General features: G+C 29.9%; 53 protein-coding genes (1 of these 53 running past the window's edge). 46 read left to right on the top strand and 7 right to left on the bottom strand.

The window, feature by feature from the left end; genetic code table 11:
- Together ACVHXK_RS10025 and ACVHXK_RS10020 are read left to right on the top strand one after the other, a co-directional pair.
- Nucleotides 1-9 carry the 3' portion of a hypothetical protein gene (locus ACVHXK_RS10025; protein ID WP_461206255.1) on the top strand. Its footprint begins 621 nt before the window's first position, so the window shows 9 of its 630 coding nt (coding positions 622-630); its start codon lies off the left edge, out of view; its stop codon occupies nt 7-9.
- 86 nt (nt 10-95) lie between these two features.
- Nucleotides 96-998, top strand: a complete 903-nt coding sequence (locus ACVHXK_RS10020) for an MBL fold metallo-hydrolase (RefSeq protein ID WP_461206254.1) — start codon at nt 96-98, stop codon at nt 996-998.
- Between the two features lie 61 nt (nt 999-1,059).
- Here ACVHXK_RS10020 and ACVHXK_RS10015 read toward each other — a convergent pair whose 3' ends face one another.
- Both ACVHXK_RS10015 and ACVHXK_RS10010 read right to left on the bottom strand, forming a co-directional pair.
- Complete coding sequence (locus tag ACVHXK_RS10015) at nt 1,060-1,866, bottom strand: sulfite exporter TauE/SafE family protein (protein WP_461206253.1); 807 nt, start codon at nt 1,864-1,866, stop codon at nt 1,060-1,062.
- Nucleotides 1,867-2,060: 194 nt separating this feature from the next.
- Nucleotides 2,061-2,678, bottom strand: a complete 618-nt coding sequence (locus ACVHXK_RS10010) for a cupin domain-containing protein (protein ID WP_461206252.1) — start codon at nt 2,676-2,678, stop codon at nt 2,061-2,063.
- Nucleotides 2,679-2,851: 173 nt separating this feature from the next.
- Here ACVHXK_RS10010 and ACVHXK_RS10005 point away from each other — a divergent pair, with 173 nt between their 5' ends.
- A complete protein-coding gene (locus tag ACVHXK_RS10005) occupies nt 2,852-3,010 on the top strand; it encodes a hypothetical protein (protein ID WP_461206251.1) in 159 nt (52 codons plus the stop codon).
- Nucleotides 3,011-3,084: 74 nt separating this feature from the next.
- Here ACVHXK_RS10005 and ACVHXK_RS10000 read toward each other — a convergent pair whose 3' ends face one another.
- Complete coding sequence (locus ACVHXK_RS10000) at nt 3,085-4,461, bottom strand: Lcl C-terminal domain-containing protein (protein WP_461206250.1); 1,377 nt, start codon at nt 4,459-4,461, stop codon at nt 3,085-3,087.
- Between the two features lie 275 nt (nt 4,462-4,736).
- Between ACVHXK_RS10000 and ACVHXK_RS09995 the strand changes: the two genes are divergently transcribed.
- From ACVHXK_RS09995 to ACVHXK_RS09900, 20 genes are all read left to right on the top strand, one after another.
- A complete protein-coding gene (locus ACVHXK_RS09995; RefSeq protein ID WP_461206249.1) occupies nt 4,737-5,450 on the top strand; it encodes a FadR/GntR family transcriptional regulator in 714 nt (237 codons plus the stop codon).
- Between the two features lie 182 nt (nt 5,451-5,632).
- Nucleotides 5,633-6,709 (top strand): tripartite tricarboxylate transporter substrate binding protein, encoded by a 1,077-nt coding sequence (locus tag ACVHXK_RS09990; protein ID WP_461206248.1) that lies wholly within the window; start codon nt 5,633-5,635, stop codon nt 6,707-6,709.
- Between the two features lie 82 nt (nt 6,710-6,791).
- Nucleotides 6,792-7,370: a tripartite tricarboxylate transporter TctB family protein gene (locus ACVHXK_RS09985; RefSeq protein WP_461206247.1), complete on the top strand. Its 579-nt coding sequence runs from the start codon at nt 6,792-6,794 to the stop codon at nt 7,368-7,370.
- A gap of 15 nt (nt 7,371-7,385) precedes the next feature.
- Nucleotides 7,386-8,999: a tripartite tricarboxylate transporter permease gene (locus tag ACVHXK_RS09980; RefSeq protein ID WP_461206246.1), complete on the top strand. Its 1,614-nt coding sequence runs from the start codon at nt 7,386-7,388 to the stop codon at nt 8,997-8,999.
- Between the two features lie 38 nt (nt 9,000-9,037).
- On the top strand, nt 9,038-9,706 hold the full coding sequence (locus ACVHXK_RS09975; protein ID WP_461206245.1) for an aspartate/glutamate racemase family protein: 669 nt from the start codon (nt 9,038-9,040) through the stop codon (nt 9,704-9,706).
- A 52-nt stretch (nt 9,707-9,758) separates the two neighbouring features.
- Nucleotides 9,759-10,598: a transketolase gene (locus ACVHXK_RS09970; protein WP_461206244.1), complete on the top strand. Its 840-nt coding sequence runs from the start codon at nt 9,759-9,761 to the stop codon at nt 10,596-10,598.
- The gene (locus tag ACVHXK_RS09965; RefSeq protein ID WP_461206243.1) at nt 10,595-11,539 is read left to right on the top strand and encodes a transketolase family protein; all 945 of its coding nucleotides are present in this window, start codon (nt 10,595-10,597) and stop codon (nt 11,537-11,539) included. The genes ACVHXK_RS09970 and ACVHXK_RS09965 overlap by 4 nt, the downstream gene beginning before the upstream one ends.
- A 2-nt stretch (nt 11,540-11,541) precedes the next feature.
- The gene (locus ACVHXK_RS09960; RefSeq protein WP_461206242.1) at nt 11,542-12,501 is read left to right on the top strand and encodes a D-2-hydroxyacid dehydrogenase; all 960 of its coding nucleotides are present in this window, start codon (nt 11,542-11,544) and stop codon (nt 12,499-12,501) included.
- Between the two features lie 200 nt (nt 12,502-12,701).
- Nucleotides 12,702-13,715, top strand: coding sequence for an alcohol dehydrogenase catalytic domain-containing protein (locus tag ACVHXK_RS09955; RefSeq protein WP_461206241.1), 1,014 nt, complete (start codon nt 12,702-12,704; stop codon nt 13,713-13,715).
- Between the two features lie 271 nt (nt 13,716-13,986).
- Nucleotides 13,987-14,127, top strand: coding sequence for a hypothetical protein (locus ACVHXK_RS09950; RefSeq protein WP_461206240.1), 141 nt, complete (start codon nt 13,987-13,989; stop codon nt 14,125-14,127).
- 235 nt (nt 14,128-14,362) lie between these two features.
- Nucleotides 14,363-15,958 (top strand): helix-turn-helix domain-containing protein, encoded by a 1,596-nt coding sequence (locus ACVHXK_RS09945; RefSeq protein ID WP_461206239.1) that lies wholly within the window; start codon nt 14,363-14,365, stop codon nt 15,956-15,958.
- Nucleotides 15,959-16,382: 424 nt separating this feature from the next.
- Nucleotides 16,383-18,734: a glycoside hydrolase family 2 protein gene (locus tag ACVHXK_RS09940; RefSeq protein WP_461206238.1), complete on the top strand. Its 2,352-nt coding sequence runs from the start codon at nt 16,383-16,385 to the stop codon at nt 18,732-18,734.
- Nucleotides 18,735-19,134: 400 nt separating this feature from the next.
- Nucleotides 19,135-20,091, top strand: coding sequence for a DUF5107 domain-containing protein (locus tag ACVHXK_RS09935; RefSeq protein WP_461206237.1), 957 nt, complete (start codon nt 19,135-19,137; stop codon nt 20,089-20,091).
- Nucleotides 20,092-20,186: 95 nt separating this feature from the next.
- Nucleotides 20,187-21,641, top strand: a complete 1,455-nt coding sequence (locus ACVHXK_RS09930) for a sulfatase family protein (protein WP_461206236.1) — start codon at nt 20,187-20,189, stop codon at nt 21,639-21,641.
- A 126-nt stretch (nt 21,642-21,767) separates the two neighbouring features.
- Nucleotides 21,768-23,090 (top strand): ABC transporter substrate-binding protein, encoded by a 1,323-nt coding sequence (locus ACVHXK_RS09925; RefSeq protein ID WP_461206235.1) that lies wholly within the window; start codon nt 21,768-21,770, stop codon nt 23,088-23,090.
- Between the two features lie 99 nt (nt 23,091-23,189).
- Complete coding sequence (locus tag ACVHXK_RS09920) at nt 23,190-24,074, top strand: carbohydrate ABC transporter permease (protein ID WP_461206234.1); 885 nt, start codon at nt 23,190-23,192, stop codon at nt 24,072-24,074.
- Nucleotides 24,061-24,915 (top strand): carbohydrate ABC transporter permease, encoded by an 855-nt coding sequence (locus ACVHXK_RS09915; RefSeq protein WP_461206233.1) that lies wholly within the window; start codon nt 24,061-24,063, stop codon nt 24,913-24,915. The genes ACVHXK_RS09920 and ACVHXK_RS09915 overlap by 14 nt, the downstream gene beginning before the upstream one ends.
- A gap of 248 nt (nt 24,916-25,163) precedes the next feature.
- Entirely contained in the window at nt 25,164-26,243 is a 1,080-nt protein-coding gene (locus ACVHXK_RS09910) for a glycoside hydrolase family 117 protein (RefSeq protein WP_461206232.1), read from the top strand.
- A 112-nt stretch (nt 26,244-26,355) separates the two neighbouring features.
- Nucleotides 26,356-28,086: a sensor histidine kinase gene (locus ACVHXK_RS09905; protein ID WP_461206231.1), complete on the top strand. Its 1,731-nt coding sequence runs from the start codon at nt 26,356-26,358 to the stop codon at nt 28,084-28,086.
- A 12-nt stretch (nt 28,087-28,098) separates the two neighbouring features.
- Nucleotides 28,099-29,625, top strand: a complete 1,527-nt coding sequence (locus ACVHXK_RS09900; RefSeq protein WP_461206230.1) for a response regulator transcription factor — start codon at nt 28,099-28,101, stop codon at nt 29,623-29,625.
- A 117-nt stretch (nt 29,626-29,742) separates the two neighbouring features.
- Here ACVHXK_RS09900 and ACVHXK_RS09895 read toward each other — a convergent pair whose 3' ends face one another.
- Nucleotides 29,743-30,237, bottom strand: a complete 495-nt coding sequence (locus ACVHXK_RS09895) for a GNAT family N-acetyltransferase (protein WP_461206229.1) — start codon at nt 30,235-30,237, stop codon at nt 29,743-29,745.
- 136 nt (nt 30,238-30,373) lie between these two features.
- Between ACVHXK_RS09895 and ACVHXK_RS09890 the strand changes: the two genes are divergently transcribed.
- The 16 genes from ACVHXK_RS09890 to ACVHXK_RS09815 all read left to right on the top strand — a co-directional run bounded on the left by ACVHXK_RS09890 (nt 30,374) and on the right by ACVHXK_RS09815 (nt 47,366).
- Nucleotides 30,374-31,129, top strand: a complete 756-nt coding sequence (locus ACVHXK_RS09890; RefSeq protein WP_461206228.1) for a WG repeat-containing protein — start codon at nt 30,374-30,376, stop codon at nt 31,127-31,129.
- An 84-nt stretch (nt 31,130-31,213) separates the two neighbouring features.
- Nucleotides 31,214-31,399 carry a hypothetical protein gene (locus ACVHXK_RS09885; RefSeq protein ID WP_461206227.1) on the top strand — a complete coding sequence of 62 codons (186 nt, stop codon included), beginning with the start codon at nt 31,214-31,216 and terminating at the stop codon, nt 31,397-31,399.
- 162 nt (nt 31,400-31,561) lie between these two features.
- The gene (locus ACVHXK_RS09880) at nt 31,562-32,275 is read left to right on the top strand and encodes a phosphatase PAP2 family protein (protein WP_461206226.1); all 714 of its coding nucleotides are present in this window, start codon (nt 31,562-31,564) and stop codon (nt 32,273-32,275) included.
- A 172-nt stretch (nt 32,276-32,447) separates the two neighbouring features.
- Nucleotides 32,448-32,630 (top strand): hypothetical protein, encoded by a 183-nt coding sequence (locus ACVHXK_RS09875; RefSeq protein WP_461206225.1) that lies wholly within the window; start codon nt 32,448-32,450, stop codon nt 32,628-32,630.
- Nucleotides 32,617-34,854, top strand: coding sequence for an EAL domain-containing protein (locus ACVHXK_RS09870; protein WP_461206224.1), 2,238 nt, complete (start codon nt 32,617-32,619; stop codon nt 34,852-34,854). Before ACVHXK_RS09875 ends, ACVHXK_RS09870 begins: the two co-directional genes overlap by 14 nt.
- Before the next feature lie 362 nt (nt 34,855-35,216).
- Entirely contained in the window at nt 35,217-37,502 is a 2,286-nt protein-coding gene (locus tag ACVHXK_RS09865) for a helix-turn-helix domain-containing protein (protein ID WP_461206223.1), read from the top strand.
- 4 nt (nt 37,503-37,506) lie between these two features.
- The gene (locus ACVHXK_RS09860) at nt 37,507-38,580 is read left to right on the top strand and encodes a TRAP transporter substrate-binding protein (RefSeq protein WP_461206222.1); all 1,074 of its coding nucleotides are present in this window, start codon (nt 37,507-37,509) and stop codon (nt 38,578-38,580) included.
- A 343-nt stretch (nt 38,581-38,923) separates the two neighbouring features.
- Nucleotides 38,924-39,973, top strand: a complete 1,050-nt coding sequence (locus tag ACVHXK_RS09855) for a TRAP transporter substrate-binding protein (protein WP_461206221.1) — start codon at nt 38,924-38,926, stop codon at nt 39,971-39,973.
- A 175-nt stretch (nt 39,974-40,148) separates the two neighbouring features.
- Nucleotides 40,149-40,631 carry a TRAP transporter small permease gene (locus tag ACVHXK_RS09850; RefSeq protein ID WP_461206220.1) on the top strand — a complete coding sequence of 161 codons (483 nt, stop codon included), beginning with the start codon at nt 40,149-40,151 and terminating at the stop codon, nt 40,629-40,631.
- 31 nt (nt 40,632-40,662) lie between these two features.
- Complete coding sequence (locus ACVHXK_RS09845) at nt 40,663-41,931, top strand: TRAP transporter large permease (RefSeq protein ID WP_461206219.1); 1,269 nt, start codon at nt 40,663-40,665, stop codon at nt 41,929-41,931.
- A gap of 280 nt (nt 41,932-42,211) precedes the next feature.
- Nucleotides 42,212-43,189 carry an HD domain-containing phosphohydrolase gene (locus tag ACVHXK_RS09840; protein ID WP_461206218.1) on the top strand — a complete coding sequence of 326 codons (978 nt, stop codon included), beginning with the start codon at nt 42,212-42,214 and terminating at the stop codon, nt 43,187-43,189.
- 92 nt (nt 43,190-43,281) lie between these two features.
- Nucleotides 43,282-43,416 (top strand): hemerythrin domain-containing protein, encoded by a 135-nt coding sequence (locus ACVHXK_RS09835; protein WP_461206217.1) that lies wholly within the window; start codon nt 43,282-43,284, stop codon nt 43,414-43,416.
- 298 nt (nt 43,417-43,714) lie between these two features.
- Nucleotides 43,715-44,791, top strand: a complete 1,077-nt coding sequence (locus ACVHXK_RS09830) for a M24 family metallopeptidase (protein WP_461206216.1) — start codon at nt 43,715-43,717, stop codon at nt 44,789-44,791.
- Nucleotides 44,792-45,029: 238 nt separating this feature from the next.
- Nucleotides 45,030-45,578 carry a helix-turn-helix domain-containing protein gene (locus ACVHXK_RS09825; protein WP_461206215.1) on the top strand — a complete coding sequence of 183 codons (549 nt, stop codon included), beginning with the start codon at nt 45,030-45,032 and terminating at the stop codon, nt 45,576-45,578.
- 87 nt (nt 45,579-45,665) lie between these two features.
- Entirely contained in the window at nt 45,666-46,601 is a 936-nt protein-coding gene (locus ACVHXK_RS09820) for a GNAT family N-acetyltransferase (RefSeq protein ID WP_461206214.1), read from the top strand.
- A 24-nt stretch (nt 46,602-46,625) separates the two neighbouring features.
- Complete coding sequence (locus tag ACVHXK_RS09815; RefSeq protein ID WP_461206213.1) at nt 46,626-47,366, top strand: flavodoxin family protein; 741 nt, start codon at nt 46,626-46,628, stop codon at nt 47,364-47,366.
- Between the two features lie 167 nt (nt 47,367-47,533).
- Here ACVHXK_RS09815 and ACVHXK_RS09810 read toward each other — a convergent pair whose 3' ends face one another.
- Entirely contained in the window at nt 47,534-49,390 is a 1,857-nt protein-coding gene (locus ACVHXK_RS09810; protein ID WP_461206212.1) for an LTA synthase family protein, read from the bottom strand.
- A 624-nt stretch (nt 49,391-50,014) separates the two neighbouring features.
- Here ACVHXK_RS09810 and ACVHXK_RS09805 point away from each other — a divergent pair.
- Both ACVHXK_RS09805 and ACVHXK_RS09800 read left to right on the top strand, forming a co-directional pair.
- Entirely contained in the window at nt 50,015-52,054 is a 2,040-nt protein-coding gene (locus tag ACVHXK_RS09805) for a DUF262 domain-containing protein (protein WP_461206211.1), read from the top strand.
- Nucleotides 52,055-52,071: 17 nt separating this feature from the next.
- Nucleotides 52,072-52,203 carry a hypothetical protein gene (locus ACVHXK_RS09800; protein WP_461206210.1) on the top strand — a complete coding sequence of 44 codons (132 nt, stop codon included), beginning with the start codon at nt 52,072-52,074 and terminating at the stop codon, nt 52,201-52,203.
- Nucleotides 52,204-52,594: 391 nt separating this feature from the next.
- Here the strand turns inward: ACVHXK_RS09800 and ACVHXK_RS09795 are convergent, their stop codons facing one another.
- Both ACVHXK_RS09795 and ACVHXK_RS09790 read right to left on the bottom strand, forming a co-directional pair.
- Nucleotides 52,595-52,999 (bottom strand): hypothetical protein, encoded by a 405-nt coding sequence (locus ACVHXK_RS09795; RefSeq protein WP_461206209.1) that lies wholly within the window; start codon nt 52,997-52,999, stop codon nt 52,595-52,597.
- Nucleotides 52,996-53,913 (bottom strand): ParA family protein, encoded by a 918-nt coding sequence (locus ACVHXK_RS09790; protein WP_461206208.1) that lies wholly within the window; start codon nt 53,911-53,913, stop codon nt 52,996-52,998. The genes ACVHXK_RS09795 and ACVHXK_RS09790 overlap by 4 nt, the downstream gene beginning before the upstream one ends.
- Nucleotides 53,914-54,186: 273 nt before the next feature.
- Between ACVHXK_RS09790 and ACVHXK_RS09785 the strand changes: the two genes are divergently transcribed.
- From ACVHXK_RS09785 to ACVHXK_RS09765, 5 genes are all read left to right on the top strand, one after another.
- Complete coding sequence (locus tag ACVHXK_RS09785; RefSeq protein ID WP_461206207.1) at nt 54,187-54,714, top strand: class I SAM-dependent methyltransferase; 528 nt, start codon at nt 54,187-54,189, stop codon at nt 54,712-54,714.
- A gap of 4 nt (nt 54,715-54,718) precedes the next feature.
- Nucleotides 54,719-55,588: an SPL family radical SAM protein gene (locus ACVHXK_RS09780; protein WP_461206206.1), complete on the top strand. Its 870-nt coding sequence runs from the start codon at nt 54,719-54,721 to the stop codon at nt 55,586-55,588.
- A gap of 300 nt (nt 55,589-55,888) precedes the next feature.
- Nucleotides 55,889-56,092 carry an aspartyl-phosphate phosphatase Spo0E family protein gene (locus ACVHXK_RS09775; protein ID WP_461206205.1) on the top strand — a complete coding sequence of 68 codons (204 nt, stop codon included), beginning with the start codon at nt 55,889-55,891 and terminating at the stop codon, nt 56,090-56,092.
- Between the two features lie 429 nt (nt 56,093-56,521).
- A complete protein-coding gene (locus tag ACVHXK_RS09770) occupies nt 56,522-56,767 on the top strand; it encodes a hypothetical protein (RefSeq protein ID WP_461206204.1) in 246 nt (81 codons plus the stop codon).
- A complete protein-coding gene (locus ACVHXK_RS09765; RefSeq protein WP_461206203.1) occupies nt 56,697-57,275 on the top strand; it encodes a hypothetical protein in 579 nt (192 codons plus the stop codon). The genes ACVHXK_RS09770 and ACVHXK_RS09765 overlap by 71 nt, the downstream gene beginning before the upstream one ends.
- The last annotated feature ends 396 nt before the right edge of the window (nt 57,276-57,671 follow it).

Raw genomic sequence — 57,671 nt, 5'->3', positions numbered from 1 at the left:
TTTAAATAAATTTGAACTATTACAGGAGGTTTAGTAAGTAAAGAAAATTTATAATAATAAAACTAATGAAAATAAAGAGAAATGGAGAAAATATTATGGATATATTAAAAGTTAAGGGAAATACATTTTGTATAAATACGGGAATGACTTATATACCTTTTTATAAAATTAATGATGAAGAAATTATTATGTTAGACTCTGGATGGGCAAGGGGAGAAAGAGTAGGAATAGATGAGATATTGGAAAAGAATAATTTTAAGGTAGTTGGTATAATTTGTAGTCATACACATATAGATCATGTAGGCAATAATACATATTTAAAAAATAAATATAACTGTATTATTGCTATGCCAGCCTATGAAGCTTTTTTCTGTAGTTCTATAGTAAATTTAAAAGTTTATTATAGTAGTCAAACATTATCCAATGTAGAAGAACATTATGGACATATGGTTTGTGAAACAGATATTAAAATTTTAGACAATCAAGATACTATATATATTTGTGGTATAAAATTTAAAATTCTTCATACACCAGGGCATAGTCCGGCGCATATTTGCATTACTACACCTGATGATGTAGCTTATGTAGGAGATTCACTTATAAGTTACGAAGTTATGAAAGGGGCAAAATTGCCCTATGCATTTGTATTAAAAGAGGACTTGGAAAGTAAAATAAAGCTTTATGATTTAAACTGTAGCAAATATATAGTGGCTCACAAAGGAATGTATGATGATATTACTAAGCTTATAATGGACAACATAGACTTCTATAAAAATATAGCGCGAAGACTATACAATTTGATAGAAGAGGCAATGACAATGGAAGATATTATGAAAATTATCATAAAAAATTGGAAAATTAATGTTAGAACAGTATATAAGTATTCAGAGATAAAATTTATGCTTGAATCATATGTTCAATATCTAGAAGAAACTGGAGAAATTGAAATAATTATGGATAATGGATTTCTTAAATATAAAAGAAGCGTGAGTAAATAGATATACATTAATAAAACAATGATCAATTGGTTATTGTTTTATTAATGTATAAGTATGTATTTTATAACCCCAGTAGACTTTTACTAACTATTAAGATTAAGCCTAATACAATGAAAGTTAATCCTATTATTTTGTACATAGATTTTTCATCTGATTTGTTGGCAAATAAAGCAGCACCTTTTGCTCCGATAATTGAAAAAAATCCAGCTAATAGTACTTCAGATAAAGGTATTGATGACATATGTATAAAGTGTCCAGCTGAACCGGATAGAGCGGTGAAGGTCATTATTAAAACGCTTGTACCGATAGCAGTTTTGATGGGAAAGCCAAGAATCCTAGACAAAATTAATAATAGCATAAGTCCACCACCCGCTCCAGCAATTCCACATATTATTCCTATGATAAAGCCAAACAAAATCGAAGAAAAAAACTTTTTACCTCTGAAAAATTGGAGTAATTTATTAGTTATATCAAAAATAGTACTATAATCATTTGGTGATTTTTTATGTTTTCTAAAGAAATTAATTCCCATTATCAAAGTAACAATACCAGAAGCGTTACCAAGGGTATTGGATGGTATCATAGATGAAAGATAACTTCCAAGTTGTGCACCAATTATTGCAGATAAAGCCATAGTTAAACCGTTTTTCAAATCAATATTTTTATGTCTTGCGTAAGTGATTGAGGAAGCTGTTGATGCAAATACATCAGTAGCTAAACTGATGGATATAGCTATATATGGGTCATAGTTTAAAAAAGTAACTAATAATGGTGTTACAATAACGGCAGCAGAAGCGCCAACTAAGCCAGTAATTATACCTGCTCCTATGCCTGCTATACTAATTATTATAATAGTAAATAAATTCATTTGATTTTTTATGTCCTCTCTCTAGTTAATATAATACAAACCTAATTATACATTTAAATACTCTATAATTAAATCCATAAAATCTTAAAAGTTTATTAATAAAAAAAGTTTTAGAAATAGGAATAAAAAAATCTGAGTTTAGGTGTCTATACTACCACACTTAAACTCAGATTTTATTGGAACTTAATAAAGTATTATCTACATTTTTTTTCTGCTAATTCAGCAATCTCTTTAGTTTCATGAACTGTACCAAATGGATGTTCAGGTGGGGCATATATAGAGTATAATTTAATTGGAGTATCACCTGTATTAATTAGATTATGCCATTTACCAGCAGGAATTAAAATAGCATAGTCATCAAATATTTCTTCTTCAAAATTCCATTTATCTTTATTATCACCCATTCTGACTATGCCTTCACCTTCTTCTATACGTATGAATTGATCTACATCAGGATGCATTTCTAAACCTATATCTCCTCCAGGTTTAATATCCATCAAGGTAACTTGTAAATTATCACCAGTCCACAGAGCAGTACGGAAATTTTTATTTTGCTTAGTAGCTTTATCAATATTAATTACTAATGGCTTAGGACCGTAGTCTTTTAGTTCAATAAATTCATTTTCCATTTCATCTGCAAAACGAGAATATTGATTTGGGAACTCATTACAATATCTTGTATCATACATTGGAGCGTTATTGTAGTAAAGGTATGGATACATCCTAAAGAAATTACACATATTAATTAAATTATTCATCGGTAAGTTACAACAACAATATTGGTGCTGGTTAATATTATTATAATTATTCATTTTCAAATGTCCTTTCACATGCTTCATTATAATAATATGATTTATGTTCAGTAAATGTGATTTGATTTTTTATAATATAGATAAAAGTAAAAATTATGGTCAAGAGTATTTGAGTATTATTTTTGAAAATACACATACTAAAAGTGGAGGCTAATTAATTTTAGGAGGATACTATGAAGACTAAAAAGAAACGTGAATGGACGAAAGAGAATTACTTGCATAATGGTATTAAATCACAAAATCAACATTCAAAAAATGAGCAAAATACAATAGTAAAAGAATCAGGAACTAATGAGAGTGGTATTGAAGCTAGAAAAAATGGATGGAAATAGTAAAAAAGTGCGAATATATTTTCGCACTTTTTAGTATTTGTATTGAAGAGAGTTAATTAGATTCTATCTAGTTCTTACTCTGCATCTCTTACAAGTCTAATCATATTAAATACTCTTTGTTCATCACCTTGAGGTGCATTTTCGTCTGCTGCTGGATAGTCATCTCGTTCACCAGTTTTAGGATCACTTTTTTGAGAACCAGAACCATGAGCTTCTACTTCTTCACCATCCATATAGCCTTTTGCCATACCAAATACAACATAAGATGCAGCACCATATTGTGTCTCACTTGCACTGCTATCATTGTGAGTTGTACCTGTCCAATAATAACCATAATCATCTTCCCCGAAGCAATTTACAACATGGGTACAATAAAACAAATCATCAATAGCAGGAGAATCAGTTGTGTAAGGTGATTTTGTATAATCTACAATACTTTGCAGTTCTTTAACATTAGGAAGTCTCCAATCATCGTAACCTCCATATGTAGCATTTTCAGCCCATTCTAAAGCTTCTTCCCAGTCCATTGTACCGTCACCGTTGCTGCCTTCTTCATAATAACCACTGTCATTTTGCATCCACATTAATCCTGTTGCTTCATCTGTAATAGTTTCATCGCCATTATCAGTATATAAATTTTGTCCGTAGTTTATGTTTCCTCTAACATGGTAACAGTAAAAATCTTTTGTGATTTCATATCCTTTGATACGTCCATCTGCAAAATTATAACCAAACACTGTTGTGTTTCCACCAAGTGTAGTTGAATCAAATATTGTACTAGTCAATATTTGAGAGTCAATGAAACGTGGTTCTCCTGCCTCATCACCATAAGTAAATACGAAGTAATCTGTGTCAATATATGGTGTTGAAGTGTCGGATGATGTTCCTGTTTCACCAGAGAAATCAACTAGAGAATACAATTCTTTAATTGTAGGAATACGCCAATCGTCATAACCAGCTAATTCGAAACTATCTAGTCCTTCTACAGCTGTTTCCCAATCTAGTTTTTCACCTGGATCTTGTTGCCATATTAGTCCAGTAACATTGTCTGTAATTGTACCATCACCATTATCAGTGTAACTTGGTGCATTGCCAGTATATGAAGCATCTTGACCATAGAAACTTTCGCCTTCTGCAGGTGCATCAATAATAGCATCGTTAGAATAAAAAGTTGTTTCATTAGTATCAACAATAGGATATCCACCTACTGCTGCTTCATAACCAACTTCGGAAAGAAGCTCTTCTTCTAATGCATTTGCATCTTCAAGTGACATCATATCAGAACTAACGCTAGGGCCACCTTCGCTCTTTATAGAATCAGCTTGCTCTTGTGTGTTTTCAACAGTATTTTCAGTTTCAGTAGTATTTACTTCAGAATTATTCGTGTTACTAGAACAACCTACAGTTAATAGTAAACCTGCTATTAGAATAGATGATAATAATTTTTTCATAGTTAATATTCCTCCTAGTTATATAGAAAATAAAATTTATTGTATATATAACTTAACTTATTAATGTGAAGTTGATGTGAAGATTATATATTTATGGATTTGATTATGATAAAAAACTTTGATGGCAATGTATTAGGAAAAAAATCCCAAAAAAACCTTTACATAGTATAATTTATATGATAATATAAAGATACATCAAACATCCTACGTTTGACGTATGATGTACTGCTTTGATGTGAGACTATAAAAATACAACAATAGGTGGGCGAATTTAAATGGAAAATAAAGTAAACAACAAAGGCTTGACTCCAGTAGGTGGAGGTTCAGTGGTAGACAAAACAATAAACCGAATAATTGAAGCGATATCTGTTGGTAGTTTTAAAATGGGAGAAAAACTGCCTAATGAGTACGAGCTTATTAAAGAACTTGAAATTAGCAGAAATTCACTACGTGAAGCTATGAGAGTTTTATCTGCTGTAGGAGTTGTAGAGATTAGACGGGGAGATGGAACTTATGTATGTGACCAAGTTAATCCAAGTCTTTTTGACACTATGATTTACGGTCTTGTATTTGATGTTTCATCTTCATCGGAATTGATTGAACTTAGACAATCTTTAGATGAAATAACGCTTAAGTTAGCCATTGAAAAAGCTGATGACGACGATATAAATGAGTTGAGACATTACCTAGAAGCTATGGAAACCTATATTGAAAATGGGGATTTTATTGCTGCTGCTGATGCAGATTATAATTTCCATATTAAAATTGTAGATATTGGTAGGAATAAGCTTTTATCAAGAATTGTCAAAGGTGTTTATCAATTTTTTAAAGTCTCTATTTATAGAAACATAGAAGCAGAGGAAAAATTTTCACATGCGACAGAATATCACGAAGAGATCTTAGACTTAATAGTTACGAAAGATAAATCCCACGTTGAAGATGTTATTAAGATGAGTCTTAATAGTTGGCGTAACAATATTAAGAAATAGTAAACATCTACAACGCAAAGGAAAGTTAACAAAAGTGATTGTTTTAAAATCACAAATTATCATTTTTAAAGAACCAATTTTTAAGGTAAGATTTTTAGCGAAAGTGATAAAAAACTAAAGCTAATTATCTTACTAAAGTAAATGCGTTAAGTATTAAAAATTAAAAATAAGGGGGAAAAGGAATGAAAAAGTTACTTTCTATTTTATTAACAATGTCAATGGTTTTAGTTTTATTTGCAGGGTGTTCTTCAAATGAAAAGGCTAATAATGCAGGAGAAGGTGCTAATGCTGAAACAAATTCTTCGGAAAATGAAAATGTTGAAGAGTCAAAATTTCCAGAAAGACCTATAAACTTAATAGTACCATTTGGTGCTGGTGGTGGGACTGATGGATGGAACCGTGCAATTGCAGCTGCTCTGCAAGAAGAAGGCTGGAGTGTAAAGGTTTCCAATGTAACTGGTGGTTCTGCTGGTTCAGTTGGAACTATGCAAGTATGGAATGCAAAACATGATGGTTATACACTAGCAGGTACTTCAGAAACTCCACTAGTCATTCCTGTAATGGCTGGTGATGAGCAAACTACTGACTACTGGGAATATTATATTGCTGGAGGATCTCCAGGAGTTTTATGTGTAAATAAAGAGGCTAATATTGCAGATTTTCAAGCTTTAATTGATGAAACAAAGTCAAAACCTGGTGAAGTAAAAATAGCTGGTACTTCAGGTGGATTATGGTTCTTATTAGCATCAATGCTTGAGTATGGTGGTGAAATAGATTTAGGTGTAGCAACTTATGATGGTTCTGCAGCAGCAATAACTGCTTGTGTATCAAACGAAACAGTTGCAGTTGCAGCATCAGCTGGTGAAGTTGCAGAATTTGTTAAATCAGGTGATTTAATTCCTGTAGCAACTTTCCAAACTACTGACTTTGAGCACCCTGACTTTGGTACTGTTCCTGCAGTTACTACATTAGTTCCAGAAGTAGAAAAATACTTACCATTAAACCAATTTATCGGATTTATGGTTCCAAAAGATACTCCTGATGATGTTAAAGCAGAATTAGAAAAAGCTTTTTTAGATGCATGTGAGAGCGATAGTTTAAAAACTTTTGCTGAACAAAACTATGCTGTATTCTACAAATGGGTTGGGGAGGAAGCAGATACGAATGTTGCCAAAGCTCAATCAGTAATGAGTTGGATGTTATATGAAATGGAAAAAACTGAGTTTAATCCAGAAGATTTTAACATTCCAAAACCTTAACAATAACTATACTAAGTTAAAGAATAAAATAAGGTGTACTTCTTTTAGGGGTACACCTTTATAAAAGAAAGGAGTAGCGATAATGGAGAAAAAAACATTGAGGAGAGCAGACCTTGCTATGAGCATTGTGTTATTGTTAATAGCCGCATTTGTGTTCATAATGTCTCTACAATTAATGATTAGAACCCTTAGTTTAAACAACCCTGATTCAGCTATATGGTACAGATCATCAGGTTTGGTGCCTATGATAGTTAGTGTATTACTTGCAATTTGTGCTTTGTCACTTTTCTCGACGGCATGGAAAGAGGGCGCTAGATTTGATTTTTTTACCAAAGAAAAAGTCGCACATTTTTTTACATGTAGAGAATTTAAGGTAGCTGGATTTGTTATAGGCTGGTTAGCTTTTTATATTTTTATATTACTAGGTCCAGTAGAAACAGCTATATATAATGCACTTTATGATATCGAAGGAATTTCATGGATAATACCATATTATTTACCTTACGTATTAATGACTTTTATATATCTTTTCATTTTTATGATTTCTTTTTCTGATAGATCAAAAAAAAGAAATTGGCTTACATCATTAATTATATCTCTTATAGTTTCCGTAATAGTAGCATATCTCTTTGGAGATATTGCAATGATTATACTACCTTAGAAGGAGGGTGATTATATGTTAACAAATTTAGGATTATTTTTTCAGCAAATAGTACAAGTATTTTCAGACCCTCTTCTTACGATAGTTCTTTTTGGAGCAACTGCAATTGGACTAATAATGGGAGCTCTGCCTGGACTTACGGCAACTATGGGTATTGCATTATTAACAGGTTTAACTTACAATGTGCCATTGCATTATACCTTTGCAATTTTAATGGGTATATATGTAGGAGGTATTTATGGAGGAAGTATTTCAGCTATTTTGCTTAATATACCTGGAACAGCATCGGCAGCTGCCACAGCATTAGACGGACATAAATTAGCATTAAAAGGACATGCAGAGAGGACTATTAAGATTACTAGGCTTGCGTCAATAATAGGTACATTTCTTGGCGTAGTTGCTCTAACTTTGATAGCACCCGTTATGACAAAATTAGCCTTAAACTTTACATCACCAGAATTTTTTATGCTAGCCTTTTTCGGAGTAATGATTTGTGGGTCAGTTGTTTCTGAGGATTTGACAATTAAAGGGTGGATTGCTGGTATTTTAGGTTTGTTATTAGCTTTTATCCGATATGATGATATTGAAGGTATTGCAAAATTTACTTTTGGTATTTCAGAATTACAAAGTGGTGTACAAGTAATTCCGGCAATGATTGGTTTTTATGCTATACCTGAGGTTATAAAAGCATTTGTAAGGGATGCAAAGTATTCTGTAGTTGAAAATTCAGGAACTTCTAAAAGTTTCTTTGGAGTACTATTTGGTAAATTCTTTAATCTGTTCAGAGGTGAGAAAAAGAAAGTTGGGACTTTTAAAGATGTTTTAGAGGAAGAGAAATTTATTTTCAAAACTGTATTTTCAAAACTTCGAGCTATTATCCAATCAGCAGCTATTGGTTTAGGATTAGGAGCCTTGCCGGGAGTTGGGGAAGACGTAGCGGCATGGGTTGCATATGATACAGCAAGAAAAACAAGTAAAGATGGAGATAAATATGGAACAGGTATTTATGAAGGAACTATTCCTCCAGAGGTAGGAAATAATGCGGCTATCGGCGGTGCTACTATTCCACTACTTACTTTAGGGGTCCCAGGAAGTCCACCTGCAGCAGTACTATTAGGTGCACTTATGCTTCATAATGTAAGACCAGGTCCACGTATTGAAATTGAGAATCCAGGTTTTATATCAATGATGGCGGCACTTATATTCTGTGCTATAATCGCACTTTGGATTGTTGGATCAATTTTAGCTAAACCTATGACTAAAGTGTTAAAAGTACCAACTAAGTATTTAATGCCTATTATAGCAATTCTTTCAGTAGTAGGTGGATACTCATTATCAATGTCATCTTTTGATTTAATTACAATCTTTGTCTTTGGTATTATAGGATATATTTTTGATAAGATGCAATATTCGGCAGCTCCTATAATACTCGGATTAATCCTTGGTAATATGCTTGATTTTAGATTTAGACAAGCGTTAATTACTAATAATGGTTCTTTTTTAGTATTTATAACAAGACCTATATCTTTAATATTCCTAGTAATTATTGCGTTTACTATGATTAATCAAATAAGAAAAGGAAGAAAAGAATTAAAAGATAAAGAAGTACCAAAAGATGAAGCATTATAGGAAATTGATATTTAAAAAAAATAGTAGGGGTGAATTTATTGAAAAAAAAATTATTTTTAATTCATACAATTAATCAGTTTAGGGATATGATATACGAACCATTTGGTGTTCCATTTGCAAAAGATAACCCTGATATAGAGATTTATAATATTATGGATGATACTCTTTTAAAGGATACATTAGCAGCAGGAGGTATTACAAATGCGGTTTCATCAAGAATTTTAAACTATGCAAAATCAGCAGCAGAAGCTGGTGCAGATTGTGTAATGGTTACTTGCACATCTGTTAATGCAGCAGCAAAATATGCAAGAAAGTTCTCACCTGTCCCTATATTTAATATAGATGAGCCTGTAGCTAGAGAAGCTGTTAAAAATGGTAGTAAAATAGGGGTGCTTGCAACTCTTCCAACATCACCAAAAGGAACTGTTAGATTATTAAAAGAAGAAGCAGTCCTTCAAAATAAAGAGATAGAAATTGTAACAAAGGTAGCAGATGGAGCTTTTGATGCTTTAGTTGCTGGTGATGCAAAGAAGCATGATAAAATGGTAACTGATGCTTTATTTGAACTTGCTAAAGAAGTTGATTTGATTGTTTTTGCTCAGATATCTATGTCTAAATTGGTACATGATGACCCAGGCGTTCCTGTTTATAAAATTGGTAGATCTGGATTTGAAGAAGCAAAAAAAATAATGATGGAGCAAAAATAAAAATAGTATTTTCTTATTAATAGATAAAATACAAAATTATAAGGAGGCAAGTATGAGTGATAATAGAGAAGAACTAATAGCAGGTTTGAAAGAAAGAGCATGCAACCTTAGACAATTAGCACTTACAATGATTCATAAAGCTCAGTCAGGACATCCAGGTGGATCGTTATCGGCAGCAGATATAATGGCAGCACTATATTTTTATGAGTTAAAGATTGATTCAAATCATCCTACGTTGGATGAAAGAGATCGTTTCGTTTTATCGAAAGGTCATGTTTGTCCAATTTTATATAGTGCATTAATTGAAAAGGGATTTTTAGATAGAGAAGAAGTATACACATTGAGAAAGCATGGCTCAAGATTGCAAGGACATCCAGATATGAAAAAAACTCCGGGTATTGAAATTTCAACGGGGTCTCTTGCACAAGGCATTTCAGCAGCAGTAGGCATGGCCATTGCTTTAAAAAGAGATGGAAAAGATGGTCGGGTATTTACTTTATTAGGTGATGGTGAATGTAACGAAGGTCAGGTATGGGAGGCTGTTGAAACAGCGTTTAAATACAAACTAGATAATTTAACAATAATAGTTGATAATAATGGGCTACAAAATGATGGTAAGGCAGAGGATATTATGCCACTTAGAAGTCTAGCTCAAAAGTTCAAAGCTTTTGGCTGTGAAACAATGGAAATAGATGGACATAAAATGGAAGAAATCGTTTATGCATTAGATACACTTAGAGATAAAAAAGAGAAACCTAAGTGTATTGTCGCAAAATGTGTTAAAGGAAAAGGAGTTTCATTTATGGAAGGAGTTCCAAAATGGCATGGTGTAGCTCCAAATGACAAAGAATTCGCTCAGGCTATGAAAGAAGTTAGGGAGGCGATAAAATGAGTATAGTAACAAAACCTACAAGACAGGCATTTGGTGATGAATTATTGGTTCTTGGTGAAGAAGTTGAAAATCTATATGTAATAGATGCTGATGTTGGTAAATCAATGAAAACAGTGGCTTTTCAAGAAAAATTTCCACAAAAGCATGTTAACGTTGGTATTGCAGAACAAAATTGTGCAGGAGTTGCAGCAGGTTTAGCTACAATGGGTAAGATTCCTATTATAAGTACCTATGCAGTGTTTGGTTCTATGAGAATGATAGAGCAAATAAGACAAAGTATATGTTACACTAACTTAAATGTAAAAATTGCTTGTAGCCATGCTGGCTTTACTCCTGCAGATGATGGAGGATCTCATCAAGCAATAGAAGATATGGGTATTCTAAGAAGTTTACCTGGTATGACAGTAATAATGGGCGCAGATTATAATTCAACTAGAAAACTTTTAAACTCTATGGTGAAGGAGCATGTAGGGCCAGCTTATATTCGTTTTACTAGAGGAGATGTGCCAGGAATTTATGATGAGGATGAAGAATTTGAAATTGGGAAAGCTAAACAACTAAGAGATGGTGACGATGTTACTATTATTGCTGTAGGTGATGTGCTTATTTTTGCCTTGGAAGCTTCAAAAGTTTTAGAAGAAAATGGTATAAAAGCTAGAGTGCTAGATATGCATACAGTGAAGCCTATTGATCAAAAGGCTATAATAAAAGCTATGAAAGAAACAAAAGGGATTGTTACAGTTGAGGATCATAATATAATAAATGGTCTAGGAAGTGCGGTTACTGATGTAGTTTGTGAAAATGGTGGAGGAATTGTTTATAGAGTAGGCATTATGGATAAGTTTGGACAATCAGCCCCATATGAAGTATTATTAAAAGAGAATGGAATAACAGTAGAAAACATAGTAGAAAAAGCAGAAAAAATTGTTAAAGGAGAATAATTATGAAAATAGTTATACTAGATGGTTATACTCTAAATCCAGGTGATTTGTCCTGGGAAGCTTTAGAAGAGTTGGGTGAAGTTAAAATTTATGATAGGACGCCACAAGATAAAATAGTAGAACGTATAGGGGATGCAGAGGCTGTATATACTAACAAAACACCTCTTACAAAAGAGACTTTTGAAGCGTGTCCATCTATAAAATGGATAGGAGTTTTAGCTACAGGTTATAATGTAGTGGATACTGAATATGCTAAAGAAAAAGGAATCCCAGTATGTAACGTACCAACCTATGGTACTACAGCAGTATCACAAATGGTATTTGCCTTACTACTTGAGTTGTGTCATCACGTAGGTGAGCATAGCAAATCAGTAAAAAATGGTGATTGGTCTAATTGTGAAGATTTCTGTTATTGGAACTACCCATTAATTGAGTTAGCAGGAAAAACTATGGGTATAATAGGCTTAGGAAGGATTGGCCAAGGTACAGCAAAAATAGCTCAAGCCTTTGGAATGAAAGTTTTAGCCTACGATGCTTACAAGAATGAAAGTTTAGAATGTGAAACTTTAAAGTATGTAGAGCTTCATGAATTATTTGCAAATAGTGATGTTATTAGTTTGCACTGTCCTTTATTTGAAAGCACAAAAGGTATGATTAATAAAGCTAGTATTGAAAAAATGAAAGATGGAGTTATGATAGTTAATACTTCAAGAGGTCCACTTATTGTGGAAGAAGACATGAAAGAAGCTCTTAATAGTGGAAAAGTTCAAGGCTTAGCTAGTGATGTAGTTTCAACAGAGCCTATCCAAATGGATAATCCTCTACTAAAGGCAAAGAATGCTATTATAACACCTCACATATCATGGGCCCCAAAAGAATCAAGGGCTAGATTATTAGATATTGCAGTTGATAATCTAAAATCCTATGTAGAGGGTACTGTTAAAAATGCTGTTAATATGTAAAAATAAATATTAGTTTATTTATAATAGGCTCTCATTTGAGGGCCTTTTATAATGTGTACATAATGATGAAATAGGCTGAGTTTTAAAATTAATTGTTTACAATCTACAATAAATAATATACAATGAAGTTAAGTTAATTGCTAATAGAAATTAAAATATATGTTTTAAGTTTTACAAAACTTTTAGAAGGAGTGGAAAATATGAGAGTTGCAAAAATGACTGCACCAAATACACTTGAAGTGATGGAAGCAGAAGAGCCAGTAGTATCAAATGATAAAGAAGTAAAAGTACAAGTTAAAGCAGTAGGTATATGTGGAACAGACTTGCATATATTTAGAGGTGAAAGAGCTGACGTTGAACTTCCTAGAGTTATGGGACATGAATTATCAGGACTTGTAACAGAAGTAGGTAGTGCTGTAGATAAAGTAAAAGTAGGAGATAGAGTAGTTTTAGATCCAGTTTTTGCTTGTGGAGTATGTCCAACTTGTAAAAAAGGATTTCCAAACGTTTGTGAATCAGTAAAATGTTATGGAGTACAAATGGATGGTGGATATCAAGATTATATAGTTGTAGACCAAAAGCATTTATATCCATTTGATGCATCAATTTCTTTTGAAAATGCAGCTTTAGCAGAACCATTTTCTATAGCAGCAAATATTTTAGAAAGAACTGTAGCTAAAGAAAATGATAATGTTTTAGTTATTGGTAGTGGTACTATTGGATTATCTATTGTACAAGCAGCTAAAGGTATGGGCGCAAATGTTATGGTAGCTGATGTAGTTGACACTAAGTTAGCAAAAGCATTAGAAGTTGGAGCAGATAAAGTAGTTAACAGCAAAAAAGAGTCTCTTGAAGAAGCTGCAAACGAATTCGTTGCAGGTGGATTTGATGTAGTAATAGATGCTGTTGGTATAACTCCATTATTTGAGCAATCTATACAATTTGCTGCACCAAGAGCAAGAATAGCTTGTATCGGTTTTGATGCAAGACCAGCTCAAATACCACCAGTTGTAATTACGAAGAAAGAATTAACTATCGTTGGTTCTAGAATGAACTGTTATCAATTCCCTAAAGTAATGGAATGGTTAAACGAAGGAAAAATTCAAGCTGAATTGATGATATCTAGAAAATATGATGTAAATGATATACAGAAAGCTTTTGAAGAAACATTAGCTAATGGAGAAAGCATTGTAAAGACTTTAATTACATTTTAAGATTATAAGTATATTAGAATTGACGTAAATGAAGAGCAAAATAAACTATTGCAGCAAGTTAATATCCCAATAAGTTTAAAAATGAATGTATATAACGCACAAGATTGCTTCTAAAATCTAGTGCGTTTTTTTTATAAATATAGTTCGTATAATTCTTCTTCCTAATATATATACTAAGGTTATTAATATTATTAAACTATGTTTTGGATTATGGTGAAATCAACAATTCTTTAAAACAGAGTATATAATAAAAAAAGAGGAGAAGAGAATTATGAATAACAATAAAAATAGAAAAAGAGACAGAAAAAAAAGCAACCCTGAATTAAGAAAAATGGAACCGAGAGATAATGCTAATACAGGAATAATAGATGGTAAAAAAATCGGAGTACACGAAGCACAGCATGAAAAATAGGAATATACCTTAATATGGCTATGCTTAGGTTAATGAGTATTAAAGGAAGACGTGCACTTTTATAAGGTGTTGTAGTTTACAAAAGTAGGTCTCCATAGAAAATTCATATAAGCAATAAGTAATCTAAAAGATTAGTAGTGATTCAGTTACTAGTCTTTTAGTTGTAGATGATAGTATGTAGTGGAATTTTAGAGTATAATAGAACATACCTATAAAATACGCTTGAACTTGGAGAGTGATTAAACTGTACAAAGTTATTGTAGTTGCAGAAGATGCTATAACAAGAGTTGGCATAAGTCATTTGATATTTTGGGAAAAATATGGTTGCACTGTAGTAGGAAATGCATCTGATTTTGAAGAAATGATTCAATTAATTAAATTAGAAGAACCTGAATTGATTTTTGCTGAAATAAGTGGGACAAGTATTGGTGAAATAAAGCTTACTGAAATAATGAAAACACAATGTCCCAATAGTGAATTGATTATTGTTGGTTCTAATAAAGACAAATTTTATATAGATAAAATTTTAAAATTAGGTGCCTTAGATTATATAGAGAAAAAATATTTTGTTTCTAAAAAACTCATTGAAAAATTAGATTATTATAGCGAGATATTATCTAAAAAAAACAAAGACAATAAAGAAATTAGTAAAGATATAATTGTTGCAGCACAAGCACAAATTTTGACAGAAATACTTTATGGTAGAAGAAGTGAAATAGAGTTAAATCATAACATATTACAGCTCTATGGCGTATCTTTTCCTTATAATAATTTTGTTGTATTTATGACTAGAATTAATAATAACAAAGTAAATATAGAGAATAATAGAAATGGCAGATTTTTAGAAGATATTATTGAGACAGGTGGAATAACATATATATGTAATAGTAGCTTAAATGAATTAAGTTTTATCTATAATTTTAGAGTTACAGACCAAAGAAACAAAGAGACTAATGTAAGCAATATGGGCAAAAGGATTTTCTCAATTATGAAAAAATATTACCAATTGGATGCAACTATTTATATTAGCAGTTTTCATAAAGAAGTTTCGAATATATCTTTAGCCTATCAGCAGTGTTGTAAAGTTTATAAGAAGAAACATAGAGTTTCTTCTAGTCAATTCATATATTACGATGAATTAAAAGCTGATATAACTATGAAAGAATCACAATCATTTGATACATATGTAGAAAAATTAGATATAGCTATAAAAGAAAGGGATGACGTGAAAATAAAATATGCCATCTCTAGCTTTATCAATGAATTGCACAAACTTAACTACATAGAATTAAGTGGATTAAGATATGTTCTCTCAGCCATAATATATAGGATAAATGTTTATATTGAAAGAATAGGTTGTAATTGGAGTGAGATGTGGGGTGAAGATATAAAGCCTTATGTTGTCATTGAAGAATTAGAAAATAAAAGTGATTTTATAGAATTCATTCAACATATAGGAGAACGATTGGTAATTATTATAAATAGCAATACAGAGAGCAATGTTTATATAAAGCAAATGAAAGATTATGTAAAAAAATACTATACAGAAGATTTCAATATTAAAGAAGTAGCTACCGAAATTGGTCTTACAACCTCATATATGAGTACTTTATTTAAAAAAAGTACTGGGCAGACGTATAAAGATTACTTAATCAATTATCGGTTACTAAAAGCTAAGGAGTTACTGTCAAACACAACAGAAAGTGTAGCCACAATATCTCGAAAAGTAGGCTATGAAAATGAAAATTATTTTAGCAAGATATTCAAAATAAAAGTAGGAGTAACCCCTTCTCAATATAGGAGTAAATATTATATGCTTAATAATTATTAGGCAAAGGTATAAATATTATTTGAATATGTAGGACCAAACTCTTGTGATGATAATCTAATTAATTAAACAAAAGCTTATATATAAACTTCGTTTTGAAACGGATTACAAATAAAAAAGAATTATAGATAGAAAAAAAAGAAAGATAATATTAAAAAAGTGCACTTTTAAAAAGGTGAACTTTTTTTATTTTGTAGACAAACAATAAAATGAAAGTTAATAGTATTTATGTTCATTAACTGTCAGAATAATAGATGCTATAATGTTTACATCAAACGATAATTAGAAATTTGCAAGGTGCAATTAGCAATTAGCAATTAAGGATTATATTACTACGCAAAACTTAAAATTAATTAAAGATTTTCTGAAGAATGAGAAGAATCATATATAACTGTGCACTATGAACTAAAACAGAAAGGATGATATTATGAGCAGATTTGTTTTGGATTTAAGTAATGAAAAATGGCAATGTGAACATATTAGACCTGGACAAGGTGTTAAAGAGGAATTCCATAAAATACCATGTGAACGTCAAGGTTCAGCTTTTAACTGGAATTATGTAAAAATCCCCGGTGATGTTTATACAGACCTCCAAAGAGTAGGGGAAGTTGATGATCCATACTTTGGGCAAAACATGCACAAAATGAAGTGGGTTCAAGAGCAAGAATATTGGTATATGTGTAAGTTTAACGTACCAAAAGAAATGGAAGGCAAAAGAATTAATGTTGTATTTGAAGGCGTTGATTATAGTTGTCAGGTGTGGTTTAACGGCCATGAGCTAGGTGGACATGAAGGTATGTTTTCAGAGTTTTCTTTTGAAATTAGTCCTTTTGTTAATTACGGACAATGGCTTGCAGGTTCAAATATTTTATTAGTTAGGTTAGATCCACCGCCAAGAAATTTTGAAAGAGTATCAGGTATGAAGTTTAATTATAATGGAGACTATCATACAGGGCTTGTACCCTTTGGTATCTGGAGACCTATTAAACTTATAGCAACGGATAATGTGAAAATTGAGAATACTAGAATAGAATCTTATGTTAGTGGTGATGATGCTAAAGTATCCTTTGATGTTTTAATTGATAATTTAGTAGCACAATCAGAAAATATGACGGTGGAATTGACTATTGAAGGTAAAAACTGTGATACAAAAACTATAACAAAAACTGTTGATTCATTAATTTCATCAGGTGAAAACAATATTAAATTTGATATTGAAATTCAAAACGCTAATTTATGGTGGCCTTGGGACATGGGAGAACAAAATCTTCATAAGGCTACGATAAGAGTAATAAAAGATGGCTATGTAGTAGATGAGAGAGTTGAAACTTATGGTATAAGACAAATTGAAATGGCAATGAATCCGGGGTATACAAAAGAAGAAGCAGAAAATCCATGGACCTTTGTTATAAATGGTAAGAAGACTTATATGCGTGCTGCTTGTTGGGGCGGACAACCTTCATTATTATATGGAAAGAATTCTGACGAGAAATACGAAAAATTATTGAATATGGTGAAGGAAGGGAATATAAATCACCTTAGAATATTTGGATGGCACCCACCAGAGGTTCCGGCTTTCTATAGATTATGCGATGAATTAGGAATAACAGTTTGGACGAATTTTACTTTCTCAACAAATGTTATTAGAAAAGAGCTACCTTTTGCTAGTGCTATGATTAATGAATGTATGGCCATTGTAAAAGAGAGAAGAAATCATCCATCAGCTATTTTCTGGATGGGCGGAGAAGAAGTATCTTTTACAGATGCACATGCTGAAAGTGGCAACAAAAAGCTTATGTCTATGATTGGAAGAGAAATAAAAAGATATACTAATACACCTTATGGTTTAGCATCACCGTTAAGTAATGAGACAGGTATAAAAATGGGATACAAGCCTAAAGAATCTCAGCATGCAAATGAGCATTACTATGGTGCAGGAAATGTGTTTATGGAAGATTATTATCCATCTTTAGATTGTTGTATTGTACCAGAACTTACTGCTGCATCGGCTCCAAGTGTAGAGAGTCTTAAAAAATTCATTCCAGAAGACGAACTGTGGCCAATGGGAATGAGTTGGGCTTATCATTGGGCAGATATTGATTATTTGAAAATCCTTAATGTAGAAGTTTTTGATGATGTTAAAATGGGTTCTTTAGAAGAATTTGTAGAAGCTACTCAATTGGCACATGGTATTATATTGCAATATGCGCTTGAGTATTATAGAAGAAGAAAGCCATATAATAGTGGTGTTGCTTTATGCCATTTTATCACTCACTGGCCAGATATTAAATGGGGACTTGTTGATTATTATGGCAATAAAAAATTATGTTTTGATTACGTAAAAAGAACCTATTCACCATTACTTATTAGTTTAGCTTATGATAAGAGAAGATGGGATGAGGGAGAAGATTTTAAGGCATCTATTTGGATTGTTAATGATTATTATAAGACAATGGATGATTTGACTATCAACTATAAAGTATCTGATGAAGAGGGAAGAATTATAGTTGAAGATACTAAAAAAGTTGCTAAGGTTGAGGAAACTAGCTCAGAAGAGTTTGTTAATCTTGGTTGCAAAACACCAAAAGGAAAGACTTTTAATATTTCTATTGAGTTATTGAATGCGAATAATGAAGTAATTGCAGATAATGAATATACATTATTGGTAGGAAACCAAGAAAAGGTAAAGGCTATTTGTAAGGCAATGAGATTAGATGCAGATGATAGAGAAAGAAGAATGCCTGGATTTTATAGATACTTTCCTGAGAAATGGGTATAATTGTAATGCACAATGCACAATGCACAATGCACAATGCACAATGCACAATGCACAATGCACAAATTGCAATTTGCAATTAGCAATTAGCAATTAGCAATTAGCAATTAGCAATTAATGGACAGAATAATCATTAGCAGTATATTTCAGTGTGCTATCTTATTAGAATAGCAGTTTAAATAAGCAATAACATTTTAAAATATACCCCCCCAATAAAAAAATAAACCATTTTGCTTATATTTAGCAAAGTGGTTTATTTAGATATAATCAATAATGATTAAGTTAGAATTGCATATTAAAAATGGTATCTAGAATACTAGTTAAAAAATAATAATTAGCTATGTGTATTATTAGAATATCTTTAACGGGTATTGAGGATATTACGAAAGGAAAAAATACAAATATGAATATTGGATGGATAGAAAAAAGAAATAAGAAAATGGTTTGTTTTAATAATGGTATAATACAAGTTCAAATAGTTCCTTCGTTAGGAGGTAAAATATCTTCGATTAAATTTTTAGAAAATGGATTTGAATTTTTAGAACAGAATAATTTGAAGAATTATGAAGATACACATTTATATGACTCCTTTGCTAACTTTTCTGTGGATGGATTTGATGATTGTTTTCCGAGTATTCAAGAAAGTACTGAATATTATAATGGAGAGAAAGTTACTTATCCTGACCATGGAGAGATATGGTCATCATCAATGGATACCATATTGAAAGAAGATAGTATAGCATTATCTATGAAGAGTTCAATATTGACATACACATTTTCTAAGAAAATTTCAATACGTGAACAATCAGTAATTATAGATTACACCATTGTTAATACAGGCACAGAAGACTTAGAAGCCTTCTACACAGTGCATTGTTTAACAAGATGTGAGGAAGATATGGTTCTTAATTTTCCAAAAGGAACTAAAGAAGTATTGAACGTTTGCGAAAGTGATGTACTTGGTGAATTCGGTAGTATTCATAAGTTTCCAGAAACTACGGATATAAAAGGTAAGCAATATAGATTAGATCGTATTAAGCCCAAAACAGCGAAAAAATGCGAAAAATATTATGTGCTAGGAAACTTGGAAGAAGGCAGATGTGGTGTGTATTACCCTAAGAGTAAAATGATGTACGAGATGCTATTCGATGTTACTAAACTACCATATTGTGGCTTTTGGCTAACAGAAGGTGGATTTAAAGATTCCTACAATTGTGCCTTTGAACCTTCTTCAGGATTTTATGATTCAATGGAGGTTGCAAAAGAAAATGATAAATTCAACAAAATAAAACCCAATGAAACTTTTGAATTCAGTCTAGAAATTGTTCTTTCTAAAAGAAATGTGAACTATGCCCTATAAACATAATATTATCACGATAAGTGGAAAAACATCATAGTGATAACAAATAAACAATTATAATATATAGGGTGAATACGATAAGGAGGTATAGAACTTTGAAGAAAAATATAGTTTTTATTTTACCTGACCAAATGAGAGCAGACTATTTAGGTTGTTATGGAGCTACGTTTGCAAAGACTCCAAACATAGATAAATTATCAGAAGAAGGGACACAGTACTGTAATGCCATATCACCATCACCAATTTGTGTACCAGCTAGAGCATCTCTCCTCACAGGAGAAAATTCTGTAGTAAATGGAGTACTTCAAAATAGTGTATGGTTAAGACCGGACCATGAAGAATGTGGATTAAAAACATGGCCTAAGCAGTTATCAGAAAATGGATATGAAACTATTGCAGTAGGCAAAATGCATTTTTATCCTTGGGATGCTAAGGAAGGATTTCAAAAGCGAATAATTAGTGAAGATAAAAGACATTTTCTGGTTGAAGACGATTACGCAGATTATCTAAAGGAAAAAAAACTTAAAAAATTTAGAGCAATTGATTGCAAAGGATATGCAGAAGACAAAGGTGCAATGTATAATCCACTTCCAAAGGAAGATCAAGCTGATGCATGGATAGCACGCAAGGCTTCTGAGTATATAGATAGCTATGCAGAAGATAAGCCATTTGCAATGATGGTGGGATTTGTATCTCCTCACGACCCTTATGATCCTGATAAAAGTTATGCTGATTTATTTAAGTCAATAGAAATGCCAGAGCCCATACCAAGTACTGAAGACAGCGAGAGTTTTTTACCAGGATTGATAGAAGCCTACAAGGCACCTTGGGCACAAGTAGATTATTCAAATTTCACATTGGAACAAAAGAAAAAAGTGAAAGCTTATTATAGTGCATGCATACATGATATAGATGTAGGCGTAGGTAAAATAGTTGAAGCTTTAAAGAAAAAGGGAATTTACGAGGATACAGTTATTATATTTTCTTCTGACCATGGAGATTTTGTAGGCGATTTTGGATTGATGGGAAAATATCAATTTTATGAACCATCTATACACGTTCCACTTATTGTAAAAGATACAGCATTAGAAAAGAAAGGTATAAAGAAAGAGGAACTTGTAAGTTTAACAGATGTGTACTCTACAATTCTTCATATAGCAGGGATTGATGATAAAGAGACAGAGGATTCAAAGATATTGTCTTGTTATAAAGAAAAAACTTATGAAAACAGGGTTATTTTTGGAGCAACAGATATAGGGTATATGATAAGGTCGAAAAAATGGAAATATAGTCGTTATCGATCAGGGTTAACTATACTTATTGACTTGGAAAACGATAAACAAGAGCAAAATAATATTGCATATAAGAAAGAGACAATGGAAATAATGAAAGAATTAGATGAGCATATGCAATCAAAATTAATAGATTCTATGTTTAGAGGAAATACAGAGAAAAATGCAGATTTTACATTCCAGATGGAGAAGGGACCATTTTTCAGAAGAGACTGGGGAAGACCTTACCCTGTAAAAATCAGTAAAGTAGAAAAGTAAGAAGTTGTTTAAAAGTAAATAGATGTGGAAAAACATCAAGAAATATGACAAAATTGCATATATGTAAAGGTTTTTATTTGATAATATAAAGACATAAACAACATATTATTTAGAGGGGGAAACAGTATGAAAAAGAATTTAGTTAGTGGATTATTATGTGTAGCATTATCAGCTTCACTGCTTGTTGGATGTGGAAGTAACAACAATGCAGAAACAGCAAATGGTTCTGAAAAAGTAACAGTTACATTTTCAAACTTTTTCGTTGAAGGACAATCATCTCATGAATTAACAGAAGAGGCAGTAGCAAAATTCAATGAAGAGAATCCTGACGCTGAGATTATACTAGAAGAAATGCCATCAGATGCTTATTTAACACAGACGAGTTCACTTGGAACAGCAGATGATTTAGCAGAAATGGTTATGATTAATGGTTCTATGATGAAGTCATTTTCAGATATAGGAGTTATTATTCCATTGACAGATATGATAGAAGGGTCTGACCTTGAAAAGGTTATGAAGCCTGGAATTTTTGAAGAATGTACAAATCAAGATGATGGTGAAATTTATTCAATTCCAATAGCTACAGGAACTTATGGATTTATTCTTTACAATACAGATATTTTTGAAGAAGTAGGTATTACAGAATTCCCTAAAGATTTAGATGAGTTTAAAATTGCATCAGATAAACTCTTAGCAGCAGGATATATACCAATGGCAATGGGTGATAAAGCTCTTTGGCCAGCTGATTCATTAGCTTTCAGTTCTTTTGTTAACAACTTTGTAGGAAATGAGTGGTTCAACAATATTCGTAAGCATAATGGAGAAGCAAGTTTTACAGATGCTGAGTTTATTGCAGCACTAACAGCATACCAAAAACTTGGAGAAGACGGAACTTTCAATGAAGATTTTGCAAGTCTTACAAATGACGAACGTCAAGGATTATATACAAATGGTAAAGCAGCAATGATTTCAGCTGGTGACTGGGAGAGCAAGAATGTAGCTGAAAACAATCCTGAAATTGGAGATGTTACTAAAGCAGCAGCATGGCCAGCACCTAAAGAAAATGCTAAAGCAACTAATTCTATAGAGCAATCAGCTGCATGGGGTATCGCAATGGGTTCACATATTACAGATGCTCAAAAAGAAGTAGTTATGAAATTCCTTACAGAGTATATGTACACACCTGAGTGGGGCAAAACTATGATTGAAGAAAATAATGAATTTGTATCTTGGGAATGTGAATTTGATGCTAGTACATTATCAATTCCAGCAGCATCTGTTCAAGAAGCTCTTGAAACAGCAACTCCTTGTTTAAACTGGGATGCAACACTTGATCCAACAGTTAAAGAAGTATATCAAAGAGGATTACAAGAAATAATAATGGGATCTATTACTCCTGAAGACTTAGCTAATGATATGCAAGAAGAATACGAATTAGTAGGAGAGTAAGTTCGACTTAAATATATTGGATAAAATAGCTACCAATAACTAATATATTGGTAGCTATTTTAATAAAAAATCATTATAAAAAGGAGGCAGAGTTACAATATGAATAAATTACAATCTGAAAAGAAATCGACCATTTATAAGTACACTTTACCAGGATTTATACTTTATTTTTTAGCAATGATGATTCCATTAATTCTGTGCTTAGTTATCAGTTTTACCAGCTGGAGAGGTGGAAAGAAGATAAATTTTATTGGCCTAAATAATTATGTGAGATTATTAAAAGATGATACATTTTGGCTATCATTTTTTCATAACCTTGAGTTTATTGGAATTTTAATTGTATCACAGATTGGTATAGCATTTTTAATGTCTTTGTTCTTTCAAAGTAAAAAGATTTACTTTAAGGAATTTCATAGAAAAGTGATATTTTTGCCTTCAGTACTTGCTGCTATGGTTGTTGCAATGATATGGCAAATAGTTTATAGAAGTGATATTGGACTTATTTCATCTGTATTACAAAAATTTGGATTAGAGGGGAATATTCCTTGGCTTAGTAATGCAAAGTTGGTTATCCCGGCTATTTGTTTAACACTTACATGGCAATTCGTTGGTCAGTTTGTAGTTATAATTATGGCAGGAATGCAAAATATTGATGGTGCAATTGTTGAAGCGGCAGAAATAGATGGTGCATCCGCAATTCAACGTGCTAGGTATATTACATTTCCACTATTAAAGCCTACAATTAGTATTTGTTTACTTATTTGTATTTCAGGATGTATGAAGATGTTTGATATAGTATTTGGTATGTCAGGTGGTGGCCCTGGAAAATCATCTATGGTTACAGCTTTATATTCTTACAATTTGGCATTTGAATCTCAAAAAGTAGGATATGCATCTGCTTCAGCTATTGGGATGACAATACTTTCGTTGGCACTAGTGGTATTATTCAGAAAATTATTAGGAGGTAAGAATGATGAAAACTAAGAATAACTCTAAGAATTCAAAAAAAATCCTTTCTAAAATCCTTATTAATGTTTTTGCATGCTTAGTATCCTTTGTTTGTCTATTTCCTTTGATATGGATGGCTTATTCATCTTTGAAAGATAAAAGTGAATTTATGAGAGATACATTAGCGCTACCTACAAAACTAGTATTTAGCAATTTTCCTAAAGCTTTTGAAATCGGAAATTTATGGAGTGCCATGGGCAATAGTGCTTTTTATGTGGTAATAAATGTGTCATTAATGATAGTTGTATCAACGATTACTGCGTATTTTTTTGCAAGATATGATTTTAAAGGTAAAGGATTTATGAAGTTTATGTATATTATGGGTATGTTAATTCCTTTGTATGCGCTATTAGTACCGTTATTTGTACAATATAAAATGCTTAATATGATTAATAATAGATTTGCACTTATTATTACTTACTATGCAATGTCTATATCATTAGCTATTTTCCTTACTGAAAGTTTTATAGAAGGAATTCCTGTAGAGATAGACGAAGCGTCTATAATTGACGGTTGTAATATGAGACAAAGGTTATCAAAAATCATATTTCCACTTTGCAAACCAATCATTGCAACTACAAGTATTTTGACACTCTTAAGTACATGGAATGAATTTGCCTTTGCTGTAATTTTGACACCTGATAAAAGGCTTAGAACAGTTTCAGTAGCAGTACGTTCCTACTCAACTGGTAGAGAATTAGATTATACATTTTTAATGGCGGCACTACTCAGTACATCGTTACCTGTTATTATTACTTATATATTTTTTAGCAAACAAGTAATTAACGGTATGACAGCAGGTGCAGTTAAAGGATAGGCTATGTTTTGAAAAATTATTAATTAGCAATTAGCAATTAGCAATGTGCAATTAATGATGATTCTCCTCGTACCTCCGAGAATCTTTAATTAATTTAAAGACTCCCGAAGAATAAGGAAGTCATCCTTAATTGCAAACTGTACATTGCAAATTGCACATTATTACTAGAAATAATAATATTATTTTTAAACAATAGTTTGAATATAAACAATATTTTAAACATAACCAAAAGGTAAAGGAGCGTATACATGAAAAAAAGCGCAGCAACACTAAGAGCAGAAAAATACAGAAATAATGGTTCAGAATGGTTTGGCGGATTTGCCTATACAGAAGTAAAAGGTTTGGGCTATGAAGAAGGTATTCATAGAAGAGACCCAAGTAGCGTTATTCAAGTAGAAGATATTTATTACGTATGGTATACTAAGTCATGTGGACCTCATTTTGGACATTCCGCACAGAGAAATCCAATGAGTAAAATTTTTCCTTGGGACTATGCAGATATATGGTATGCAACTAGCATGGATGGAATCAATTGGGAAGAGCAAGGCTGTGCAGTTCATAGAGGGAACAAGGGTGAATATGACGAGAGAACAGTGTGTACACCAGATGTATTAGCTCATGAAGGTAAATATTATTTAGTGTATCAAGCAATTCCACAAGGAAATTATCAAGGGGATGATGAAAATACTGCTATGGCAGTGGCTGATAATCCAAATGGACCTTGGGTAAAAACTTGTCAAAACATATTAACTCCTATGGAAGGTGGGGAATGGTTTGGCAATGAAGATTGCTATAATTCGGGCTATTACTTAGGATTGACTCATGATCCAAGTTTGTTTTATTATAATGATAAATACTATTTATATTATAAATGTGGTTCAAATGAATTGACTTCTTTGAAACATTCAGGAGCGGATACTAGATGGGGAGTTGCTACAGCCGATTGTGTAACAGGTCCTTATACTCACAGTGAATATAACCCAGTTACCAATAGTGGTCATGAGACTATGTTATGGCAATATAAAGACGGTATAGGTGCTTTGCTAAATAGAGATGGTCCAGAGAAAGATACTATTCAGTATGCAAAGGATGGCATTAATTTTGAATTAATGGCTCATGTATATGACACTCCACAAGCTGGTGGAGCATTTAGAGGAAATCATAATGATGATTGTCCATTAGAAGGAATTCGCTGGGGATTATGTCACTATGATGAGAGAGGATCACAGTGGAACTATATTGTGAGATTTGATCTTGATAATAGGCATCCTTATGCTTTTGCACATCAATATCCAAAAAATAACTGTAGTGGATTAGGTCTTTGGTAGCAATTAATAGAGAGAATAATATGCACGTTAGAGTCTATGAAAATTGAATCTGACGTGTTTTTTGAAATAGTAAGAAGTTTTCTGATTATAAAAAGGATAGAAGGAAATTATTATGGATAAAAATATTACAATTCAAAAGCATTTTAAGAGGGTTTTTGGAAAAGTAGTCTTACTTACATTTATGATAATAGTTATTATATGCCTTGTTTTATTATCCAAACAGGCTGAAAAAGAGCAAGAAAAGAAAATGCTATTAGCAGGTGAAAATGTAGTGGATACTTTGAATAGAGAATTATCGGATTATTCTATGCAACTATCCTATTTTATCACAGCAAATGGTAGGGAAGTTATCGAATTGCTAAATCAGCATAATGAACTAAGTGGACAAGAAAGATATATTTATGATAAAAAACTAGAGGAGAAATTCGGATCAAGTTTAGCTCTTCAGTTACAAGTGGTTTCTTTAGATTTTTATATGAAGGATATGAAGAAATATAGCTTTAAGGATAATTATTTATATTTTACAGAAACTTTGACAAGTCAAGAATGGTACCAAGATTCTTTAAATAATCCTGATAAGGTAAGAATCAATATAATAAATGTAGAGGATTCTTTTTATCGTACTGACCTTATAGATGGTAAAAATGTTTTAGCTTTTTCCATTATGACAGATAGAATTGGAGCAGGGAGTTCTGTTAATATGGCTAATATGTGCGTAGATTCTGATACAATAAGGCTTATAGAAAATGTGGATACTTGGTCAGATAGGGTTAGTATTTACATTATGAATAAAAATGGAAAAAAATTAGTTTCTTCAGAAGATTCACATTTAGAAGAAGCTTATGCCATTTTTCACAATGAGACACCAATGAATAGTAATATAAGATACTCAATGGATAATATACGGAATACTGGATGGAAAGTGATTACAATCGTAGATGGGGATGCCGTGACTTCTCAATATCGAAATATAATATTTATACTTTCATGTGGTATTGGTATTATGCTTATTTTCATATATTATTTTGTAAATAATTTATTAAAAAATATATTAAATCCACTTAATGAGCTTACAAAGACCATGGAAAAAACGGAGAATAATAGTACGCTGCAAAAATGTGAGGTTAATGGTTTATATGAGGTTCAGGTAATACAAAATACTTACAATAATATGATACACAGAATTAGTAACTTGATGCGATTGAATGAGAAAAAAGAACAGGAAAAGCACGAAGAAGAGATGAAAGTATTAGAACTTCAGTTGAACCCTCATTTTCTATCAAATACCTTAGGCAGCATAAGATTTATGGCTATTGTAGCAAAGTTTGAAGGTATTCAGAAAATGACAGAAGCACTAATTAATATACTTAACTCATCTTTTAGAAACAGTTATAGTTTCCATACACTAAAAGAAGAAATAAAGGTTATAGATTCATTTATATATATTATGCAAATACGCTATGTAAATAATTTTGAAGTCTTCTATCGAATTGAGAATGGGTGTGAAGACTGTCTAGTACCAAAGCTTTTTATGCAACCATTTCTTGAAAATACGATAACACATGGTTTTGAAGATAATGAAGATATAGGCGAAATACGAATTAACATCAAAAGAAATGAAAATAATCTGGATTTTAGTATTTGGGATAATGGATGTGGCATTAGAGAAGATAGAATACAAGATTTATTAAATAAAGAACCTCAAAATGGAAATAAAATAGGTATTGCCAATATAAATAAACGATTGAAATTATATTATGGCGATGAGTATAAAATCAGGATAGAAAGCGAATTAGGGAAGTTTACTGAGGTGAAGTTTTCTATTCCATACAGAGAAGAGTAAAGGAATGATTAAATGTATAGTATTTTATTGGTAGATGACGATGTAATTAATAGAGTTGCAATTGTAACTATGGTTGATTGGCAGAGTCTGGGATTTAAAATTACTGGTCAGGCTAGTAATGGAAAAGCTGCCTTGGAATTTTTAGAGAATAATAAAGTACACTTAATTATTACAGATATGAAAATGCCAATTATGGGAGGCCTGAAATTTATAAAAGAAGTTCGGAAAAAGGACAAAGAGGTTAAGGTTATAGCCCTAAGTTCCTATGATGAATTTGATTTAGTAAGGCAAGCCTTTAAATTAGATATAGAGGATTATATATTAAAAGCAGAATTGTCAAATCAGTATTTGACTACTTTTATGCTTAATATAAAAGAAAAATTATCTAAGGCAAACAATTTAATAATCAACTCAAATCAAGAAAATGATTTTGAAGAATATGCTTTAGGTAAAAAAGCAATTATTGGGACCGAATTCGAAAATTATTATTGCCTTATGATACAAATAGAAGATTTAGAATCTGTTCGCAAACGTTTTGTAGATTTAAAAAATGAGCTTTTTGTGCCTGCAGAAAAAATATTGATGCAGATTCCTAAAGTAGCAAAATCATGTAATGTTATAGAATACACATATTCGAGACTCTTGGTATGCTATAAGACCAACGAAGTAGAGGATGAAAGTATTAGATTGCTGTGTAGGCAAGTGATAAATGTGCTTAAAAACTATATGAATATTGAAGTATCTATAGGAGTTAGCGATTGGCATCAGTCTAGCACAAAACTTTTAAAAAGTATAGAACAAGCAATTAAACGTTTATCTTTAAGATATGTATATGGGGATAAAAAAGTATTTACAGAGTATGAGTCAAAAGAGTTTGACTTAAAGGGAACATTAGCTAGAGAAAAAGATTATAAAAAGCTCTTGAAAAGTTTTAAGGAATTTAGTGATGAGGAATTATTTCAAAGTCAGCGAAATTTATTTAATAAAAAAGAGTTTGAAAACGTAGATGAGCTAAAAAAGAAATGTATAAATTTAATCTATTTTGAAGCTTTGATGCTTGAGAATAACGGTGATAATATATGGAATATATGGGGTAGAAAAGTTAGCTTTTACAATAAGTTTAAGCCACTTGTTACTAGCGCTGATGTTTTAATGTGGATGTTCAATTTTGATAGATGTATTATGGATTATTTGAAGAAAAAATACGAGAATAAGATAAACAGTGATAGACAGTCTATTGTTAAACATTATATTGATGATAATTATGCCAATCCGGATTTATCACTAAGAGAAGTTGCAAGCTTCGAAGGCTTAAATGAAAAATATTTTAGCTCAAAATTTAAAAAAGAATGTGGTATGTCATTTGTTGAATATCTAACAAAAGTTAGAATAGATGCAGCTAAAAGTTTAATAGAAAATACCAACATGAAATTATATGAGGTAAGTAGAGCGGTGGGCTACAATAATGCGGAGCATTTTGCAAGAGTTTTTAAAAAGAAAGTAGGTATATCGCCAAGAGAGTATGGAAATAGAAATTAGATATTGCTATAAATAATTAGATGTTAATAAGCTAATAATAAAGAAACCCCAGTAGAATTAATTATAAATTTTACTAGGGTTATTTTTGCTTATTTATTTGTGAATTCAAGAATTTTATTATGATAACTCAAGATACATATCATACCATTTAGCACCACCGTGCACAGATTGAGAAACACCTTCATTAATATAACCAAATTTAGAATAATATTTTATTAAATGCTCCTTACAGGTAAGTAATATTCTTTTCCTATTATTTTTTTTTGCATTTTCAATGAAATTATTCATTAGTTCTTCTGCGTAGCCATTTCTTTGATATTCAGGATGGATATCAAGTCCGAAAATCACAACATTATCTCCATTTTGTATATGCAGGTCCATAGTTTGAAAAAATTCATCTTGAATATGAGTTTCGTTAGTTATACCACCATTAATAAACCCTATAATTTTATTATTTAATTCAGCAACAAGAAAACCTTCAGGGAAAACAGATAATCTTTCTTTAAGTGCTTTTTTTGTAGCTCCTTCAGCCATTGGGAAACAAATCTGTTCTATTTTAGTGATGCTATCTAAATCGTTCATTGATGCGATTCTTATTTTTAATTTATCCAATTTAATACACCTCTTTTGAGATATTATAACATATATTAAAGAGAAAATAGAATAAATTTATGAAAGCTATAATACAATTATTGTGGAGTAGTATTAATTTTTTTATTCTAATAATAGCTTCCAAGGGGTGGTAAAGATGAGTAATGATGAAATTTATGGTGCAGTAGGGGATTCAATTGCAGAATTTACGGATATAAGTAAATTTTGTACTGATGGATACGATAAATACTCTAGTTATGCAATTGGGCTTAATCCCTATTGTGATGGATATCATAAGTTTAAGCCCGGAAAGGATGGGGATATTAAAGAGAATAAATCATATATTGTGTATACAATGAAAGATGGACTTCATCTTTTAGGTTACGAAATATATCATTATGATTCAGATGAGGATGGGTTTGGTGCAGAAACTGAATATGTTTATGGATATATTGACAAAGATTATAATGTAGTTATTCCTTTTACATATTGGCATGCAAGACCTTTTTCAGATGGTCTTGCTCATGCAGCAACAAATAGGACAACTTGGTTTTATATAAATAAGAAAGGTCAAAAAGTTATTGATGGACCTTTTAAACAGGCAGGTCGTTTCAGAGATGGATTAGCATGCGTTCAGGATTACTCAGGTAAATACTATTATATTGATAAAAATGGAAAGGATGTATTCCAAAAAAAGTATTTTGCAGCATATGAATTTTCTTATGGATTTGCAGTGGTTTGTGATGTACCTAATAAAGAGTATTATATCAACAAAAGAGGTAAAGCTGTTTTTAATAAAATTTTTAAAAGTGCAGGTCCTTTTGTCAATGAAAAGGCTTTTGTGCACTTTAATGAAAAGGAAATAGGTTACATAGACATGGATGGTAAGGAAGTTGAGAGAGAATTAAAGTAAATATTGAATCTCGTTGAATATTTGGTATAATTAAACATGGGTATATTTACAAAATTTAAAATAAATATGCAAGGAGCATTTATAATGAAGAAAAAAGTAAATTTAAATATGTTGATACCTTACATAGGTTGTATTATTGCATTAATTGGAGTCTTAGTAATATCAAAAATATCAGAGACTGCTGGTTTTTATTCTTATGTAGCTGGATCGGCAATAGTAATTGGTGGTTTAATTAGAATAGTAAGTAAGCCTGTTCCAAAAGATAAATGATTAGCTTTCTTGTATCATTTAAACACAATTTAATGTTATACTTTTTATCTTTTGATTTTATAGGTGATTGTTTTTATAATGAGATTGGTCTTTGTTTTAACTTTTTTGTAACAATTAATTTTACTATAGTAGTAAAATTAATTGTTAGAATGGGGGATAGTTATGTTTACAAAGATAAAATATTTTAGCCAAGATTATAAGCATTTATTTGTATTGTCATATTATATTGTAATTTTAGTAACCTACAGTATATTCAATAAATCAGTAGTTCCTAAATATATGATGCATTCAGTTATTGATGATTATATACCTTTTGTGAAAATAATGGTTGTACCATATGTATATTGGTACGCATTTATAGTAGTTCCTTTCATATTTTTTGCTATAAATAATAAAAAAGATTTTTATAATTTAGCTTTTTTTATTTTTGCAGGAATGACCATTAGTTTTATTATTTATGCAATATTACCAAATGGACATAATTTACGCCCGGCTATTTATGAAAATGATTTTCTTTCAAATTTGATTAAGTTATTATACTCTATAGATAAGCCTACTAATTCTGCTCCTAGTATGCATGTAATTGATACTATTGCAGTATATGTAGCAGTAATGAACAACGAAAAATTATCTAAAATTAAAAGAATAAGAGCTATTACTCTCATATCTATGATTCTAATCATTTTATCTACTGTTATGATTAAGCAACATTCTATATTGGATGTTTTTGCAGGAATGGCACTAAGTTTAGTTTTGTATGTCGTGATATATAAGTTAGATATTTTAAGTATCTTTGCAAATATGAGATGGAGGAAGAGAAAAGCTAGCTTTATGGCTAATGATAGTGGTAACAATACAGGTACTAGCATCCATTAGAATTATGAAATAAATAAATTAGTTGATTAAAGTTCCAGTAGTTAAAACTACTGGTTTTGTTTTGCAGAAAATCGCAATGGATTTTATTGACGGAGAGAAGATAGCTGACTATAATTAAATGGAGTGTTTTTTTTGATATTAATGGTAATCGATAAATGAAGGAGAGGATTAATTGAGTGGAAAAGTCAGTAAAGAAATGATGACTATATTATTAGTAAACCAACAATTTGAATATATGATAAATATTGTTGAAGATGAAGAAAGGCATGAACGAGAGCTTATTGATATGATTGATGAGGAAAAATCGAGCTATATAGGGTCTGTTGTTTTAGGGTTGAATAATGCGATATTTTAGAAAGCTTATAAATTCTGTTTTTTCTAACAAACAGATGAAAAAGAACGCTATAGTAGCTATCTTTTTAGCGGTTTTAATATTTGTTTGTATACTAGGGGTTTTTAGTAATTATAGTAAAAATTATATTAATCATACCATCGATGATTTGGAGTTTGAATCCAATAGTTATGCTGAGTATTTTAAAAAAGAGTATAATACAAATTGTGATTATATCAAACTTATAGCTGATTTATTAAAGACCCATTATTCAGTTATGGACAACGAAGGAATAAATGATATAAAAATCGAAGAAATAAAGTATATTTTCAATAGTATAAATGAAGAAGACAATTTTATCTCTAAAATATATTTTGTTGACGATAAATCTGGTGAAGGGATTAGTAGTAAAGGTTTTGTTGCTTTTTCTGATATGGCTACTGACCTTAGAGAAAGGGACTGGTATAAAGCAGCAAATCAATCTGATGAGGTAATAATATCTGATGTATATGAGGATATAAATACACAAAAGCCTTGTATGACGTTAAGTTACACCCTTAGAAATGAAGGACAATTGCTTGGAGTATTAGCAGCAGATATTTTTCTTGAGGATTTCAATGCATATTATAGTGGAATGGTACAAGATAATGAGACAAAGCTTACTGTTCTTTCAGAAAATGGAATTATTATTATTGATAATAATAATGAAAATTTAGGGAGGGATGTTAGGGATGTATTAAATAAATATATTGATAGAGGATCGGATTATAGTTGGAATAAAATAAAGGATAAAGACTCAGGAGAAATAAGAAAATACGAAGAAAACAATAAAAATATAAATTTATACTATTCAACAATTTCAGAAGTAGGCTGGAAGGTTTTTTGTATAGCTGATTCTTCAATAACAGAAAATGCAATTAACAAGACATTGTATATATTATTATTGATTGGAGTAGTAGTGTATCTTTTAATGATTATATTTCTCTTATATTATACAGCTAAAAATGAGAATACTGATATGCATACAGGATTTATGAAACTCAGTGCCTTTGGTAAAATGATAGAGTACAATAAAACATTTATGAAAAGTCAGTTTTTATTATTTGTAGATATTAAAAACTATAATTTTGTAAAAACAGAATTAACAATGGAAGAATACGAAAAGTTCATGGAGATTTATTCGTACAATATAAGACAAGCGTTCAAAAAGAGCTATAGAATAGCAAGAGGAAGAGATGGGATTTTGATAGTTTCTCCAGCTCACCCAGAAATCAAGCATTTTAAAAACACCATAAATAAAGCTATTGGAAAATTTGATAAATTTGAAGTTGATTTTAATGGTGATGTTTACAAATTGGAGATGTCCTTTTATCTTGTTGAATATTCAAAAGAAAACCTTATTGATTTTACTAAAAATCTTATAAAATCAGAAGAAGCTATTATAAAAAAAGAATATGCAAGCAGTAGATTAATAGATATAACCTATGATGAGCTCATAGAAAAATCCAGACAAGACCTTAAGAAACTTAAATTTTTGAGAAATTCTATTGAAAATAGTAATATTGTTCCTTTCTATCAGCCAATAATTGATGTTGCTTCTGGTAAGATAGAAAAATATGAAGTTTTGATGAGAATAAAAGATGGTGATAATTACTTAGCGCCATACCCGTATATATTAATTGCAGAAAAATATAATATAATTAATTTAGTTGATTCTATGGTTCTAGAAAAGGCATTACAGTTTAAGAATAAAAATGATAAAGAGGATAAATTGATATTTTCATTTAATGTATCTGGTAAGTCTGTAAATGATGGAAGTTACCTAAGGAAAGCTACTTCATTAGTAGATAAATATTCAATAAGTCATGATAAGATAGACTTTGAGATTACAGAAACAGAAAAACTTTATGATATTAGTAAAACTAATGATATACTTATGCACTATGTAAATAAGGGTTATAGCTTTTCAGTAGATGATTTTGGTACTGCCTATGCTTCTATTGCTTATTTAAAGCAGATACCAGCTAGTGTTGTCAAAATTGATGGTTCTTTTATTAAAGACATGGATAAAAATGAAGAAAATTATTATCTAGTAAAGTCAATGATTGCAATGGCTAAGGGCTATAAAAAGAAGGCTTTGGCTGAATTTGTTGAAACAGAAGAAGTTTACAATAAATTAGTAGAGCTTGGTATAGATTTAGTACAAGGATATTACATTGGAAAGCCTGCTGATGATATATTGAAATAATTTTAAAATCTACTTTGGAGTTAGAATCCAGAGTAGTTTTTTAATGATAGGTGGAAATAGAATGATGTGAATTCACAGTAGCAATAAACTAATAAATAGTTTATAGTTATAGAGGGATTTATGATAAAATGAAGAAATGATAACTAGGATTATAATTTTCTTTGAAATAAGTATTGAAATTAAAGTTAATATATTATTTTGGAATATGGAAGTAATAAATTAAGGCAAAACTTATTTGGGAGAGATGTAAATTAGGAGATTTACTTAGCAGAAGGCAAAAATCACTAAAAGTAGGTGGACTTTTGAAAATTAGAGATTTTTTCACATATAAGAAATTACATTTTAAATTTAAGAGTATTTTAATGAAGAATTTTGTAATAATACTAATTGCTTTCATAGTACCTTTATTAATTGCAAACATTGCAATTTATAGACAAGCTACAACTATTGTTCAAAGAGAAGCAAGGGAAGCAAATATTAATATGTTGTGGAAAACTAGCAAGTCTATAGACTTAGTTTTCGGGCAAATAGATCAGGTGATATCTCAATTAGGTATGGACCAGGAAGTGCTAAATTCAGTTATTGACCCTAGCCTCAGTAACACTTCGCGAAACCTTTCTGTAATAAATAAGATTAGGAATGTTGCTATTTCAAACGAATATATACATTCTATATATGTATATTCTGCATTTGGAGAGTCTATTATCAGTTCGAGTGGTGAGGTATACCCCTGGTATAAATTTTATGATAAAAAATGGTTAAGTAGTTATTCATCAACATTTTTAGGAACACATCAGATAAATACGAGAACTATGGAAGATAAGTTTGGAAAAGAGACAAACAGCGTAACATTAATACGTAACTTACCATTTTCATCTTGGAGTAAAGTGGGCGCATTGGTTATTAATATAAATGAAGATCAATTATATGGAACTATTAAGGGTATGGATGAGTATAACAAGGGAGAATTTCTTGTTATCAATAATGAAGGAAGAGTTATTTCCTACGGAGATAAAACTAAATTAGATTATAATTTAGAATCCTATGAATATATAAAGAAAATATTAACAAATGAAGAAGACTATTTTGTAGAAGAAGTAGATAACGAGAAAATATTATTCTCCTATGTGAAATCGCCATATAATAAATGGACTTATATTTATATGATACCTCTATCTGAATTGTATAATGATTCATCTTATCTATTTAAGATAATTGGAATTATTACGATAATAAATATTTTTATTTGTCTAGCTTTTGCTTTTTCTATTTCGCAAAAGATATATATTCCTATTAAAAGACTAATAGATTTAATAGATAAAAAATCAAAATTTACGTTAGAAGGTAAATTTCAAAGTTCGATAAATGAATATGATTTTTTGGATCAAGCTTACAATTTTGTATTAGACAAAAATTTGAATATGCAAAATACTATAAATAATAGTAAACCAATAATTAAAGAAAAACTATTCAATAACTTGTTAACAGGTAAAGGTTTAAATGTGCAAGAAATAGAGGGTAGACTCCAATTTTTAAATATTGATTTTACTTTTGAGAATTTTGTTGTAATAGTAATGCAAATAGATGATTATAATGAATTTGTGACAAATTATGATGAAATAAAACGTAATCTATTTAAGCTTCAATTAATAGAAATTATTGAGAAATTGATCAATGAAAAGTATATTGGTGTAAGTATTGAAATAGAATCTAATAGACTTGTTTCCATTATAAATTATGGAGAAGAGAATGTATTAGTGAATGACAATAATGATATTGTAGAACTAGCTAGGAAAATAAAAAATATGGTAGAAGAATACTTTCCATTTACCATTACAGCTGGTATAGGGATGGTATATAAAGATCTATTTAATATAAAATTATCCTATAATGAGGCTTTAAAAGCATTGAGATATAAAATATATCAAGGAAAAAATAAAATAATTGATATTGGGACTATAGAAGAAGATGAAGGAGAACTATATTACTATAATTCTGAGAAAGAAAGGTTATTATTAAACAATATTAAAATTGGCAACAGGGATAAAGTTCAAGCTATAATTGAAGAACTATTTTTGTCAATAATTAATAATAGAAACATATCTACTATTTATATTAAAGAGTATTTTATAAGAATAATTAATCAAATAATTGAATCTGTAATTAATAGTGGAATAAATTTGGAAGATATATTTGAGAAAAAACGAAATGTATACGATGAGATTTTAGAAAAAGAAACAATTTCTGATTTGGAAAATTGGTTTAAAGAAATATGCCTATCTATTGTGGGCTATATAAATGTAACCAATGAATCAAAAGGAAATAAAAATATTGAAAATGTCCTTCAGTATATTGAGAAAAATTTTAATAAGGATATATCTTTGAAAGATGTAGCTGACTATGTGGATTTGAATCCATCATATGTAAGTACAATATTTAAGGAAAATATAGGAGAATCATTTGTAAGTTATTTAAACAAAACACGTATAGAAAAAGCAAAAAAATTGATAGTTAACACTCAACATACTATTAAAGAAATTGGATTTAGAGTTGGCTTTAATAGTCTACAATCTTTTTTTAGAATATTTAAAAAGTATGAAGGTATAACCCCAGGACAGTATAGACAGAATGAAAGTAAGGAGGTATAGCCTTATGAGAAAAAAACTATTATATTTTATAATTTTCGCAGTTAGTAGTATTGCCATTGTTATATTTATTAGTTTATTTTTTAATAGAGGAAAAGACATAAGCTCAAAATTAGAAATAATTAAAGACAATAATATTGAAGATGAACAGGAATTAGTAGATTATAATAAAGATTTAATTGTGTTAAAAGTTGCGCACTATTTACCGGAATCTCATCCTCAGCATACTGCATTGATGAATAAATTTGTTCCAATTATTGAAGAAGAGAGTAATTGGAAGATAAAAGTTGAACTGTATCCAAACAATAAACTTGGAAAAGAAAGTGAGTATATTGAAGGAGTTAAGAAGGGTACTATTGAAATAGGAATAGGGAGTCAATCATTATTGGACGAGATTAATGAGCTTAACATAATCAAATTTCCATATGTTTTTGAAAATTACAATGAAGCAGAACAAATATTGAATAATAAAGTAAGCCCCGTTATTGAAAAAGAGTTATTAGATATAGGAATACGCAATTTAGGGTGGGGATTAAATGGATTTAATCAGATATCTACTCTTAGAAAATTCAGATTAAATTCAGATGGACAAGAATTAAAAATAGCTACTCAGCAAGATCAGTTAAACATAGAAATTTTGCAATCAATTGGTTTTGAGCCATATATCTCTAATATTAGTGAAACAAAAATGCTACTTAGACAAAAAATTATAGATGGTTATGAATACCCACTTTTATTAAATTACTATAATCAGTGGTATAAATATCAGAGGTACCTTTATGTCACTAATCATACATTGAGTGCTGATATGTATATGATTAATGAAGAATTTTTTCAGAGTCTTTCGGAAGAAAATAAGAATCTTATTATATATGCACTTAAAGAAACAGCTGAATACGAAGTTGAATTACTAGAAAACTTAGAAGAGAATATTTATAAAACACTTGAAAAAGAAGGAGTGAATATTGAATATCCTAAATTAGATGAGTATAAAGAAAAAATACAGCCTTTATATAATCAATTATTAGGAAATGATGATAGCCTTAAAGCCTTATTTCAGGATATAAGAAGTTATAACTGAATTTTAGTTGATTTTATATTTTTCTTAAGGTACTTACGTAATAGTATTTTATCCATTTTATGAGTTCTATTTTATAGATCTTGTTAAGTGGATTTTTTTATTTTTGAAATATTTCTCTTAAAAGGGCCAATACTGAAAAAATTGATAGTCTATTTAAAGATTTAAGACACTAATCTAGAAATTTAGTATAGTACCATAATAATTGTTAATATGCTAGCGAAAATAATTATGCTATTGTATGAATGTAAGCAAGCTGCTCAAGATATCGTTTACAAATAATCACAGCAAGCTATAAGTATCTCTAACAAGTAAGAAAAAAATTAAAACAAAAAGGAGAATTATTATGTTAAAAGGAAAGTTCAAAGTTTCAAAAAAGGTTTTGTTAAGTGTTGCAGTAAGTATATTCATTTTAACTGGGTGTGGATCAAATTCACAAGAAGCTGTTAATGGAAATGAAGAAACTAATGTGGCTAGTTCGGATACGGTATATAACTTAAAACTAGGACATATTCTAACAGCAGACCATCCAAATGGACAAGGTGCTGAAAAATTCGCTGAAATAGTAAAAGAAAAAACAGATGGCAAAGTTATTATTGATGTATTTCCTTCATCACAATTAGGTAATGAAAAAGATTTATTTGATGCGGTATCATTAGGATCTGTTGATTTTGCAATTTTAGGATTTGGTGAACCTTCCAAAAGGTACAAGCCACTTTCAATTTTAGATGCTCCATATATTGCTGACGATGGAGAACATTATTTGAGAATATTAAACGACCCAATAGTACAAGATATGTTTGATGAAATGACTAAGATTACTGATGTTAGAGCAATAGGACCAACATATTTTGGGGTTAGATATTTAAGTACATCAAAAGTTGCAGGAACTAATCCAGAAGAATTAAATGGATTAAAAATAAGAACTCCTGACCAACCAATCTTTGTAGCTGCAATAGAAGCAATGGGAGGAACACCAGTACCTATGGCATTCTCTGAAGTTTATCTTGCACTTCAGCAAGGTGTATTAGACGGATTTGAAAGTACTCCAGCAGCTTATGCTACAAATAAATTTTATGAAGTACAAAAATACTTAATTAATACTTCTCATATTATTGGTGGTAACTGTCTTTATGTAAGCGAGAAAACAATGGCTACATTACCTCAAGAATATCAAGATGTTATAGTTGAAGCTGGTACAGAAGCAGCAGAATATATGAGTGATTTAATGTTTGAAGCAGAAGAAGGATATATGGATGAAATTACAAGCAATGGTGTTACATTTATTGAAGATGTAGATAGAGATGCATTTATAGAAGGAACTCAATCATTATATGAAGATTACGAAAGTGACTGGGGCGAAGGATTACTAGAAAAAATAAGAGGAATTGAATAATTTATAATAGTATGAAATGTGAAGAGTGAATTGATGAATGATTTTCTCATTATTTCACTCTTCACACTATTATTAAAGTAAAAGTTTTATTTTGTAAATAGTATATGAATAGTAACAATATTCTAAAACAGAACAGAATAATTTAATGATTGACCATTTAGATTGGAGATGAATTATGAAAAAACTTGCACAAAAGCTTTATAAAATTGAAGATGCAATATTAATAGCATGTTTAGGTATTATGGGTTTGGTATTATTTTTTCAAGTTGTAATGAGATTTGTTTTTGATTCGCCACTTATGTGGAGTGAGGAACTAGTAAGATTTATTCAAATATGGATAGCTTTTTTAGGTATTGGTTATGGCATTAGGGCTGAATCTCATATATCTATGGTTATAGTTTACAATAAATTTAGTGAAAAAATGCAACAGGTAATAAGTATTATATCAAATATTTTTATTCTAGGGTGTTTTTTAGTATTTATCCCACATGCTTATAATTTTGTGGAAATGCAGCATAACATTGCATCTTCAGCAATGGGGATAAAAATGAGTATCGTGTATATACCAGTAGTAATAGGTAGTGTTGTTTATATTTTTTATTGTATAGCTGATTCTGTTTCAAGGATGAAAATATTACTAAATAGGAAGCAGATATAATGAAGATAAATTTTGAGGAGGTAGTGGAGCAATGTTAGTACTTTTAGGTAGCTTTTTTATTTTTCTTATTATAGGAATACCAATTGGCTTTTCTATGTTTGGTAGTTCTATAATATTTATGCTTATAAATGATATTAATTTGGAAATGGCAGCACAGAGAATGGTCTCTGGTGTAGACTCTTTTCCATTATTAGCAGTTGGATTTTTTGTTTTAGCTGGTAATATAATGAATAGAGGTGGTATTACAAAAAGGATATTTACATTTGCAGATCATTTCGTTGGACATTTCACTGGTGGACTTGCTCATTCAAATGTACTTGCTAGTATAATTTTTTCTGGTATGTCAGGTTCAGCCATTGCTGATACTGGCGGACTTGGAGCTATTGAATTACAAGCAATGAAAGATGGTGGTTACGATGAAGATTTCAGTCTTGCTGTTACAGGGGCTTCTTCAATTATAGGACCAATCATACCTCCTAGTGTTCCAATCGTAATTTTTGGTGTTGCAGCAGGAGCTTCTATAGGAAAACTATTTGCTGCAGGTGTTATACCTGGAGTAATGCTTGGCCTTGGTATGTGTGTACTTAATTATATATATTGCAAAAAAAAGGGTTATGCAAAAAGAGAGAAAGCTACAATAAAAGAAAGAGTAATTGCTACAAAAGATGCGTTCTTTTCACTACTAACACCGTTGATTATAATTGGGGGCATAATGTTTGGTGTATTTACACCAACTGAAGCTGCAATCGTAGCTGTGGTTTATGGAATTATTTTAAGTATCATTTATAAAGAAATGAAGCTGAAAGAATTGCCTATATTCTTAAAAGAAACACTAAATGTAATTGTAGGAGTATTATTTATTATTGCAGCTGCAACTTTATTTTCATGGCTTTTAACTATAACTCAAGCACCTCAGATGCTGGCTACTAGTCTTTTAAGTATTTCTTCAAATAAATACGTTATATTATTATTAATAAATTTATTCTTATTTATTATGGGATTATTTATGGATATAACACCATCTATTGTTATTTTAACACCGGTGTTAATGCCTATTATGAATAACTTAGGAATTGATCCTGTTCATTTTGGAATTATATTGATAGTAAACCTTATGATTGGTTTATTAACACCTCCAGTAGGAATGATATTATATGTTCTTTCAAATATATCAAAAGTACCATTTGAAAGAATTGCAAAAGCGATTATTCCATATATTGGAGTGTGTATTATTGTATTATTACTATTAACATACATACCTCAAATCGTTATGTTCTTACCTGGGTTACTTTTCCCATAGAATAGATAAGTTAAAAATAATTTTTATAGAACACAGCAAAGGGAGTCCACTAAGTGGACTCCCTTATATATTTATTATATTTAATTTTTTAGTGAGTAGAATATAATATTCTAAGTTCTTTGTGAGATAGATAACAGTATATGAGCACTTGCTATACCTGTAAACTAATGTAGTATAGCTTTCAAAACCAATCAATACTTTACTAAGTATGTAAAAAAATGCTATGAATATTTAGGGTTTTTGTATATAATAATATTAACATTTGTAAGGGGGGCCTATTATGGTTAATAAAAATCTCAAAAAAGCTGAACGGATTTTAGAGGTTTATAGTGAATTTGGTCAAATAGGTATTTGGTATTGCGATAAAATTACTAAAGAAGAAGAGGTTTCGGAAGAATGGGCAGCAATGATTGGATATACTTTTGAAGAACTTAATCCTATGAATGACGACATATTTCATAGTCTTATACATCCTGATGACATTGGAATAATTATAGAGGAAAGTAATCAGTTATACAGTGGTAAAGTCAAAGAATACAATTGTGAATTTAAAATAAAGCATAAGGACGGGTATTATATTTGGGTTTTATCTAAAGCTAAGATTTTTAGTTGGGAAGAGGGTAGTCCTAGACTAATAGTGGGAACGCACATCAATATTGATAAGCAAAAGAAAGCCTTAGAAAAAATCATAAGTCAAAATCATGCTATAATAAATACTTTGTCCAAAGTTGTAGAGTATAAAGACGAATATACTAAAAATCATATGGATAATGTAGCAGAACTAGCAGTTAATATAGGCGTTGAAGTGGGAATGGGTGATGAGGATTTAAACAACCTATGGCTAAGTGGTAAAGTACATGATTTAGGAAAGATTAAGTTACCAACTGATATTTTAAATAAACCTGGAAAACTAAATCAAGAAGAATATGAATTGGCGAAAACTCATTCTTCTGTAGGGCATGAATTATTGGAAGTTTTTGATTTTGGTTTTCCTCTTGAGACAATTGTACAGCAACACCATGAAAGACTTGATGGTAGTGGATACCCATTAGGTTTAAAGGGTGAAGATATTAGCTATAATGCTCAAATTATTGCAGTTGCTGATATAGCAGATGCAATGTTATCAGATAGAGTATATCGCAGCGGAATTCCTAAGAAACAAGTGATTGAGGAACTAGTATCTTATAAAGATATTTATTATAAATCTGAAATTATTGATGCTTGTATTAAAGTTATTAAACAATCTATAAAATACTAAAAAAAGACTGGAATATAAATGAAAGATATTGGTGTTTTAGTGATAAAAAAATGTTAAGAAATTAAATATATTTTAGAGATGAAGAAAAACTATTGTTAGCTAATAATTATCCTAAATACAATCAGCAAAAAGCAAGTCATGATAAATTCACAAAAGATGTACAAGATGCAATAATTAAGTATAGAGAACAAGGTGCTAATCTTATTGTTTTACTTGGTTTTTTATAATAGAATTGCAAAAAATCTGTACTTGTAGACCACAAAATTGGGGAATTATAAAGATTACAAATTCCCCATGCCTTTATTTACAAACTTTAGTGATTGGTTTACTTTAGGATGTGTAGTAACATATGCTAAAAGTATTGATTTAGCATATAAAATTTCACAAATAACATAATTTTATAATAAATTATGTTGAAAATGTAATGTAATTTTGATATTATTTTAAGATAGAAGCGATATTTCTATAGTCTAAAGGAAATGTCGTTTTTTCTTAGTGAATATAAAGTAATAAAGGAGAATTCAAATGATTGAAAAAAGGGTTAAAAATGTAATTAGAAAAATGAAAGATATGGGCTTATGTCAATTACTTATAAGTAATTCACTAGCCATATATTATTTGACAGGACATCTTGAACATCCAGGTGAGAGATTTTTTGCACTTTACCTAAATACAAAAGGTGAACATAAGTTATATGCCAATCAGTTATTTTTAATTAAAGGTGATTTAGGTGTAGATATAAAGTGGTACAATGATACGGATAATATTATGGAAAAAGTTTCAGAAGATATAATAACTGATGATATTCTTGGTATTGATAAAGAGTTACCAGCAAAATTTCTTATTCCACTTATTGAGTTAAATGCTGCTACAGATTATAAGTTAGGATCATATTCTTTGGACTATGTTAGAGGAATTAAAGATTTAGAAGAGCAAGAAAAAATGAAAACAGTTTCTCATATAAATGATTTAGCAATGGATAAACTGAAATCTCTTATTAAAGAAGGTATTTCAGAAAAAGAAATCGAAAAACAACTTTTAGATATTTATATAAATTTAGGTGCAGATGGATATTCCTTTGAACCTTTAATTGCCTTTGGAGGAAATGCTGCTGAACCACATCATTTTCCTGATGAAAGCGAATTAAAAGAGGGTCAGTGTGTATTATTTGATATAGGCTGTAAGAAAGATATGTATTGTGCAGATATGACACGTACATTTTTTTGTAAAAGCGTATCAGAGAATCACCGTAAAATATATAATTTAGTTCAAGAAGCTAATGAAAAGGCTATAGAAAGCATTAAACCAGGTATGAAATTCAAGGATATAGATAAAATAGCAAGAGATATTATAAGTGAGGCGGGATATGGTGAATACTTTACCCATCGGTTAGGCCATTTTATTGGGATGGATGTTCATGAGTACGGCGATGTATCTTCTACCAATGAGAACTTGATAGAGGAAGGAATGATTTTTTCTATTGAACCTGGTATTTATATAGAAAATGATATTGGTGTTCGTATTGAAGATTTAGTTTTGGTAAAAGGTAATGGATGTGAGCGCTTAAATAAGTATTCTAAAGTTTTACAGATTATTAGTTAAGTATACAACGTCACTAATAAATATATAAGAATGAAAGGTAGATATAAGAATCCTTATGCAGACATTGAAATTAATCGACCAGTTCATGATGAAATAATCGAAAAGACTGAAAAGATCTTGTTGATTAAGTCACGTTTAAATAATAGATAAGTCAATTATTTAAACGTGACTTAATAGATGAATGAATATACTGTGTACAACTACTGGGGAATAATAATTTATATAAAGGAGATAAAAATTGGAAGAAGAAGTATATATGAAAATTAAAAGAATTAGAAAAGAAAAAAAGATGACATTAAGAGATGTGAGCGAAAAAACTGGCTTTTCCATTAGTTTTTTGTCGCAGATGGAAAGAGGCGTTTCATCAATCACAATGGTGTCTTTAAAGAAAATAACATCTGCGTTAAATATATCCATAAAAAGTCTGTTTGTTGAAGAAGACGCTTCACAGGAATGTTATAGGAGAGATAATAATGCGATTTTACAGGGATTGCAACAAAACTATAAGTATTTTAAGATACTAAATGGTCGGTTTAACAATCGTAAACTTGATAGCTTTTTCCTAACATTGGAGCCTAAATCTACTGGGTTTGAGGCAGGTAGCCATGATGGAGAAGAACTTTTTTATGTTCTTAAAGGTTGTGCAACTTTTATTGTTGATAATAAGGAATATGTTATTAAAGCAGGGGAATCTATTCATTATCCATCTACAAAATCTCATACAGTATACAATTATGAAGATGAAGAACTAGAACTTTTATGTGTAGTGACGCCACCTTTGTTTTAAAATTAGATGAAGATGTAATTTTACAACGTATGGTGTTTTTAAAGAATTTGATTTAGTTTTTGAAAAAGAGGAGGATTAAGCTATTATATGGAGAATTATGATTATGGGAACATTCTAGATACTTTTGATTTGAAAGAGAAAGAATTTATATTTATTTATGATAATCTTTTAAAAGAATTATCTTACATTGAAGACATTGGGGAGGATAAAATGCTCCGATTTTATAAAGAAGGGGAGGCAAATGGTACAATGTACGATTTGGGTAACTGCCCAGGCATAGTACCAAATAGTAATAATATAATAGTGGGGCAAGTATTCGAAGTTTTAGATAGTAAAGCCATTGAAATCCTAGATGAATTTGAAGGGTTCTATGCAGAGACTCCCACTAAATCAGAATACGTTAGGAAGCGTATTAAATTAAATAACGAGAATATATATGCTTGGATTTATTACTATAATAGAGTTGTTGATAATTATGCAATAATTAAATCTGGATCTTGGATAGATAATCTGAATAAATTTAGGGAATATGGGAAAAAGATTGTTAATAACAATGATATTGAAATAGTAGAGGTAAAGAGTAATGATGGAGCAAAATTAAGAGGACTAGCACAAAAATGTTATTCCCTCGATATACACACCCAATACACATACTGGGTAATGACTAATTACTTTTCTAAAAGCACTTTTATTGCCAAAAGAGGTACTGAAGAAATTGGATATATCATGGCTTTATATAATGAAGAAAAATTTTTTATCTGGCAAATTGGAATTTTGCCACAATATAGAAAACAAGGGATATCTTATAGATTGATTGAAGAAGCCGTTTCTGTTGCTAAATCAAAAGGATTTGATATAGTTGAAGTTACAATTGCAGAAGAAAATAAAAGTAGTTTTAATACTTTTGCTAAATATACAAAATACAATGGCTATTTTATGAGAAAAATAAAGCAAATTGTGATTACAGATATTGCTGATTCAAGTTTTCTTGAAGTAGAAGATATGTTTCAAATTAGAATTTAAGTTTAAGGGGAGAAAGGTATAAAAATGAAAAAAATACTATTAATAAATGCAAGTAATAGAAAAAGAAACACATATAGTCTTTTATCATCTATCGGAGAAATATTAAAGAATAACGGATTTGAAACAGAATTAATAACTTTAAGTGATTATAAAATAGATTATTGTAAGGGTTGTGAAGTATGTATTTTAAAGGATAAATGTGTTATAAAAGATGATGCTAGTATAATTATGAAAAAAATCATAGATTGTGATGGATTAGTGATAGGAACGCCAGTATATCTTAATAATATGACAGGAATACTAAAAAGTTTCATAGATAGGACTTGTAGCTGGTTCCATAGATCAGAAGTTGCACAAAAACCTACATTACTTCTTGCAAATACCCAAGGGTCAGGAATTGATAGCACTTTAAATTCCATAAAAGAAGTAATGGTACAGTGGGGAGTAGCCTTAGCAGGAACTTTATCAAGAAATGGTAGAACCTTTAATAAGCCTATAGACGAAAATGAAATATCAAAGTTTATAAAACTAATAAATAATGGCGGCAGAGGATATTCACCATCTTTTAAGCAGATAAATACTTACAATGTACAAAGAACTCTTGCAACTAATATTTTCCCGGTAGATAAAGAGTACTGGCAAAATAAAGGATGGATAGAAAATTCATATTTCCCTGGAGCAAAGGTTAATCCAATAAAAAAAGTTTATGGAAATGGTATTCATAAAATGCTTAGTAAAGTTATTAAGAAGATTGAGACAGATTAATGCCAATATGGATTATAGTGAGGAAGCAAAGCTGACGAACTTGATATAAGATTTAGAGAATTAAATAAGGTTAATAAAAGGTTTGACAAGGAACCCTCGATAGGAAAAACTTCCATCTAGGGTTCTTTGTAAGCTATCAAATAGTAATACTAACTTGCTAATAATTTCTATTCAAGATTATTGTCTAATATTTTTCTATAATAATCTGTATCAAGAATTTTTTCTGAAAGATAAAATTTATAATCTACAAGTTTTGAAATACTATCAAAATAATTATCTTTTATAGTAACTCCTCCATTTGGTATAAATTCTTTAGTTTCAGCGTTATACTTACCTTTATCAGTTATAAAACTCCTATTACTAAAAATGACACAAGGCTCTGAGTTAGAAAAGATATCATTTCCCATGAGTAATCTAGAATCATACTCTAATCCTAGCAGGTTAGATATAGTAGGAAGTATATCAAGGCTAGAACATGGTTTATCTACGGTTATTGGTTCCATGTCTTTTGCATATATAATAAATGCACTCTTATAAAGTTCAAAATTTTCTTCAACTTCATGACCTACCAGTTCATCTATTATCTGTTTTTCTAGCCCATAAGGATAATGATCAGGACTTATTGCAATTAGTGTTTTGTCTGCAATTCCAGATTCCTCAAGCTTAACAAGTAAATATTCAAGAGCCCTATCTAGCTCAATTTGAGTAGCTAAGTAAGCTTTAGCCGCTGTTGAATAAGGCAATTCTTCTACCAAATCTTTATTTTTTATTGCCATCATATTTCCAAAAAAATTATATTGCATGTGACCACTTACAGTCATGTAATATGCATGAAAAGGTTCCTTTTCAATATATTCGGGAATTGTCACTTCCATCATTTCAACGTCAGATTCAGGCCATGACTTTTTTATTTTTAGACCATTTCCAACTCCTTTATAAGTATATCCCATATTGGGATGTGTAATATTTCTATCATAAAATGTATAAGAGTGATTATGATATGCTAACGACTTATAGTCAAGCTTGTTTAATTGATTTCCCATAACAAAAGGTAAATAATTATCACCTGATTCCTTAAAACTCCAAGCACCTACCTTAGGTATAAGGCTTGTACAAGCTACATATTCTCCATCTGTTGTACTAACGCCCCAAAGAGGATTATAATAATTGGTAAATTTGTACCCTTCATTATACAATTTATATAAAGTTGGAGTAACTTCTTTATTTATTGCATAGGGAGAAAAACTTTCTGCAGTTATCAATATTAAATTATAGCCTTCATATTTTCCGGTATTCTCATTTTTATTTGTAGGTTGTAAATTTTTAAAATACTTGTGTATTTCTTTTATTTCTGTATCATCTTCATTTGCAATAATTTTATCAAAATCAATATCCATAATATTATACTCAATTTCTTCTAGTTCTTCTTTTGGAATGTCATCGGAATATGTTTCATTAGACGGATCTACAACTGTATCTATTGATATTGCTTCTACAGTAGGAGACCAACCAAGCATACTTCTTTGTAAGTCAAGTCTCATTGTTGTCATCAAGCCAAGTCTTTCTACTGAAAGAATGGGATAACTACTATCATAATATAAATCATAAGCAGAGAGTTTGTCTCTATTACCCGTATTAATAACAGCAAGCCCCATTAGATGTGTAAAAACAACAGAGCAAATCAGTAATGCTAAGTAACGCTTGTCCAATTTCTTAAATGATAATATTTTCTTGCATATAGTTAAAAGAAGGATAGGTGGAATAAAAAATATAATAATCCAAGGACTATTTTTTAATACTATAATACTAATATCCTTCCAAAATTCAAAAACTTGTCCTCCGTTCTCTACTGAAGACACAGTATAATATAATTTGAAGAATTTAAAATATATTAGCTGTGAAGAAAAAATGGATGACGATATACTTAAGAGTAAGAAAGACAAAATATAATTAATTTTATCCTTAAATAAACTAGATACTATTTGAAAAATCATAGCAAGAGAAATTGAAAAAACTAACGACAATAAAAGCCCCCAGGATATCAATTTCACATTTGTTGATATCCTTAATATAATTTCCATAAAAAATAAAGAACTCATAAAAAATAATAATAAAGAGATTTTCATTTGTTTAAACATAGTAACACCCAACTTTTCATCTTATTTTATAATATCTTATCATATATATTTATCATATTCTACTATCCTCTAAAATTGTAAACTGGAACATTGATCTATTTTATTTCTTTAGCGTATCTTTTAGGTTTCTAATGAAAGTTAATATGTTTTTGGATTACTTCATTTTTAGAATGTTTTTTTATTTCTCGACTTTAAAAGACAATTTTTTTACTGTTGCAGTTGTATAATTTAAATGAAAGAAAAATTCACTAAAAAAGATTTTTTGTCGAGTACAATAAATATTTTTTGTATAAATTTAGAGAAGTAAACAACACACTTAAATTTATACCGATTACTGTAATAAGCAAGAAATATGTAAAAATGTATATAATGAAAATAATTGTAAAAATGGTATAATATTAATATGTTTGGTAAAACAAAAGCGAATATTATAAGAATAAAAAAGAAATAGAGGCCTAGTGATATGATACAGTAAAGAACTATCACAAAAAGCAAAGTATGAAGGGAAGTATGGATTATATGAAAGCAGATAACATTAATTTATTAGAGTTCTTAGGTTCAAGTAAGAGGACATTCAATATTCCAGTTTATCAAAGAAATTACGACTGGAAGGTTTCTCATTGTAAAAGGTTGTTTGATGATGTTGAAAAAATAATAATTAATGAAAAGGAGAGTCATTTTTTAGGTACTATTGTTTATGTTGATGGTGAAAAGAATGCAACATTTAGGGAGTTTATAGTAATTGATGGGCAACAAAGATTAACTTCAACAATGATCTTATTAAAAGCTTTGCATGATGAACTTAATGATGAAGATATAAAAGCAGATATTTTAGAAGAATATCTAATAAATAGAAGAGCACCTGAAAAACTTAGGATAAAGCTTAAACCAATAAAGTCTGATTATGAGGTATACAATAAAATAATTAATGGTGAGAAAAATACAGATACTCAAAATAACATATTCGGTAATTATAAATATTTTTGTAACTTGATTGAAAACTCAGATTTAAAACCTGAAGAGATCTATAAAGGGATTCAAAAACTAGAAATTGTTTATATACAACTAGATAGCGAAAAGGAAAATCCACAGCTTATATTTGAAAGCTTGAATTCAACGGGATTGGATTTGACACAGGCTGATTTGATTAGAAATTTTTTACTTATGGGACAGACTTATTCTATGCAGGAGCATTTATATAAAAAATATTGGGTTAATATTGAAGCTGTATTACCTAATAGTTTGATATCTGATTTTATAAGGGACTATCTTACATTAAAGACATCTAGTATTCCTAAAAAAGAAAAGGTATATGATGCTTTTAAACAATATTATGAAGAATTAAAAAACTATAATGCTGAAGGGGTCTTAGAAGAATTATTAACTTTTGCAGAATATTATAGTTGGTTTACTTATTGTAATTCTAATGATGAGAAAATTAATCTGAGGTTGAAGCAATTGCAAAGGATTAAATCAACTACAGTATACCCATTCTTGTTAAATGTTTTTGAGGATTGTTATTTATATAAAAATATTGACCAAGAAGAGGTTACAAAAGTATTAGATGTGATAATTTCCTACGTTTTTAGGAGATTGATTTGTGAAATTCCTACAAATGCACTAAATAAGATATTTGCATCTATACACAAAGATATTAGTAAAAATAAGAAAAAGAAATTGCAATTACACGAAAATGTGGCACTAGTTTTATTATCAAAAAAGGGCAAAGCTATATTTCCAAGAGATGAAGTATTTAAAGAGAGTTTTATAACTAAGGATATTTATAATTTCAAACAATGCAAATATTTGCTAGAGTGTTTAGAAGGTTATAAAAATAAAGAACAGGTTGATTTTTCTCAAATTACAATTGAGCATATTATGCCACAAACTCTTTCTCCTAAATGGCAAGTAGATTTAGGTAAAAAGTATAAAGAGATATATGATATTTATTTACATAGAATTGGAAACTTAACTTTAAGTGGATATAATGGAGAGTTATCTAATAAGAGTTATGAAGAAAAGAAATTAATATTGCTAAAATCTAATGTATCTATCAACAGAGATTTATCAAAATTCGAATATTGGAATGAAAAATCTATCGAGCAAAGAGGTGTTGAGTTATTTAATATAGCTAAAGAGATTTGGTCACAACCTAACATAGATGTGATTAATATTGAAGAAAATGATGCTAAATCAGAATTTGATTTAATGGAAGATAATAATGTAACAGGCAGAGAACCGGTTGAGTTAACAATTATTGATGGAAAAAAACAGGTTAATTCATGGAGAGAATTCTTTAGAGCTATTTGTATGAGCATGTATGAATATGATGCGGAAATATTTAAAGGATTAGTAAAGCACAAAGATTTTAAGGGAAGGACTAAGAGGATAATTACTGAGGATATAGATTCATTAAGAGCTCCTTTTAAAATTACAGATACTATATTTATAGAACAGAATTTAAGTGCGAACGATGCCTTAAATTATTCTAAGCTTGTTGTTGAGAAATATGAAGGGATGGAAGATGAGGTTACTTATAGGATTAGGTGATTTAATAAGAGTTAAATATGTACATGGAAATGTTATTTATTGGAGGAGCAAAGATTAATGGAGTATTAAAATCAATGGTCAAGGTAGATAGCAATGTTAAAAAAACAGGGATAGAATACTTATCATTATACTCACAATTTTTCATATAACAGAAGAAGAAAGGGAGCTCACCAAGTGAACTCCCTTATATTTTTATCATATTTAATTTTTAACCCAGTAGAGCATAGTATTTCTTCTGTAACTAAATGTTGTATTTTGCTTTATCCTATAGATTAAAGCCTCTTATTTATAAAATTCTACTATCCTCTAAAATTCTAATCTGGTACATTGGTCTATCCCCTTTCTTTAGCGTATCGTTTAGGTTTCTAATGAAAGTCAATATGTTTTGGAATCACTTCCTTGTCTGTACTGATTTAAAATTTATTTTGTTTATGTGTATATAATAACATAATAATTTGTGGTTGTAAAGAGTTATTTTCAAATAATAATAATTATTAATATAGATAAGGAAGTTCACTAACTGAACGCCCCCTTATCCATTTATTTTTTATTCAAATCCAGGCTTTCGATAACTTTACTTTTCAGCTTTACACCTACAGTTCCTTCAATTAATTTGTTTATAATAATATCTTTTCTATCATTAGATAATACATGTATATTGAGAGATTTAGCTATAGAAATTAGATCTCTTTTAGTAAGTTTGTTTTTATCGAATAAACTTTGGGCTTTATCACGATTTTCACAAGAAGATAATGTTTTTTCAAACTCACAAAAATTCTTAGCTAAAGCCTTAGGTTTGTGAGTTTTTTTCTGCTTTGCTGTTGATGTGTCTAATATGATAGATGCCTTGCTGGTTAATAGTAATTTATAATCTTCATCGGATAGATTATGGATAAAATCTTGAAATATACACAATAACTTTTCGGATGATGTTTTATTATTCATAGAGTACCTACCTTATTTACAAATTCACAGGTGAAATCAACCAATTCTTTATTAACAGTTTTACTTGTCTTATTATGTGATTTATTCAGAATGACAGGTAATTGAGTACTAGGGGCACTTCCAAATAATGAGTTGCTCTCCCTAATCATATTATTAAATAGTGGTATACTCGTTGATTTTATTTGGTCAAAATAATTTTTTTGACTAGAAATAAGATTATTATTTTTTATGTTTACCATATTAAAAATAACTCCAAGAAATTTTGGGTTTATTTTTTCATAGTTATTATCGTTAAAGGACGCATATTTGTTGTAAATATTTAGTAGGGTATTGGTATGTTTGTTCAATTGTTCGATTCCTAAGGTTGATAGGTAATCTGGCTTAGATGGAACAAGGAAAAAATCACTGGCAATTAATGCATTTTTAGTAACGATATTAAAGTTAGGAGGACAGTCAATTAGTATGTAATCGTATGTATTTTCTAAAGATTTTATTCCTCTATTTAGCAAAGAATGGACTTTCAAAAAATTATTTCTTTGTTGTCTTTCAGATGCGCCACCTAGCATAACAGCAAGCTCTAAATCTATATTAATTAGACCGAGATGTGATGAAATTAGATCCAAATTGTTGTTAACATGCTTGTTTACTTCATTAGGTGAAATAATTAATTTTGATAGAGATGGGTTTTGGTTGTCATCTATACAATCATTAAACCAAGTTTTAATAGTTTGTTTCGGTTCATATAGTTCTTGCCAAGTGTCTATTTTTAAAAATGAGAAAGTTAGGTTTGATTGAGGGTCTAGATCAATAGCTAGTACCTTCTTTTTATTTTTGGCAAGTTGTGTCGCTAAATTAGCTGTAATAGTTGTTTTGCCAACGCCGCCTTTATAATTTATTATTGATATGATTTTCATTTTATGCCTCCAAATATAATTGTGTTCAGATTTATTTATATGATTTATAACTAGTAAATATTAATAAAAAGTGTCAGGCTCTATGTCTATACTAGATAATCTAAACTTTATAAAGGGATAGGATGAAAGTTATTGAAATACAGATATTAGATTAGTACAATAAAGATAAGCATTATGAAAATTTACATAGAGGAAAAACTAAATTTTTAGTTATGGAGAGTGATTTATATTACTTATTTTAATGATAGACAAAAGGTTTTGGAGTATATTAAAATGTGTGAAAATACAGATGGAAAAGCTGTGATTGATATTTTAAAGGAACATTTAAAAGAAGGATCTACACTTTTAGAACTCGGGATGGGTCCAGGGAAAGACTTGGATTTACTAAAAAATTATTATATTGTAACTGGTTCTGATAACTCACAAGTGTTTTTAGATTTGTATGAAGAAAAAAATAAAGGCATCGAATTACTCTTTTTAGATGCAGTAACTATAAATACAGAAGAGCGGTTTGACTGTATATATTCTAATAAGGTATTGCAACATTTATCAAAAGATGAACTTAAACAATCTATAGTTAGGCAGAAAGAAGTACTTAATGATGAGGGAATATTATTTCATACTTTTTGGAGAGGTAATTCAGAAGAAATGTATGATGGATTAAGATTTGTATATTATGAAAAAGAGGAATTGATAAAGCTCTTTGGGGATTCTTTTAGAATAATTGATATTGGTTATTATATGGAAGAAGAAGAGGGAGATTCTATATATTTAGTTTTGCAGAAAAATTATAAGGGGTGACATCATGCATTATAGCGAATACAAATCTATTCTTTCAGCAAAAAATGGTATGAATATATATAGAGGCTGTAGTCATGGGTGCATTTATTGCGACAGTAGAAGTAGTTGTTATAATATGGACCATATTTTTACCGATATTGAAATTAAGAAAAATGCACCACAAATGCTTGAGAATGAATTAAAGCGTAAACGGAAAAAATGTATGATTAGTACAGGAGCTATGTGTGATCCATATATGCATATTGAAGAAAAACTTTTGTATACAAGAAAGTGTTTAGAAGTTATAGATAAGTATGGTTTTGGAATTTCAATATTAACAAAATCTAATAGAATATTACGGGACCTAGATTTACTGAAAAGTATAAATAAAAAATCAAAATGTGTTGTACAGATGACTCTAACTACATATGATGAAAATTTATGCCGTATTCTAGAACCTAATGTGTCAACTACAAAGGAACGTTTTGAGACTTTAAAAATACTCCATGAAAACGGAATTCCAACAGTGGTTTGGTTGTCACCGTTTTTACCATTTATAAATGATGATGAGGAGAATTTTAGAAATCTTCTTAATTATTGTATAGAGGCAAAGGTTCATGGAATTTTATGTTTTGGAATTGGTGTAACCATGAGGACGGGAAACAGGGAGTATTTTTATAAAATGCTAGATAAGCATTTTCCACATATGAAAGAAAGATATATTAAAACATTTGGAGATTCGTATGGGTGTCACAGTGAAAATCACAATAAGCTGATGAAGATTTTATATTCAGAATGTAAAAAGCATAATATTTTAGTTGGTGCAGATAATATTTTTTCTTATCTGAAAGAATATGAAGCTAAAAATGAATATGAACAAATAAGTTTGTTTTGAGAAATTATATAAATAATACTATCTTGATTTTAAAATAAATATTTTATTGGGAAAAATCTTTGAATTAGATAATGTAAGGACAAGATTTATAGACTTTGAAGGTATAAGACTATAAATCTTGTCCTTACTTTTTTTGTTTAAGCATACATTATTCTATCTATTATTACAAATTTGTATATATTTATATAAAAAGACTTAAAAGACTTAACAAATAATTGCAAATAAGATAAAATGTAGACAAGGCGTTTTGGGGAATTGTGTAAGTAATATATTATTTTACTAAAGAGAGGAAATTTACAATTGAAAAATATATGTAGATATTATACTTTGAAATACTTGATAGAAAAGAATCAAAATAAACTAAATATTCTTATAGAAAAAAGAAATTTTAATTTGCAAGATAAAGAAATAATTAAATTGAGTAAATACTTAGATAAGCTAATAGTTAAATTTGATTTTATTGATAGAAATACTAAATTAATTGAGGGAGTGGAAGTTTCATAAAGTGGGGGTTTATTAGGCACTTAATGTTTATAATGGGAAGTTTATCATAGATTAAAGTACCAAATATTAAAGGGATTTATTAAGCTTTGAAGGTGATAAGCGAACCGTGTCATATGTGACGGCGTTTTTTGAATGGGGAATTAGTTTTGAAGATTTTTAAGAAAATACAAAATAAGAATAGAGACATTTTGAAAGAGTTTACGGGCAAAAGATTGACAATTGAACATGATTAATATATTAAGTTACTTATCAGTCAAGCTTCAATGGCAGATATAAATAGAGAGGTCTTTGGAGCAAGGAAACACCAATATATTTTGAATCCGGTAATATCACAAAATGATATAAACCATTTTGAAAACAAGCACAACATTAGCAAGCAATAACTTTCAGTTATTGCTGCGATTCCTGTGGTGCTACCAAAAACTAGAAATGAAGTGGATAGTTTTTTTGCCTTCTATTATGATAGCAGTAGAAGAAAATAGAATGGATACATTTAAATACGATTTGGATGAAAACCGAATGTTTATTTTTTATTGGAATGAAGATGAACAAAACTATAATATGAAATATTTAAGAGGTCTAGATAAGGATAGAAAAATCATATATGAAGATGAAAAAAATAATTTTGATTACAATAACCTTTTCTATAGTAGCCTTATTTATTTTTCATTGTAAAGGAAGTAAAAATAGAACTAATGACATTGAAATAATACCTAATAGAGCACTTACCCAGAAAGAATTAGAGGAATTTGCATCTAATCAAAATGTAAAACTAATTGAAAGTACAAATTTCTTTAAAGAATTTACAGTAGCGATATATAAAGAAGATATTGACAATAAAGGATTTTATAGATTATCAATTGATAAAGCAGGAGATATATACTATGATACTATACCCTCAAATAGAAGTGATGGGAGTCTGCCTTTTTCAATTACAACAGTACATATTGAAAACCCTTTTAAGGTAATTATATTTTTTGATGAGGATATTTTGGACAAAGCTTATAAAATAAATTTGAAATTTAAAGAGGAATTTTATATCAGTGAATTTATAGAAGATAAAGAAGGATTGATTATATATGATAAGAATGGGAAAAATGAAGAAGTAATTAAAAATACTCCTCAATATATTGAAATTCTTGATAAGGATAAAAATGCGATATATATACATGAATTTAAGTGATTGAGAGCAACTTCTGCCAGTGGATGTCCTAAGAAGATTCCCTACGAAAGAAGAGATTATTATAAACTTCGCATAAATAATGAATAAAAATATTATATTCATATTCTCATTATACATAAACTATCAACATAGGTTGTTGGTTTCACTACCAATCTATGTAAAGTCACAGTCCACTTACAAAAATTGGAACAGTTTTTATTGCTAAAAGAGTAACATTAAAAACAAGCTCGTCAGATGAACTCAATCACAAGGTGCACTGGTCCTTATTAACAATCATTAACAATATTTACGATTTGTCATTCAGCACGGGTGCTTTTTCGAGGCCACTGAAAAAGCATACCTTTTTTAGTGGCCTTCTGATTGAATAAAAAAAAGCACAACAAATTTGGGTCACAA

It is taken from the genome of Clostridium sp. DL1XJH146 (assembly GCF_054819755.1).
The sequence above is the reverse complement of the archived record's forward strand: the minus strand, read 5'-3'. Positions and strand labels throughout refer to the sequence as shown.

Excerpts from the sequence above, each read along its gene's own strand:
- ACVHXK_RS10020 (WP_461206254.1), top strand. The coding sequence starts at position 96 with ATGGATATATTAAAAGTTAAGGGAAATACATTTTGTATAAATACGGGA.
- ACVHXK_RS10015 (WP_461206253.1), bottom strand. The coding sequence starts at position 1,866 with ATGAATTTATTTACTATTATAATAATTAGTATAGCAGGCATAGGAGCA.
- ACVHXK_RS10010 (WP_461206252.1), bottom strand. The coding sequence starts at position 2,678 with ATGAATAATTATAATAATATTAACCAGCACCAATATTGTTGTTGTAAC.
- ACVHXK_RS10005 (WP_461206251.1), top strand. The coding sequence starts at position 2,852 with ATGAAGACTAAAAAGAAACGTGAATGGACGAAAGAGAATTACTTGCAT.
- ACVHXK_RS10000 (WP_461206250.1), bottom strand. The coding sequence starts at position 4,461 with ATGAAAAAATTATTATCATCTATTCTAATAGCAGGTTTACTATTAACT.
- ACVHXK_RS09995 (WP_461206249.1), top strand. The coding sequence starts at position 4,737 with ATGGAAAATAAAGTAAACAACAAAGGCTTGACTCCAGTAGGTGGAGGT.
- ACVHXK_RS09990 (WP_461206248.1), top strand. The coding sequence starts at position 5,633 with ATGAAAAAGTTACTTTCTATTTTATTAACAATGTCAATGGTTTTAGTT.
- ACVHXK_RS09985 (WP_461206247.1), top strand. The coding sequence starts at position 6,792 with ATGGAGAAAAAAACATTGAGGAGAGCAGACCTTGCTATGAGCATTGTG.
- ACVHXK_RS09980 (WP_461206246.1), top strand. The coding sequence starts at position 7,386 with ATGTTAACAAATTTAGGATTATTTTTTCAGCAAATAGTACAAGTATTT.
- ACVHXK_RS09970 (WP_461206244.1), top strand. The coding sequence starts at position 9,759 with ATGAGTGATAATAGAGAAGAACTAATAGCAGGTTTGAAAGAAAGAGCA.
- ACVHXK_RS09965 (WP_461206243.1), top strand. The coding sequence starts at position 10,595 with ATGAGTATAGTAACAAAACCTACAAGACAGGCATTTGGTGATGAATTA.
- ACVHXK_RS09960 (WP_461206242.1), top strand. The coding sequence starts at position 11,542 with ATGAAAATAGTTATACTAGATGGTTATACTCTAAATCCAGGTGATTTG.
- ACVHXK_RS09955 (WP_461206241.1), top strand. The coding sequence starts at position 12,702 with ATGAGAGTTGCAAAAATGACTGCACCAAATACACTTGAAGTGATGGAA.
- ACVHXK_RS09950 (WP_461206240.1), top strand. The coding sequence starts at position 13,987 with ATGAATAACAATAAAAATAGAAAAAGAGACAGAAAAAAAAGCAACCCT.
- ACVHXK_RS09940 (WP_461206238.1), top strand. The coding sequence starts at position 16,383 with ATGAGCAGATTTGTTTTGGATTTAAGTAATGAAAAATGGCAATGTGAA.
- ACVHXK_RS09935 (WP_461206237.1), top strand. The coding sequence starts at position 19,135 with ATGAATATTGGATGGATAGAAAAAAGAAATAAGAAAATGGTTTGTTTT.
- ACVHXK_RS09925 (WP_461206235.1), top strand. The coding sequence starts at position 21,768 with ATGAAAAAGAATTTAGTTAGTGGATTATTATGTGTAGCATTATCAGCT.
- ACVHXK_RS09920 (WP_461206234.1), top strand. The coding sequence starts at position 23,190 with ATGAATAAATTACAATCTGAAAAGAAATCGACCATTTATAAGTACACT.
- ACVHXK_RS09915 (WP_461206233.1), top strand. The coding sequence starts at position 24,061 with ATGATGAAAACTAAGAATAACTCTAAGAATTCAAAAAAAATCCTTTCT.
- ACVHXK_RS09910 (WP_461206232.1), top strand. The coding sequence starts at position 25,164 with ATGAAAAAAAGCGCAGCAACACTAAGAGCAGAAAAATACAGAAATAAT.
- ACVHXK_RS09905 (WP_461206231.1), top strand. The coding sequence starts at position 26,356 with ATGGATAAAAATATTACAATTCAAAAGCATTTTAAGAGGGTTTTTGGA.
- ACVHXK_RS09900 (WP_461206230.1), top strand. The coding sequence starts at position 28,099 with ATGTATAGTATTTTATTGGTAGATGACGATGTAATTAATAGAGTTGCA.
- ACVHXK_RS09890 (WP_461206228.1), top strand. The coding sequence starts at position 30,374 with ATGAGTAATGATGAAATTTATGGTGCAGTAGGGGATTCAATTGCAGAA.
- ACVHXK_RS09885 (WP_461206227.1), top strand. The coding sequence starts at position 31,214 with ATGAAGAAAAAAGTAAATTTAAATATGTTGATACCTTACATAGGTTGT.
- ACVHXK_RS09880 (WP_461206226.1), top strand. The coding sequence starts at position 31,562 with ATGTTTACAAAGATAAAATATTTTAGCCAAGATTATAAGCATTTATTT.
- ACVHXK_RS09870 (WP_461206224.1), top strand. The coding sequence starts at position 32,617 with ATGCGATATTTTAGAAAGCTTATAAATTCTGTTTTTTCTAACAAACAG.
- ACVHXK_RS09865 (WP_461206223.1), top strand. The coding sequence starts at position 35,217 with ATGAAGAATTTTGTAATAATACTAATTGCTTTCATAGTACCTTTATTA.
- ACVHXK_RS09860 (WP_461206222.1), top strand. The coding sequence starts at position 37,507 with ATGAGAAAAAAACTATTATATTTTATAATTTTCGCAGTTAGTAGTATT.
- ACVHXK_RS09855 (WP_461206221.1), top strand. The coding sequence starts at position 38,924 with ATGTTAAAAGGAAAGTTCAAAGTTTCAAAAAAGGTTTTGTTAAGTGTT.
- ACVHXK_RS09850 (WP_461206220.1), top strand. The coding sequence starts at position 40,149 with ATGAAAAAACTTGCACAAAAGCTTTATAAAATTGAAGATGCAATATTA.
- ACVHXK_RS09845 (WP_461206219.1), top strand. The coding sequence starts at position 40,663 with ATGTTAGTACTTTTAGGTAGCTTTTTTATTTTTCTTATTATAGGAATA.
- ACVHXK_RS09840 (WP_461206218.1), top strand. The coding sequence starts at position 42,212 with ATGGTTAATAAAAATCTCAAAAAAGCTGAACGGATTTTAGAGGTTTAT.
- ACVHXK_RS09830 (WP_461206216.1), top strand. The coding sequence starts at position 43,715 with ATGATTGAAAAAAGGGTTAAAAATGTAATTAGAAAAATGAAAGATATG.
- ACVHXK_RS09820 (WP_461206214.1), top strand. The coding sequence starts at position 45,666 with ATGGAGAATTATGATTATGGGAACATTCTAGATACTTTTGATTTGAAA.
- ACVHXK_RS09815 (WP_461206213.1), top strand. The coding sequence starts at position 46,626 with ATGAAAAAAATACTATTAATAAATGCAAGTAATAGAAAAAGAAACACA.
- ACVHXK_RS09805 (WP_461206211.1), top strand. The coding sequence starts at position 50,015 with ATGGATTATATGAAAGCAGATAACATTAATTTATTAGAGTTCTTAGGT.
- ACVHXK_RS09800 (WP_461206210.1), top strand. The coding sequence starts at position 52,072 with ATGTACATGGAAATGTTATTTATTGGAGGAGCAAAGATTAATGGAGTA.
- ACVHXK_RS09795 (WP_461206209.1), bottom strand. The coding sequence starts at position 52,999 with ATGAATAATAAAACATCATCCGAAAAGTTATTGTGTATATTTCAAGAT.
- ACVHXK_RS09790 (WP_461206208.1), bottom strand. The coding sequence starts at position 53,913 with ATGAAAATCATATCAATAATAAATTATAAAGGCGGCGTTGGCAAAACA.
- ACVHXK_RS09785 (WP_461206207.1), top strand. The coding sequence starts at position 54,187 with ATGTGTGAAAATACAGATGGAAAAGCTGTGATTGATATTTTAAAGGAA.
- ACVHXK_RS09780 (WP_461206206.1), top strand. The coding sequence starts at position 54,719 with ATGCATTATAGCGAATACAAATCTATTCTTTCAGCAAAAAATGGTATG.
- ACVHXK_RS09770 (WP_461206204.1), top strand. The coding sequence starts at position 56,522 with ATGAAGTGGATAGTTTTTTTGCCTTCTATTATGATAGCAGTAGAAGAA.
- ACVHXK_RS09765 (WP_461206203.1), top strand. The coding sequence starts at position 56,697 with ATGAAGATGAAAAAAATAATTTTGATTACAATAACCTTTTCTATAGTA.